50 protein-coding genes, 1 tRNA gene and 1 pseudogene (2 of these 52 running past the window's edge) are annotated in these 57,671 nt (G+C 47.9%); 44 read left to right on the forward strand and 8 right to left on the reverse strand.

Annotated features, from left to right (window positions below; genetic code table 11):
- Positions 1-2,047 carry the 3' portion of a phenylalanine--tRNA ligase subunit beta gene (pheT, locus tag P397_RS0105595; protein ID WP_028105880.1) on the forward strand. Its footprint begins 350 nt before the window's first position, so 2,047 of the gene's 2,397 nt are visible here — the last part of the coding sequence; its start codon lies beyond the left edge, outside the window; its stop codon occupies positions 2,045-2,047.
- Positions 2,048-2,193: 146 nt separating this feature from the next.
- Positions 2,194-2,751 (forward strand): hypothetical protein, encoded by a 558-nt coding sequence (locus P397_RS0105600; protein WP_028105881.1) that lies wholly within the window; start codon positions 2,194-2,196, stop codon positions 2,749-2,751.
- Between the two features lie 83 nt (positions 2,752-2,834).
- Here P397_RS0105600 and P397_RS0105605 read toward each other — a convergent pair.
- Positions 2,835-3,266 (reverse strand): annotated as a pseudogene (locus P397_RS0105605) (MFS transporter); the annotation flags it as partial.
- Between the two features lie 547 nt (positions 3,267-3,813).
- Entirely contained in the window at positions 3,814-4,476 is a 663-nt protein-coding gene (locus tag P397_RS0105610; RefSeq protein WP_028105883.1) for a response regulator transcription factor, read from the reverse strand.
- A 140-nt stretch (positions 4,477-4,616) separates the two neighbouring features.
- On the opposite strand from P397_RS0105610, the gene P397_RS0105615 reads away from it, so the two are divergent.
- The gene (locus tag P397_RS0105615; protein WP_028105884.1) at positions 4,617-6,086 is read left to right on the forward strand and encodes a UDP-N-acetylmuramoyl-L-alanyl-D-glutamate--2,6-diaminopimelate ligase; all 1,470 of its coding nucleotides are present in this window, start codon (positions 4,617-4,619) and stop codon (positions 6,084-6,086) included.
- 18 nt (positions 6,087-6,104) lie between these two features.
- On the opposite strand, the gene rnhC is transcribed toward P397_RS0105615, so the two are convergent.
- A complete protein-coding gene (gene rnhC, locus P397_RS0105620; RefSeq protein ID WP_028105885.1) occupies positions 6,105-7,025 on the reverse strand; it encodes a ribonuclease HIII in 921 nt (306 codons plus the stop codon).
- Positions 7,026-7,144: 119 nt separating this feature from the next.
- Between rnhC and zapA the strand changes: the two genes are divergently transcribed.
- The 11 genes from zapA (at position 7,145) to trxA (ending at position 18,363) form a co-directional block, all read left to right on the forward strand.
- The gene (zapA, locus tag P397_RS0105625; RefSeq protein ID WP_012371043.1) at positions 7,145-7,381 is read left to right on the forward strand and encodes a cell division protein ZapA; all 237 of its coding nucleotides are present in this window, start codon (positions 7,145-7,147) and stop codon (positions 7,379-7,381) included.
- A 2-nt stretch (positions 7,382-7,383) separates the two neighbouring features.
- A complete protein-coding gene (locus P397_RS0105630; protein WP_026832370.1) occupies positions 7,384-7,932 on the forward strand; it encodes a CvpA family protein in 549 nt (182 codons plus the stop codon).
- Between the two features lie 45 nt (positions 7,933-7,977).
- On the forward strand, positions 7,978-9,693 hold the full coding sequence (gene polX / locus P397_RS0105635) for a DNA polymerase/3'-5' exonuclease PolX (protein WP_028105886.1): 1,716 nt from the start codon (positions 7,978-7,980) through the stop codon (positions 9,691-9,693).
- On the forward strand, positions 9,694-12,060 hold the full coding sequence (locus P397_RS0105640; RefSeq protein ID WP_028105887.1) for an endonuclease MutS2: 2,367 nt from the start codon (positions 9,694-9,696) through the stop codon (positions 12,058-12,060). It abuts the gene before it with no gap.
- A 10-nt stretch (positions 12,061-12,070) separates the two neighbouring features.
- The gene (locus P397_RS0105645; protein WP_012371039.1) at positions 12,071-12,478 is read left to right on the forward strand and encodes a DUF350 domain-containing protein; all 408 of its coding nucleotides are present in this window, start codon (positions 12,071-12,073) and stop codon (positions 12,476-12,478) included.
- A 185-nt stretch (positions 12,479-12,663) separates the two neighbouring features.
- Positions 12,664-13,557: a YitT family protein gene (locus P397_RS0105655; RefSeq protein WP_035414072.1), complete on the forward strand. Its 894-nt coding sequence runs from the start codon at positions 12,664-12,666 to the stop codon at positions 13,555-13,557.
- Between the two features lie 172 nt (positions 13,558-13,729).
- A complete protein-coding gene (locus tag P397_RS0105660) occupies positions 13,730-15,403 on the forward strand; it encodes an AMP-binding protein (protein WP_035387583.1) in 1,674 nt (557 codons plus the stop codon).
- A 71-nt stretch (positions 15,404-15,474) separates the two neighbouring features.
- Positions 15,475-16,053: a TetR/AcrR family transcriptional regulator gene (locus P397_RS0105665; RefSeq protein WP_026832375.1), complete on the forward strand. Its 579-nt coding sequence runs from the start codon at positions 15,475-15,477 to the stop codon at positions 16,051-16,053.
- 80 nt (positions 16,054-16,133) lie between these two features.
- Positions 16,134-16,907 carry an electron transfer flavoprotein subunit beta/FixA family protein gene (locus P397_RS0105670; RefSeq protein ID WP_026832376.1) on the forward strand — a complete coding sequence of 258 codons (774 nt, stop codon included), beginning with the start codon at positions 16,134-16,136 and terminating at the stop codon, positions 16,905-16,907.
- A gap of 15 nt (positions 16,908-16,922) precedes the next feature.
- Positions 16,923-17,885, forward strand: a complete 963-nt coding sequence (locus P397_RS0105675) for an electron transfer flavoprotein subunit alpha/FixB family protein (RefSeq protein WP_028105889.1) — start codon at positions 16,923-16,925, stop codon at positions 17,883-17,885.
- A gap of 49 nt (positions 17,886-17,934) precedes the next feature.
- Positions 17,935-18,363 (forward strand): thioredoxin, encoded by a 429-nt coding sequence (gene trxA, locus P397_RS0105680; protein WP_255415517.1) that lies wholly within the window; start codon positions 17,935-17,937, stop codon positions 18,361-18,363.
- Positions 18,364-18,423: 60 nt separating this feature from the next.
- Here trxA and P397_RS0105685 read toward each other — a convergent pair whose 3' ends face one another.
- Both P397_RS0105685 and P397_RS0105690 read right to left on the reverse strand, forming a co-directional pair.
- Entirely contained in the window at positions 18,424-18,810 is a 387-nt protein-coding gene (locus P397_RS0105685) for a VOC family protein (RefSeq protein ID WP_028105890.1), read from the reverse strand.
- A gap of 21 nt (positions 18,811-18,831) precedes the next feature.
- Positions 18,832-20,154: a dihydrolipoyl dehydrogenase family protein gene (locus tag P397_RS0105690; protein ID WP_028105891.1), complete on the reverse strand. Its 1,323-nt coding sequence runs from the start codon at positions 20,152-20,154 to the stop codon at positions 18,832-18,834.
- Between the two features lie 82 nt (positions 20,155-20,236).
- On the opposite strand from P397_RS0105690, the gene uvrC reads away from it, so the two are divergent.
- Positions 20,237-22,021: an excinuclease ABC subunit UvrC gene (gene uvrC / locus P397_RS0105695; protein ID WP_028105892.1), complete on the forward strand. Its 1,785-nt coding sequence runs from the start codon at positions 20,237-20,239 to the stop codon at positions 22,019-22,021.
- 123 nt (positions 22,022-22,144) lie between these two features.
- On the opposite strand, the gene P397_RS17915 is transcribed toward uvrC, so the two are convergent.
- From P397_RS17915 to P397_RS0105710, 3 genes are all read right to left on the reverse strand, one after another.
- A complete protein-coding gene (locus tag P397_RS17915) occupies positions 22,145-22,300 on the reverse strand; it encodes a hypothetical protein (RefSeq protein WP_156508407.1) in 156 nt (51 codons plus the stop codon).
- Positions 22,301-22,380: 80 nt separating this feature from the next.
- Positions 22,381-22,995, reverse strand: a complete 615-nt coding sequence (locus tag P397_RS0105705; protein ID WP_026832382.1) for a PH domain-containing protein — start codon at positions 22,993-22,995, stop codon at positions 22,381-22,383.
- 107 nt (positions 22,996-23,102) lie between these two features.
- Entirely contained in the window at positions 23,103-23,522 is a 420-nt protein-coding gene (locus P397_RS0105710) for a YslB family protein (protein ID WP_026832383.1), read from the reverse strand.
- A 224-nt stretch (positions 23,523-23,746) separates the two neighbouring features.
- Between P397_RS0105710 and P397_RS0105715 the strand changes: the two genes are divergently transcribed.
- The 29 genes from P397_RS0105715 to P397_RS0105855 form a co-directional block, all read left to right on the forward strand.
- Positions 23,747-24,364, forward strand: a complete 618-nt coding sequence (locus tag P397_RS0105715; RefSeq protein WP_026832384.1) for a succinate dehydrogenase cytochrome b558 subunit — start codon at positions 23,747-23,749, stop codon at positions 24,362-24,364.
- A gap of 19 nt (positions 24,365-24,383) precedes the next feature.
- A complete protein-coding gene (gene sdhA, locus P397_RS0105720; protein ID WP_028105893.1) occupies positions 24,384-26,147 on the forward strand; it encodes a succinate dehydrogenase flavoprotein subunit in 1,764 nt (587 codons plus the stop codon).
- Complete coding sequence (sdhB, locus tag P397_RS0105725) at positions 26,147-26,953, forward strand: succinate dehydrogenase iron-sulfur subunit (RefSeq protein WP_026832386.1); 807 nt, start codon at positions 26,147-26,149, stop codon at positions 26,951-26,953. The genes sdhA and sdhB overlap by 1 nt, the downstream gene beginning before the upstream one ends.
- 64 nt (positions 26,954-27,017) lie before the next feature.
- Positions 27,018-27,473 (forward strand): acyl-CoA thioesterase, encoded by a 456-nt coding sequence (locus P397_RS0105730; protein ID WP_026832387.1) that lies wholly within the window; start codon positions 27,018-27,020, stop codon positions 27,471-27,473.
- A gap of 65 nt (positions 27,474-27,538) precedes the next feature.
- Complete coding sequence (locus P397_RS0105735; RefSeq protein ID WP_012371023.1) at positions 27,539-27,802, forward strand: phosphocarrier protein HPr; 264 nt, start codon at positions 27,539-27,541, stop codon at positions 27,800-27,802.
- A gap of 84 nt (positions 27,803-27,886) precedes the next feature.
- The gene (gene racE, locus P397_RS0105740) at positions 27,887-28,702 is read left to right on the forward strand and encodes a glutamate racemase (protein ID WP_026832388.1); all 816 of its coding nucleotides are present in this window, start codon (positions 27,887-27,889) and stop codon (positions 28,700-28,702) included.
- On the forward strand, positions 28,693-29,445 hold the full coding sequence (gene rph / locus P397_RS0105745; protein ID WP_028105894.1) for a ribonuclease PH: 753 nt from the start codon (positions 28,693-28,695) through the stop codon (positions 29,443-29,445). Before racE ends, rph begins: the two co-directional genes overlap by 10 nt.
- Entirely contained in the window at positions 29,442-30,038 is a 597-nt protein-coding gene (locus tag P397_RS0105750; protein ID WP_026832390.1) for an XTP/dITP diphosphatase, read from the forward strand. Before rph ends, P397_RS0105750 begins: the two co-directional genes overlap by 4 nt.
- 6 nt (positions 30,039-30,044) lie before the next feature.
- Positions 30,045-30,551, forward strand: coding sequence for a metallophosphoesterase family protein (locus P397_RS0105755; protein ID WP_028105895.1), 507 nt, complete (start codon positions 30,045-30,047; stop codon positions 30,549-30,551).
- 67 nt (positions 30,552-30,618) lie between these two features.
- Positions 30,619-30,692, forward strand: a tRNA-Arg gene (locus tag P397_RS0105760).
- Positions 30,693-30,794: 102 nt separating this feature from the next.
- The gene (locus tag P397_RS0105765) at positions 30,795-31,319 is read left to right on the forward strand and encodes a hypothetical protein (RefSeq protein WP_233550672.1); all 525 of its coding nucleotides are present in this window, start codon (positions 30,795-30,797) and stop codon (positions 31,317-31,319) included.
- Between the two features lie 27 nt (positions 31,320-31,346).
- The gene (locus P397_RS0105770; protein WP_028105896.1) at positions 31,347-32,363 is read left to right on the forward strand and encodes a hypothetical protein; all 1,017 of its coding nucleotides are present in this window, start codon (positions 31,347-31,349) and stop codon (positions 32,361-32,363) included.
- A gap of 109 nt (positions 32,364-32,472) precedes the next feature.
- Positions 32,473-33,765 (forward strand): trigger factor, encoded by a 1,293-nt coding sequence (gene tig / locus P397_RS0105775; protein WP_026832394.1) that lies wholly within the window; start codon positions 32,473-32,475, stop codon positions 33,763-33,765.
- Positions 33,766-33,997: 232 nt separating this feature from the next.
- A complete protein-coding gene (gene clpX, locus P397_RS0105780) occupies positions 33,998-35,263 on the forward strand; it encodes an ATP-dependent protease ATP-binding subunit ClpX (protein ID WP_026832395.1) in 1,266 nt (421 codons plus the stop codon).
- Positions 35,264-35,334: 71 nt separating this feature from the next.
- Positions 35,335-37,644, forward strand: coding sequence for an endopeptidase La (lon, locus tag P397_RS0105785; protein ID WP_026832396.1), 2,310 nt, complete (start codon positions 35,335-35,337; stop codon positions 37,642-37,644).
- Position 37,645: 1 nt separating this feature from the next.
- Positions 37,646-38,227 carry a ribosome biogenesis GTP-binding protein YihA/YsxC gene (yihA, locus tag P397_RS0105790; RefSeq protein ID WP_012371013.1) on the forward strand — a complete coding sequence of 194 codons (582 nt, stop codon included), beginning with the start codon at positions 37,646-37,648 and terminating at the stop codon, positions 38,225-38,227.
- A 165-nt stretch (positions 38,228-38,392) separates the two neighbouring features.
- Positions 38,393-41,440, forward strand: coding sequence for a hypothetical protein (locus P397_RS0105795; RefSeq protein ID WP_235183948.1), 3,048 nt, complete (start codon positions 38,393-38,395; stop codon positions 41,438-41,440).
- Positions 41,441-42,193 carry a response regulator gene (locus P397_RS0105800; RefSeq protein ID WP_028105898.1) on the forward strand — a complete coding sequence of 251 codons (753 nt, stop codon included), beginning with the start codon at positions 41,441-41,443 and terminating at the stop codon, positions 42,191-42,193.
- Positions 42,190-43,212 carry a HEAT repeat domain-containing protein gene (locus P397_RS0105805; RefSeq protein WP_028105899.1) on the forward strand — a complete coding sequence of 341 codons (1,023 nt, stop codon included), beginning with the start codon at positions 42,190-42,192 and terminating at the stop codon, positions 43,210-43,212. The genes P397_RS0105800 and P397_RS0105805 overlap by 4 nt, the downstream gene beginning before the upstream one ends.
- Positions 43,199-44,647: a glycosyltransferase family 2 protein gene (locus P397_RS0105810; RefSeq protein WP_028105900.1), complete on the forward strand. Its 1,449-nt coding sequence runs from the start codon at positions 43,199-43,201 to the stop codon at positions 44,645-44,647. Before P397_RS0105805 ends, P397_RS0105810 begins: the two co-directional genes overlap by 14 nt.
- A gap of 36 nt (positions 44,648-44,683) precedes the next feature.
- Positions 44,684-45,832, forward strand: a complete 1,149-nt coding sequence (locus P397_RS0105815) for an AI-2E family transporter (RefSeq protein WP_028105901.1) — start codon at positions 44,684-44,686, stop codon at positions 45,830-45,832.
- 201 nt (positions 45,833-46,033) lie between these two features.
- Positions 46,034-47,374, forward strand: a complete 1,341-nt coding sequence (hemA, locus tag P397_RS0105820) for a glutamyl-tRNA reductase (RefSeq protein ID WP_028105902.1) — start codon at positions 46,034-46,036, stop codon at positions 47,372-47,374.
- A gap of 82 nt (positions 47,375-47,456) precedes the next feature.
- Positions 47,457-48,383 (forward strand): hydroxymethylbilane synthase, encoded by a 927-nt coding sequence (gene hemC / locus P397_RS0105825; RefSeq protein ID WP_026832403.1) that lies wholly within the window; start codon positions 47,457-47,459, stop codon positions 48,381-48,383.
- On the forward strand, positions 48,373-49,059 hold the full coding sequence (locus P397_RS0105830) for a uroporphyrinogen-III synthase (RefSeq protein WP_028105903.1): 687 nt from the start codon (positions 48,373-48,375) through the stop codon (positions 49,057-49,059). Before hemC ends, P397_RS0105830 begins: the two co-directional genes overlap by 11 nt.
- Entirely contained in the window at positions 49,056-50,045 is a 990-nt protein-coding gene (gene hemB, locus P397_RS0105835; protein WP_028105904.1) for a porphobilinogen synthase, read from the forward strand. Before P397_RS0105830 ends, hemB begins: the two co-directional genes overlap by 4 nt.
- The gene (gene hemL, locus P397_RS0105840; RefSeq protein WP_026832406.1) at positions 50,042-51,352 is read left to right on the forward strand and encodes a glutamate-1-semialdehyde 2,1-aminomutase; all 1,311 of its coding nucleotides are present in this window, start codon (positions 50,042-50,044) and stop codon (positions 51,350-51,352) included. The genes hemB and hemL overlap by 4 nt, the downstream gene beginning before the upstream one ends.
- A gap of 333 nt (positions 51,353-51,685) precedes the next feature.
- A complete protein-coding gene (locus P397_RS0105845) occupies positions 51,686-54,322 on the forward strand; it encodes a valine--tRNA ligase (protein WP_028105905.1) in 2,637 nt (878 codons plus the stop codon).
- A 56-nt stretch (positions 54,323-54,378) separates the two neighbouring features.
- A complete protein-coding gene (locus P397_RS0105850) occupies positions 54,379-55,629 on the forward strand; it encodes a bifunctional folylpolyglutamate synthase/dihydrofolate synthase (protein ID WP_028105906.1) in 1,251 nt (416 codons plus the stop codon).
- A 72-nt stretch (positions 55,630-55,701) separates the two neighbouring features.
- Positions 55,702-57,671, forward strand: partial view of a DUF5057 domain-containing protein gene (locus tag P397_RS0105855; protein WP_028105907.1) — the 5' portion only. 1,612 nt of this gene lie beyond the right edge of the window; 1,970 of the gene's 3,582 nt are visible here — the first part of the coding sequence; the start codon lies at positions 55,702-55,704; its stop codon lies off the right edge, out of view.

Genomic DNA, 57,671 nt, shown 5'->3' on the forward strand with positions numbered 1-57,671 from the left:
CATGATTTGTTCCCTCGAAGAACTTGGCTTTGAAAAAAAATACATCCGCGAAGACGAGCAGGACGGAATCCATACATTCCGGGAAAACGTCGAACCGGGTCAAGATGTATTAGAAGTGCTCGGGATGCATGACGAAATTCTGGAACTCGGGCTGACACCAAACCGTTCGGACTGTCTCAGCATGTACGGCGTCGCCCACGAAGTCGCGGGAATCTTGAATACGAAACCGGTCTTCCCGACGGTCGACGTGACGGAAGCATCGGAAACTACGGCTGTCGAAGTCCGACTGGATTCGGAAGCCTGCTCGTTTTACGCGGCACGTGAAATTCGGGACATCGTCATTGCCGAATCGCCACTCTGGTTAAAAAATCGTTTGATCGCCAACGGCATTCGTCCGATCAACAATGTCGTCGACATCACGAACTTTGTTTTACTGGAGACAGGGCAACCACTTCATGCTTTTGATGCCCAAAAACTCGGCAACCAGATTGTTGTTCGTCAAGCAACTGCCGGCGAAACGTTCCAGACACTGGATGAAGTGGAACGGACACTCGACCCATCGATGCTCGTCATCACAGATGGTGAGCGTCCGGTCGCACTGGCAGGCGTCATGGGCGGGGCGAATACAGAAGTTGATGCAACGACGACATCGATCGTCCTTGAATCGGCATATTTCGCTCCTATCTCGGTTCGGAAAACAAGCCGTGTCTTAGGTCTTCGTTCGGATTCAAGTTCACGCTTTGAAAAAGGCGTCGACCCACGCCGTGTCCTTCTGGCGCTTGATCGGGCTGCGACATTGATTGCGGAAGTAGCAGGCGGGACGATCCTTGCCGGCACAGCGCAAGCCGGTGCTCTGCAACTGGAGGATCATTTGATCGAAGCAAGTGTCTCATACATCAACCATCGTCTGGGAATGGAAATCGAAGGTACGGTCATGCAGGACTTGCTCGAACGCCTTGGTCTTGGTGTTGAACTATCGGCAGATGCGTTGACGGTCAGTGTACCGACACGCCGCCAAGATTTGATGATTCCGGCGGACTTAGCGGAAGAAGTCGCACGCCTGTACGGATACGATGCCTTAACATCGAGCCTGCCACGCGAAGCAAGCCGTGGATTCTTACCGAAACGGAATCAACACCGTCGACACATTCGTCGTCTCCTTCAAGGTGCCGGATTGTCACAAGCCATTACGTATTCGTTGACGAGTGAACAACGGGCGATGCAATTTAACGAGCAACACGATTTGCATCCCGTCAAACTGGCAATGCCGATCAGCGAAGCCCGTTCGACATTACGGACATCTCTGATTCCAGGATTGTTGGAAGTCGCGCAACACAATGTCGCGCGTCAGCACGCCGATCTTGCGTACTACGAACTCGGCAGTGTTTATCTCCAGCGCGATGCCTCACTGGAAACATTACCGCTTGAACAGGAAATGGTAGCCGGTCTCATGGTTGGTCTCGCCGAACAACATCGTGTCCACGGAACACATGTCAAAACGGATTTCTTCGTCATGAAAGGGATTGTGGAGACGTTGGCTGAGGCACTTGACGTGTCCTTGACGTATGAATCGGTCAAGATGCCGTCGATGCACCCGGGTCGGACGGCACGCGTCTTCCTGAACGGCGAGTCGATTGGGTTTGTCGGACAAGTCCACCCTGGGTTGTCTAAAGAGGAGTACGGGTTAAAAGAAGTGTATGTATTCGAAGTGGATGCGATGGCCCTCCATTCCAAAGAAGCACTCGTGTATCAAGAAATTTCCCGCTTCCCGTCGATGACGCGTGATGTCGCGGTTGTCCTTGACCGCTCGGTAACGGCGAGTGAAGTCGAGACCGTCATCACTCAAGCAGCAGGACCACTTCTGCAACGAGTGGAACTGTTTGATGTCTACACCGGCGAGAACGTTCGGGAAGATCAAAAATCATTTGCATTTTCATTACGGTATCAAAATAAAGAACGGACACTGGTGGATGAGGAAGTCACGACAGCCCATCAACAGGTGGTCGAAGCACTCCAATCGACGTTTGACGCCGAATTGCGTGCTTAATAGCCAGAACGAGCCTTCGGGATGACAGTCATGTCATCCCGTTTTTTTATTTTTTTCGTCTTCTTCGTTTGAGATACAGCCGGACTACAGGTGGTCTACAGGTCCGCTCGATAAGATGAAGTCAGAAGATAAAAGGAGGCAGACAGATGAATTTTTTAAAACGGGCAGGAAAAAGCATCATGGCACGAAAGGGGAAAACGTTGATTCTGTTGATTATCTTATCGGTCATCGGATCACTGGTTCTATCCGGATTTGCCATTCAACATGCCGCGAAGTCAGCGGGAGAAGAAGCACGAAAGGAATTAGGGGCGACAGTTACGCTTCAAGTCGATCGGCAAAAACAGATGCAAGAACGTCAAGGGTCCGGTGAACGGGGGCGACCCGAGCAACAAGCAATCAGTTTAGAAGAAATTGAATCCATTGCGAAACTCAGTAAAGTGAAATCGGTCAATTACGTATCGCAAACAACAGCGACTTCGAGCATTGTCGACCCCGTGACGAGTGAGGCGACAGGTGCGCTTGATGAGAAAACAGCGGCTGACATCATTCAGTTGTTTCAGCGGTTGGCGCATGAGTCGAATCGCTGTGTCATTACCGTCACCCATTCAGCCGAAGTTGCTCGTGCAGCGAATCATATCATCGAACTGAAGCAACAACGTTTTCAAATGAGAACGAATTTACACCCGCAAACGGTATCACATTGATTCACCTATACCAAAAACACCGGATGACCTCCACCGTTCTTAACGGAATGTGGAAGCATCCGGTGTTTTTGAACATGAAGCCATTAAGAAGCGAGCTTTTGGTCGTGGAGAGGTTGATTTTGGCGGTTAAATACAAAGTAGATGAAACCACTGGTAAGGACGATGATGCTGCAAAACAAGAACATCTTCGAGTAACCGATGCCTGCTGCCAGGCTTAAGAGCAATAAAGCCCCGAGACCAAATCCGATGTCATATGCCAAGAAAAAGGTGGAGATGGCTTTTCCCTTCTGCTGCGGAGCGGCATACGTCAGCATGACCGTTTGAAGACCGGGGAAGATCGAGGCAGAACCGACACCGATGATCAGCGCGGTCGACAACAGTCCGAAAAGTGACGGGAATGTCCCTAAAATCAGAAAACCAACGGCATATAAACAAAAAGACGGAAACAAGACGAAGCCGGGACCTTTTTGATCAAACCATTTCCCAGCCAAAGGACGAATGGCGACCGTCCCAAGCGCGACGACGGCATAAAATTAAGAGGCATACATAATGTGTCCGATTGTGTCCGCTTGAACTACCTCCACCTACGCTTTGCTAGGAGATGGAGGATTCCTGAGTTATTCAACCTAGCGGTCAAAAATTTATCAGGCTAACCCCGTCGTCCCGACGGTTGAACGTTGATCTTGTCCGTTTCTTTTATGCGGATGCCTACTCTGCTTGGTTTTCGCTACTTCGGTCATCCACAAGGTGAACGTTGAAGATTTTACGTGACAGACGAACTTCCTGTCACAACTCTATATCTTCAGTTTTCAAAGAACATGACTCTTTTTTTATTCCTGATTTTAATTGTTTTCAAACCAAGAGTGTCGGGCAATTGACGTGTCGCAAGACACGCTTTGCCCGAAGACGATTCATCTCCCACTTGCACTAGAGCTTCGCCCTGAAAGTTTAGAAGTGGGCGTATTATCGTCTGATTTTGATAAAAAGCCCACGGTTGACAGGACGGCAATTATCAGTAAACTAACGGTTAACAAAAATAATTTCCACGTGATCCGATGACGTTTAATGATGCGCTTCAAGTTTGTATCCGACTCCTTTTACGGTCTGGATGTACGGGACATTGATTTTTTTTCGGAGATTTTTAATGTGCGTATCCAGGAAACGGGTGTCTCCGAATGCTTCAAATCCCCATAGTTGTTGAATCAGTTGTTCCCGTTCCAAAACACGACCAGGATGTTCAAGCAGTAAATGAAGGATTTGAAATTCCTTTAACGTCAAAATGATAGCGTTACCAGAAATTAAAACGTTATAGCTTGCCGGAAATAGGGTAATTTCACGAAAAGAGAGTTCTTCTTCGACATTCGTTTGAATGCGTCGAATGATGGCTTCGATTCTGCGCAACAAGACACGTAACGAAAAAGGTTTCGCGATGTAGTCATCAATCCCAAGATCAAACCCCTTCACCTGATTCTCCTCATCTTGTAGAGCGGTCAAGAAAATGATAGGTGTTTGAGAGCTTTTTCGAATTTGTTGCGCGACTTCGAATCCATCGAAAAACGGCATCATGATATCTAATATGATTAAATCAAAGGCAGCCGTCTGATGAAGCTTAAGAGCTTCCATGCCATTAGCGGCGCTCGTGACTTGATAACCGCTGGATTCCAACAGCTCGGTCAAAAGTTCACGGATGTCAAATTCATCTTCCGCGATTAAAATATGTGTCATTCATTTTCACCTCTTCCTCAGTTGTATCATGACTATCTGAAGTTTAGCTGAAGATGAAACGACTTGTGTTCTTTTTTTAAACAAAACCAGTCAGAATGTAGCTACCGTTCGTTTACACATAAAAGGAGAGAACATACACCATGAATCGTCCATACAAACACTTGTCAGAATTAATTGCCTTATTTCAGCTTACGTGTGAGGAAGACCCAATCGTTACGAGTATCGAAACAGACTCACGCCAAGTGACAACAGGAAGTTTGTTTATTTGTGTACGTGGTTACACGGTAGACGGGCACCAGTATGCACGAGAAGCAACAGAGAACGGTGCGGTCGCGATTTTAGCGGAAGAACCACTTGAAGGGATGACTGTCCCGGTCATCGTGTTACCGAATACAAAGCAGGCGGCCGGACGAATTGCCGACTTATTTTATGACCACCCAAGCCGACAGCTCCGGGTTTACGGCATAACAGGGACGAACGGCAAAACGACGACGACGAAATTAACGTATGATTTATTCCGCTCCGCCGGACATAAAGCAGGGATGATCAGTACCGTCGGAGCGATGATTGACGGCGAGATGATTGACACCCCGAATACGACACCGGAAGCCGTCATTCTGCATCGATTGTTACATCAAATGGTTGAACAAGGTGTGACGGATTGTGTGTTGGAAGTCTCCTCACACGCCCTCATGGAAGGGCGGGTCGAAGGGGTTCAGTTCCATGCGGCTGCCTTTACGAATCTGACACACGATCATCTGGATTATCATGCGTCGATGGAGGAATATGCTGAAGCAAAAGCGTTGCTGTTTGAACAAGTGGCGACAAGCGGAGGAAAAGCTGTTGTCCTGAACGAGGCAGATCCAACGAGTGCACTCATGGCTAAAGCTGCAAACGGAGTGCCGGTCCTGTGGTATGCGACAGAGGAAGCGTCAGATGCTCCGATTGCTGTCGAGTGGCAGGAGGAAACCGTCCGGGTCCGTTTGGACGGAACCGTCACGGAAGTCCCGGTCTTTCTTTTAGGTGACTTCAACGCCGCGAATCTGGCAGCAGCCATCGGCTTGATGCGTGCGGGTGAGGTCAACATGTACCAACTGATTCGGCACATACCGGAGCTTCGTTTACCAAAAGGGCGGCTGGAGCGTGTTCCGTTTGACGGATGTGAAATCTACATTGACTATGCCCATACTCCAGACGGATTGGAAAAATGTTTAAAGGCATTGTCTGTTCCGAACGAACCGCTATACATGGTCTTAAGTGCCGCCGGAGAACGTGATCGTTCAAAACGACAGGAGATGGGACGAATTGCCAGTCAGTACTGTGAGGGAATCATCGTCACCGTTCATGACCCAAGACGGGAAAACCCGCAACAAATCATCAAGGAACTGATTGCAGAGATTGCCCCCCGGAAAATCATCACGTGTCACGAAACACGAAAAGAAGCCTTGCAGATTGCAGCGAAAATCGCTTTGACGGGAAAACGAATCGTCATTGTCGGAAAAGGGCATGAACGGTTTGAACGGATCGGTATGAATGATGTGCCGTTTGATGAGATGAAGATTTTGACGGAAGAATTAAGCCGATTGTCCGGTCAAGAATCCGCGATGTAAAAACCGACCATGCTGAAATCATGGTCGGCTTCGTTTTTCGGCTAATGCTTGTGCTTTTTTCGTGTTGGCAAAATGAAACTTCGTCCAATCCTTCAGACGATCCGGTCCGTAACGCAACAAAAGGGAAGCGGCGACCTGGTCGACCTGGGCACCTGCTCCTTTTGGAATCTCGGTTCCTGCCTGTCGGCTCAGCTGATCCATCTCCTTGAGGAAGATGGCACGTGCCAGGATGGACGCGGCAGCGACAGCAACGTGAAGTCCTTCTGCCTTTGTTGAAAAGTAGACATTGTCTTTGACTTGTTTCGCTTCTCCTGACAAATGTTTATAATACGTTGCTTTTTCAGCAAACTGATCAATCAAGATCGCCTGCGGCGGGTGGTCCAGTTTTTCGAGTAAACCGTTCAGCGCCGTATTGTGAAGCAGGGCAGTCATTTTCCCTTGTGTCATCGTTCGTTGCATCCGGTTGTACTCCGGAGTATGTAAAATACGGTAGTCATACGGAATGACAGCATGAAGGTCCCGTGCAATTTTGCGGATTTCCGGATCAGAGACGTTTTTTGAATCACGGACACCAAGCTCACGGACCAGTTCGATGTGTGAATGATCGACATAAGCGGCGACGACGACCAACGGACCAAAAAAATCACCTTTTCCGACTTCGTCACTTCCGACGACAGACCACTTGGCAAATCCCTCCGGAAGGGTCGCACTTGCCGTGGAAGCAGTCTTTTTGGCAATCGCCGATCCGTAACGGGCGGAAATGGTTTCAGCGTCTCGTCCTTGAAACATCACCTTTCCGGAATTATAGACCGTCACGATACATCCTGGTGTACGCGCGGCAAAACGTGCGTAAGCAGGAGGCGAAATACGCGCTCCTTCAAAATCAGAAATGACGGACTCTTGTTTTTCATTTGTTAACTTTAATACGACCGTTCCCATAACATGATCACCCTTTCGAAAATAAGCATACCATCCTTAAGACGGATGGTGGACTTCTTTTCCTATTTGAAAAATGATGGTACTATATGAAAGAAGCAAAGTATGAGGAGGACAGGAAAATGGCTGATTCAGAAGGGTTGAACCGGACGACGATTCATATCGCAGGGAATGACTATACGATTGTCGGAACGGAGTCACCTGAACATGTACGCGAAGTGGGTCTCCTCGTGGATACGAAAATTCGTGAAATTAGAGACCAAGCCCCACAACTAGATGTTCGTCAAATTGCTGTTTTAGCAGCTCTCAATATCGGTAGTGATTATGTAAAAATTAAAAAGAATTTGGGTGAGCTTTAAAAATGATTTCTTTTGTAATCTTATTGTTTCTGGCTTTAGGAACGATGACGGGTGTGCGTCGCGGAGTAGTCTTGCAGGCGGGACATTTGTTGAGTTTAATCATCTCGTTTATCGTCGCGTTATCGTTTTACGATGAGCTGGCCAAACAATTTAAATTATGGATTCCGTACCCATCGACACTGGACGATGCGGGAATTGACTTGACGATGTTTTCGATTCCAAGCTCAGTTGGACTAGATGAAGTTTTTTATAAGGCCTTTTGGTTCATCGTCTTATTTTTTGGAACGAAAATCATCTTATCGATCATCATTGCGATGTTTGATTCCTTAACGAACATTCCAATCTTGAAGCAGGTAAAAGGGCTCTTGGGTGGTGTGTTCGGTTTCATTGAGATGTACATCTTCATTTTCTTGATTCTGTTCTTGGCGGCTTTTGCACCGGTGCAGTCGATTCAAGATGCCATCGCCAATTCAAGCTTAGCCTCCTTCATGATTCAACATACACCGTTGCTTGCAGAATGGTTGATGGAAAAAGTCGGTTTGATAAAATAACGTGCTCCCGTTGAAAGGGAGCTTTTTTTGAGGGGAGAATTGAACATGCGGACAACACAAGACGCCATTCGACATTTGGAACGAATTTCAGTTTATCTGGAAGTAAAGGGTGAAAATCCGTTTAAAATCAATGCGTTTCGTAAGGCAGCCAGCCTGCTTGAAGCAGCAGAACTCGACTTCATGGCGATTGAGGACTTTACGGCGATGAAAGGTATCGGAAAAGGAACGGCAACGGTCCTGGAAGAATTCCGCGATACCGGATCAAGTACGGCTTTGACGGAGCTGGAACAGCAAGTGCCGGAAGGATTGATTGCCCTGCTGAAAATACCGGGACTCGGTGGGAAAAAGTTGGCGAAATTGCATGAAGTCGGTGTCATTGATGCAGATTCCTTCGCGGAAAAATTGGCGGATGGTACAGTAGAAGCAATGCCAGGATTCGGGAAAAAGACGGTTGAAAAATACAGTAAGGCACTCGAGACCTTTGAAACACGACCAGAACGATTGCCATACGGCGTCATGCGTAAAAGTGTCAGCGAACTGGAGCGGACATTAGCGGGAATCGATCAGATCATCCGTTTTGAAGTCGGGGGCAGCTTCCGTCGGGCGGAAGAAACGTGTAAGGATCTTGATTTCATCATCTCGACCGAGCACCCAAAAGAGGTAAAAGCACAATTACTGGAAATCGAACAGATCGATGAAATCATTGCTGCCGGGGAGACGAAAGTATCGATCGTCCTGAAACGGGACGATGCCTATATTGCAGTCGATTTCCGGTTGGTCGATGATTTGGCGTTTGCTTCGACGTTACACCATTTCACGGGATCAAAGGATCATAATGTCCGGATGCGGCAACTTGCGAAAGAGCGAGGGGAAAGCATCTCGGAATACGGGATTGAGACAGCAGATGGTCTCGTACAACCGAAAACGGAGGACGAATTGTTCGCCCGTTACGGTTTACCGTTCATTCCGCCTGAACTGCGGGCCGGACGGTTGGAATTCGAGGCAGATTTAAGCCGGTTAATCCGCGAAACGGATATTCAGGCGGATGTCCACATGCATACGACATGGTCGGACGGCACGTTGTCCGTCGAAGAACTCGTTGATGCCTGTGCCGCGCGGGGGTATTCGTGGATGGCGATTACTGATCACAGTAAATATATGAAGTTCGTCAATGGTTTGACGGAAGAACGCTTACGGAAACAGCGGGTGGAAATTGAAGCAGCCCGGCAAAAACATCCGGAGATGACGATTTTATGCGGTGTCGAGATGGATATTTTACCGGACGGTTCATTGGACTACGATGATACGTTTTTACAAGAAATGGACTATGTCATCGCCTCGATTCATTCCAAATTCGATCAGACGGAAGAGGAAATCATGCAACGGTTGGAAAATGCCTGCCGTAATCCGTATGTCTCTTTGATTGCCCATCCGACCGGACGAATCATCGGACGCCGGGAAGGATATGCGGTCAACATCGACCGCTTGGTTGAACTGGCGGCAGAGACGGGCACGGCACTGGAATTAAATGCGAATCCCGCTCGGTTTGACTTAACGGCGGCGTCTCTTGCGAAAGCGAAGGCAGCAGGCGTCAAAATCATGATCAATACCGACACGCATCGGCCGGAAATGTTAGAAGATATGAAACTTGGTGTCCTGCATGCACGTAAAGCATATTTGGAACCATCCGATGTCATCAATACGTGGACAGCAGAAGAAGCGCGGGCTTTTTTTGATCGAAAACGTTTAGGAGTGAAATAAATGAATGCCAATGCACTACGTGTATTAGAATACGATAAATTAAAAGAATTACTCGTCAAGCAGACGGCGAGTTCGCTCGGTGCACAGTTCGTGCGGAAGATGGAGCCGGCAGAAGATTTTGAACAGGTGAAAGCATTACTCGCCTTGACGACGGAAGCAACGACGGTTTACCGCTTACGCGATCGTTATCCGTTCGGTGGCTTGACCGATGTCCGCAGTGAGGTGAAACGAGCTGAAATCGGTTCTGTCCTTTCGACGAGCGAACTGCTTGCCGTTGCGGATGTCGTCTATTCCGGACGACAAGTCAAAGCGTTTCAAGAACGCTTGCATGAAGACCACCCGGATCTCCGTTTACCGGCGCTAGACAGCCGGATCGAACAGATTACGAAACTGGTGGAGATTGAACAAGGAATCCGTCACGCGATTGACGATCAAGGAACGGTTCAGGATTCAGCGAGTGATAAACTCCGAGCTTTACGCAGTCAATTGCGTTCACTTGAAGGCCAGGTCCGCTCGAAAATCGACGGTGTATTACGCAGTAAATCGAAGATGTTATCCGACGCCATCGTCACGATGCGAAACGACCGTTACTGTGTGCCGGTCAAACAGGAGTACCGGCAGGCGTTTGGCGGAATCGTTCATGATCAATCGGCGTCCGGTGCGACATTATTCATCGAACCGCAAGCTGTCGTTGCAGCCAACAATGAAATTCAAGAAGCGCGTCTAAAAGAGCGGGCGGAAATCGAACGGATTTTAGCCCAACTTTCGGCACTCGTCGGATCGGTGGGCGATTCGTTGCGGATTAACGTCGATGTCTTGGCAGAACTGGATTTCATCATGGCGAAAGCCTTGTATGGTCATACGATTCGTGCCGTTGAACCACGTTTAAATGAAAACCGTCATGTCATTCTCAAAGAAGCCCGTCATCCGTTCATTCCGGATGACGAAGTGGTGCCGATCACCGTATCGTTAGGCGGCGAGTTTACGTCGCTCGTCATTACCGGTCCCAACACGGGGGGGAAAACCGTCACATTGAAAACGATCGGTTTACTCCAGTTAATGGTCCAATCCGGTTTGTATGTGCCGGCAGCCGACGAGACGGAGCTCAGTGTCTTTGATGCGATTTATGCCGATATCGGTGACGAGCAGTCGATTGAGCAAAACCTGTCGACGTTCAGTTCGCACATGACGAACATCGTCTCCATGATGGAAAAAATTGATTTCATGAGTCTCGTCTTGTTTGATGAATTGGGAGCAGGGACAGATCCGACAGAAGGAGCGGCCCTCGCCATTGCGATTTTGGACGAAGTGAAACGGCGTGGCGCACGTGTTGCCGCGACGACTCACTACTCTGAACTTAAAGCCTATGGATACAACCGGGAAGGTGTCGTCAACGCCTCGATGGAGTTTGATGTCGAATCACTCAGCCCGACCTATCGGTTGTTGATTGGTGTACCGGGACGTTCGAATGCCTTTGAGATTTCAAAGCGGCTGGGTCTTGAAGACCGGGTCATCGATGCGGCACGCGATCAAGTCGGAAGTGATGCCCAGTCCGTCGAAACGATGATCGGGCGATTGGAAGAAGCGAAACAACGTGCGGAATCGCTGGAACGGGAATTGTTGCAAGAACAACAACGATTGATCGAAGAGCGGGAAGAATTCGAGCGGGAACAAGCGGAAATCCATCAAGAGAAAAATGAGATTTTAGCAAAAGCAGAAGAAAAAGCAACACGTGCCGTCGAACGGGCACAAAAAGAAGCCGAAGCCGTCATCAAACGTCTAAAAGAGTTGCGGGATGCAGGCGCTGTCAAAGAACATGAACTGATTGAAGCCCGCAAACAACTCGAACAGGCCAAACCGACCTTGCAGGATCAGCGTATCGCCAAGGTGAAGGCTAAATCGAATCAAACACCTGTGTTTGCAAAAGGGGAAGAAGTCAAAGTCACGACGTTCAACCAAAAAGGGTACATCATCAATCAAAACTCAAACGGAGAGTATACCGTTCAAGTCGGGATCATGAAAGTAAACGTCAAACCCGGTGATCTCGCGAAGGTCGGCGAAGCGAAATCGGCTTCCAAAACCAAAAAACGGTCCGGCGGGACAAGTGTGACGAAACAGTCCGCGGCATCGGCAGAACTCGATCTGCGGGGAGTTCGTGTCGAAGAAGGTCTCTCGAAACTCGACCGCTTCATGGATCAGGCCTTACTGTCGAACTACGAACAGATTCGTGTCATCCATGGACTCGGAACAGGTGCGATGCGTCAAGGGGTGCAAGAGTATCTGCGTGGAAACCGTCATGTCAAAACCCATCGCCTTGGAGGTCAAGGTGAAGGTGGTCATGGTGTGACGATCATTGAATTGAAATGAGGCGCGTCAGGTGAATATTTTTGAAAACGTCTATGTCTACACGACGGCTTTATATTCGGTGGCAGGATTATTGATCATTATGGGCTTGGCACTTTTTGAGTTGACAACCCGGTACCGAAACTGGGAACATATCAAGAGTGGAAACATTGCGGTTGCCCTCGCAACGGGTGGCAAGATCATTGGTCTGGCGAACATCGTTCATTTCGCCGTTCAAAGCGAACAACGTGTGGGTGCCATCTTTTTAGAAAGTGCGTTCGGATTTTTATTACTGATTTCGACTTATTGGATTTTTGAATTCTTGACACCGAATCTCCCGGTTGACCGAGAGATCGAAAAAGGAAATATCGCGGTCGGGATCATTTCCTGTTCATTATCAATCGGCATGTCTTATGTCATTGGTTCGGCGTTAGTGGGGTGAGTACGTGTTAGAACGGTTAGCAAAAATCATGTTCGGCGTATCGATTGCCTTTTTGGTCGTCGGCATACTTTGGATTTTCATGAATTAAAAGAACTGGCTGTGCCAAGTGATTATTCCGTACTGAGCTCGATTCAGTACGGAATTTTTATTGGGACCCACGAAAGAAAAACAAAGGAGGAAACTACATGAATGTAAGAAAAACCAATACAAATGAAATACGGCGGCGCGCTTTTGAAGCGATGCAACTGATTTCCTGGAAAGATATCTTTTGGATCATCGTCGGTTCAGCGATTCTTGCGTTTGGGATCAACTACTTCACGATCCCGAATGACTTATCGGAAGGCGGACTGATCGGGATTACCGTTATTTTCTACTATCTGTACGGCTGGAATACCGGATTGGTGTCCTTGATTGCGAATGCACTCTTGTTCATCATCGGGTACCGGTTCTTGAGCCGGAAGACGATGATTTATTCCGTGATTTCAGTTGCGACGACTTCATTTGTCCTGTCGGCAACGGCGTCGCTCGCGACGGCTTCCGATAACCGGTTGATCGGGACGATTTACGCAGGAATTCTGATTGGTCTTGGAATCGGACTTGTCATTCGCGCAGGCGGGACGACCGGCGGCGGTGTCATCATCGCCCGGTTGATGAACAAGTACTTGAATTTAGGGATTGCCGTTTCGATGTTCATCATCGACGTGACGGTTGTCGGAGCTTCCGGATTCCTGTTTGGAGAAGAAACGATGCTCTATACGTTGATTGCCATCATCATCGGTTCGTATTTAATTGATCTGGTCAGCGAAGGACTCAATGTCCGTGAAGCGGTCACGATCATCAGTCACCGCCAGGAAGAAATTGCAACGATTTTGACCGAAACACTCGGTCGCAGTGCGACGGTCATTCACAGCCATGGTCATTTCACGAAACAGAAAAACGACATGTTATACATGATTGTCGATAAACGCCAACTTGCACCGCTGAAACAAATCGTCGAGGCGGCGGATCCCCGTGCCTTTGTCGTCATTCATAAAGTACGTGAAGTCATCGGTGAGGGATTCACCTATCCGTCACGCTAACGATCGATCAAAGCAACCACTTGCGAAAGGGCAGGTGGTTTTTTTGTGGTGTGCTCAAAATACCTCTGATTGGGAAAAATGTGAAATTTATTTTGGATCAGGACTAGCCGCTGTGGACAAATTACACGTATAATAAAAATGAATAGTAATTCAGTCACAGGGAGGGATTGGAATGGATTCAGCATGGTTAAAGGATTATCCGGAACAAGTACCTGCATCAATCGCCTATCGCGAGATACCGCTCTATCAAGCACTTGAAGAGGCGGCAGACGAATTTCCGGGACGACGTGCACTCAGTTTTCTGGGAAAACGCATGACGTTCCAGGAAGTGCGCCAAGAGGCCCGAAGCTTTGCCCAAGTCCTGCAAGACGCCGGACTCGAGAAGGGTGACCGGGTCGGTTTGATGTTACCGAACTGTCCCCAGTATATGATCAGTTATTATGCAGTATTGTACGCAGGTGGAACAGTCGTCCAAGTTAATCCGCTGTATACTGATCGTGAGCTGGAACAGATTTTGGTCGACTCCGGTGCGAAGATTCTCGTTACGTTGGATTTACTGTATCCGAAAGCCTCACGCGTCAAAGCAACGACGGTTTTAAAAACGGTTGTCACAACGAGTATTGCTGACTATCTGACTTTTCCGAAAAACAAGCTGTATCCGATCAAATCCCGCAAAGACAATAACATCATCATCGATACGACCGGTTCGATTCCGTTTTTATCACACCGCGGTGCTGAAATGATCGAACCGATTGCAATCAATCCGAAAGAAGACATCGCAGTGTTACAATATACAGGAGGAACGACCGGGGCACCAAAAGGAGTCATGTTGACCCACTTTAACTTGAGTGCCAACGTAGAGCAGATCAGCCAGTGGTTCTACAAGTATTCGCGGGGGGATGGACGGAAGTTATTAGCCGTCGTGCCTTATTTCCACGTCTACGGCATGACCTGTAATTTAAACTTCGGTATGTTTAATGCCTATGAACAAATCATTTTACCAAAATTTGATTTGGAACAAGTCTTAAAGACGATTGATAAGGAAAAACCGAATCTGTTCCCGGGGGCACCGACGATGTATGTCGGCTTGTTGAACCATCCGAAGTTGAAAAAATATGACTTGTCATCAATCGAAGCGTGTATCTCGGGATCGGCACCATTGCCGGTTGAAGTACAGGAAAAATTTGAACAGGTGACAGGCGGACGGATCGTTGAAGGATACGGGTTATCGGAAACGAGCCCTGTGACGCATACGAATTGTATCTGGGACAAACGTGTCCCGGGATCGGTGGGGATCCCTGTTCCGGATACGATTGCGAAGATTGTCCAACCGGACGGAGAAACACCCGCCGCACCTGGAGAAATCGGGGAAATTCTCGTCCGTGGTCCGCAAGTCATGAAGGGGTACTGGAAACGTCCGGAAGACACGCAAGCCGTTTTACGCGATGGTTGGTTGCATACGGGGGATCTTGGATATGTCGGAGAAGATCATTATTTCCGGATCGTTGATCGGAAAAAAGATTTGATCATCGCATCAGGCTTTAACATCTATCCGCGGGAAGTCGAGGAAATCCTGTACGAACATCCGGCGGTGAAAGAAGCCGTTGTGATCGGGGTTCCGGACGCTTATCGGGGGGAAACGGTCAAGGCGTTTATTGTCTTGAAAGATGACAGTGTAACGACGGAAGAAGAACTCGATCAATTCTGCCGCAAAAGCCTGGCATCGTTTAAAGTACCGAAACAATACGAGTTCAGACAAGAGTTACCGAAAACCTTTGTCGGTAAAATTCTCCGTCGGGTACTGATTGAGGAAGAACGCGCAAAACAGCTGGAAGAAAGCAGTTGACAGCTCAAAAAGACATGATAGAATAAATATGAATGAACCATCATTCATTTTATGTGTTAGGAGATAGCCTTATGAAAAGAACGATGTCTAAGAGTGATCGCATCATTGATGCTGCAGTTAAGGTGATTGCAAAAAATGGGTACCACGGTGCCAAAGTCACGGCGATTGCCAAAGAAGCTGGCGTAGCGGACGGAACGATTTATCTTTACTTCAAGAACAAGGAACATCTGTTGATTTCATTGTTCCAAGCGAAGATGGGCAGTTTCATCGAGTATTCGGAAGCGCAAATTGCGCTTCATCAATCGGCGACACAACAGCTGGCGGCACTGATCGAAGCCCACCTTGAGCAACTGTCGGTGGACTATGATTTAGCGGTCGTCACCCAAATCGAGTTACGACAATCCAATCAAGAGATGCGCCACAATATCGCAACGGTGCTTAAACCATATCTTCACTTGATTGATCGTGTCATCCGAAACGGGATGGAGTCCGGCGAATTTTCAGAGACGCTTGATTATCGATTGGCGAGACAGATGGTATTTGGAACGATTGACGAAGTCGTGACAAGTTGGATGGCGAGCGGATTTAAATACGATTTGCTCGAAACGCGTCACGGGATTCATCGGATGTTAATTAAAGGGCTGAGTTAAGCCCTTTTCCTAACAAACTTTTTGTAAGCGGATACAAAAATGATGGTGGTCAATAGAAGTTGACAGAGGGGGAACGAAGAATGGAAATCTATGTCTTGTTAAAACGAACGTTTGATACGGAAGAGGCAATCCAACTTGAAAATGGTCAAATCGAAGAGGATGGTGCCGAGTTTATCATCAATCCTTATGATGAGTATGCGGTGGAAGAGGCGATTCGTGTTCGCGATGCCCATTCTGGAACAGTGACGGTCGTCACCGTCGGACCGGAGGACGCGGATAAAGAACTCCGGACTGCCCTTGCGATGGGTGCTGATCAAGCGGTCCGTATCTCGATTGAAGATGATATCGAAGAAGCGGATCACTATTCGGTATCAGAAGTTTTGGCCGGTTACTTGAAAGAGCAGACGGTGGATTTGATCATCGCCGGAAATGTCGCCGTTGACGGGGGAAGCGGACAAGTGGCGCCGCGTGTTGCGGAGTTGCTGGATATTCCGTACGTGACGACGATTACGAAGCTTGAATTGACAGGTACGGACGCTGTCGTCACACGTGACGCTGAAGGGGATACAGAAGTCATCAAGACGTCGCTGCCGTTACTCGTCACCGCCCAACAAGGATTAAATGAACCACGTTATCCGAGTCTTCCGGGCATCATGAAAGCGAAAAAGAAACCGCTCGAAGAACTGGAATTATCCGACCTGGAATTGGATGAAGACGAGTTGGCACCACGACTCGAGACGATCGAACGTTTTTTACCGCCAAACAAAGCAGCCGGTAAAATCCTCGAAGGTGATCTTTCGGTTCAAGTACAGGAACTCGCTTCATTATTACGCAACGAAGCAAAAGTTGTTTAAGGGGGAAGAAACGATATGTCAAAAGCACTTGTACTTGCAGAATCACGTGACGGCAATTTACGGAATGTTTCATTTGAAGCGATTGCTGCGGCGAACCTCGTGGCAGATGAAGTCGTGGTGGCCCTGATCGGACAAAATGTCGCAGCGGATGCCTCACAACTTGCTGCACGAGGGGCCCATCAAGTTCTCGTCGTCGAAGATGAGCGGTTGCAGCATTATACACCGGACGGTTACGGACAAGTCTTCATGCAACTGATTGAACGTGTGGCACCGGACGTCATCGTCTTTGGTCATACGTCGCTCGGGAAAGATCTGTCACCTAAAATCGCGGCGAAGTTACAAGCCGGCTTGATCAGTGATGTGACGTCGATCGAAGGAACAGGTACGGAGGCTTCCTTCATCCGTCCAATCTATTCAGGAAAAGCCTTTGAAAAAGTAAAAGTGTCGGAAGGAAAGATTCTCTTTACCGTTCGTCCGAACAATATCGAACCGCTGGCTGAAGGTGCTTCGGAAGGAACCGTTGAATCCGTGACGGTTGAACTAAAGGATTTACGGACCATCGTCTCGGAAGTCGTCCGTAAAGCGACAGGCGGTGTGGATCTTTCGGAAGCAAAAGTCATCGTCGCGGGTGGACGAGGCGTCAAAAGTGCTGATGGATTTGCGCCGCTCCAAGAACTGGCGGACTTGCTCGGTGGAGCGGTCGGTGCATCGCGTGGTGCGTGTGACGCGGACTATTGCGATTATGCCTTACAAATCGGTCAGACCGGTAAAGTCGTTACACCAGACTTATATATCGCCTGTGGTATTTCTGGAGCGATTCAACATTTAGCCGGTATGTCGAATGCGAAAGTCATCGTCGCCATCAACAAAGATCCAGAAGCGAACATCTTCTCGGTTGCAGATTACGGAATCGTCGGGGACCTGTTTGATGTCGTGCCGTTATTGACGGCAGAATTCAAAAAAATGCTTGTGCATTAAGGGATGAAATAGGAGCAAAGAGTAACTTCTTTGCTTCTTTTTTTGTGTGATGACTTGTCTGAGCAGTTTCGTTTGTTGTAAGGTAGGGCTGTGCTATACTCAAGTCAGTAAAAAGATTGCTTTGACCGACAAGTCAAGACAATCTAAAAATAGGAGGTTATTCTCAATGGCAATCGTACACGCAACTAGCCAATCATTTAAAGAAGATACACAAGAAGGTCTCGTTCTCGTTGATTTCTGGGCAACATGGTGCGGACCATGTCGCATGCTTGCTCCAGTTCTTGAAGAACTTGACGCGGATATGCAAGACGTAAAAATCGTCAAAGTCGATGTTGACGCTAACCCGGAAGTGGCAGGAGCTTTCCAAGTTCAAAGTATCCCGACACTCGTCTTATTCAAAGACGGTCAACCGGTCAACAAAACAATGGGCTTCATGCCAAAAGACGCATTAAAAGAATTCGTTGAAACATCTAACTAATTCTACGCACGATATATAAAAGATGGCATTCCGTCAATGGACGGAATGCCATCTTTTTGTTTAGTTGGAGGAAGAGACAGGTGAACAAAGTTCAATTAAATGACCATCCGGATCCAACACATAGGCAACGATCTGTCCCCATGGTTTCTCCGTCGGCGGTAAAACTGTCTCATGACCGGCAGCGCGGATTGTTTCGTACAATTGCTGGACATCATCCGTCACGAAGCCAAGTTCGATCGATTGTTGACCGGTTTTATCCGGGAGCTCGTAGGGAATCATGGAACGGACGTCTTCTTTTGTGTTAAAGGCAAGGACGGTCGTTCCTGTTTCAAATTCCGTATAACTCCCGTGTTCCGCTTTGATCGGGAGACCCAGCAGTCCATGGTAAAACGAACGTGTCTTGACCGGATCTGTGATGTACAGAATGGTGTAGCCGTACCGTACCATATGAATCCTCTCCTTCATCGATTAGTCTTCGAGCAGTGAAGCGATGTCAGACGCCGGCGTCGGGTAAGCAAAACTCGTCTTTTGAAGGGCAGAACTTGGAATCCGGTGTTGCATGGCGAATGAAAAATAGTTAGCCAGTTCGGCAGCATGAACACCGATGAAATGAGCACCAAGAATTTGATCGTCTTCTCCGATCAACACTTTTGCCCGAGCAAACGGATCTTTGATCCGGACATTTGTTTGCCAACTGGATGTGTCAATTAATTTCCCGCGGTAGCGGACGTTGCTCTCTTTTAGACGTGCCTCCGTCTGGCCAACCTGTGCAAGATTTGGGGCAGTAAAGACGATACTTGGAACAGGCAGCAACTCGAGTGTTCTTGTGTTACCTTCGAGCATGTTACAGGCAGCGAGCCGTCCTTCGGTCCCCGCAAAAGGAGTCAGTGCCGGATTTCCGCTGACTGCGACGTCACCCGCTGCGTAGATGTTTGGAGCAGACGACTGCAGGTAATCGTTGACACGGATCCCTTTGTCCTCAAAGATGACTCCTGCTTTATTTAAGTCCAGAGAATCGATGCTTGCGACGCGACCCGTCGCATTCAAGACAACATCTGCCTGGACGTTTGTTCCGTTGGATAAAGCGAGTGTCGTGTCCTCATAAGAGACCACTTCCGTCTCATGGATGATGTGAATGCCAAGGGCTTCCGTCGCTTCCAATAAGACCGCAACCAACTCTTGTTCGAATTGTTTCAGTGCAGTTGAACGTAAGACTATCGTCACTTCCGCGCCAGCGATTCGTGCGAGATGCGCAAATTCAAAGGAAATGTAACCGCCGCCGATACAGACCAGGCGACGCGGTACGTCACGCAACTCCAAAAATTCATTGCTGTTCAAGAAACGTTCACTGCCCGGCACCGAAAGCTCACGCGGACGAAGACCGGTAGCAATCAAAAACTGTTCCGCTTCCAACTCGATCTCGTCGACGAGCAACTTCTTATTGGACAAGAAGCGGGGTTCGCCGTGGTAATAATCAATGCCCAAATCATCGTAACGATTTCGTGTTTGTTCCGGAATCGCGCGTGTATACTCATTTTTTCGTTCCATCAGTTGACGCCAATCGATGGAAACCAATCCTTTTAAACCATATCCGAGTAAGCGTTCAACAGCATCTTTCGCTTCACTGCCGGTCAAAAGAATTTTTTTGGCATCACACCCCCGTTGTGAGCATGTTCCGCCCGGTGTAAAGTTTTCGATAATCGCCACGCGAAGTCCTTTTTCAGCAAATTTATAAGCAGCCTGATTCCCGGCTGCACCTGTTCCTAACACAATGCAATCGTATGTACGCATTTTTTATCCCCCATATGTCATAATCAATGTAAGATATTTACCCTATAACGTAAAACTAGAAACGGTGGAAGGAGACATTTTTGTGAGTCATCAAGAACATATCAAGGCGAAACTATCCCTTTTACCTGATGAACCAGGGTGTTATTTGCACAAAAACCAATTTGGCGAAGTCATTTATGTCGGAAAAGCCAAAAATCTAAAGAATCGTGTCCGGTCTTACTTTACCGGTGCGCATGACCTGAAAACCGAACGCCTCGTTGCGGACATCCGTGATTTTGAGTACATCATTACAGCGAGTGAACTGGAAGCGCTTTTGCTTGAAATGACACTGATCAAAAAACATGATCCGAAATACAACATCATGTTGAAAGACGATAAATCTTATCCGTATCTGAAAATCACGAACGAAACGTATCCGCGTCTGATCACGACCCGTAAGTTAAAGAAAGACGGGGGACATTATTTTGGTCCCTATCCGAATGCCTACGCGGCAAACGAAACCAAACGTCTGCTCGACCGCCTGTATCCACTTCGAAAATGTCAGCCGATGCCGAAAAAACTGTGTTTGTATTACCACATCGGTCAGTGCCTCGGTCCTTGTGAGATTCCGAATCTGGAAAATGAGCAAAAGGAAATCGTCTCGGAAATCCGTCGTTTTCTGTCCGGTGAAACAAAAGACCTTGTCCAGTCCCTCCAAGAGAAGATGAGCAGTGCAGCAGAAGCCATGGAATTCGAACGGGCAGGTGAACTGCGTGACCAAGTTCGGGCCATCGAGTCGATCATGAATAAACAAAATATGATCACGGCAGACCTGACGTCTCGCGATGTGTTCGGGATTTATGTCGATAAAGGCTGGATGTGTGTCCAAGTCTTCTTCTTACGTGGTGGAAAAATGATTGAACGGGATGTGTCACTGTTTCCGATTTACGGAACGGCAGCGGAAGAATTGGAAAGTTTCATCGTTCAATTTTACGAAAAAAACATCAAACCAAGTGAAATTTACGTCCCGCCGCTCGTCAATCAGATGTTGCTCAAAGAAGCGATTGGTCTTCGTGTCCATGTCCCGGTCCGCGGTTCAAAACGTAAATTATTGGATCTTGCCACGAAAAATGCCGAGAACGCGATTGGCGAACGTTTTGAATTGATTGCCCGTGATGAAAAGAAAACCGTTCAGGCAGTTCAAGAACTGGCAGACGCAATTGATGTCCATCCGCTATCGCGCATCGAAATCATCGATAATGCCAATATTCAAGGGGCGGATGCCGTGTCGGCACTTGTCGTCTTTGAAGACGGAAAACCGCTCAAAAAAGAGTACCGGAAATTCAAGATCAAGACCGTCAAAGGACCGGATGATTATGAATCGATGCGGGAAATCGTCCGCCGCCGATACCGCCGTCTGTTACTGGAAGGTGCCCGTCTACCGGATCTTGTATTGATCGATGGTGGACTGGGTCAACTCAATGCGGCACTTGAAGTGATTCAAGATGAACTCGGCTTATCCCTGCCTGTCGGTTCACTAAAAAAAGACGACAAGCACCGGACGAGTCAACTGTTGTTTGGGGAAGGCGGACAATTAATTGAACTGCACCCCCGATCCAGTGCGTTTTATTTGTTGCAACGGATGCAGGACGAGGTGCACCGCTTTGCGATTACGTTCCACCGTTCGTTACGTTCAAAAGGCATGACGCGTTCGCTTCTTGACGACATTCCGGGTGTTGGTCCAAAACGGCGCCAACAATTGATTCGTCATTTCGGATCGATGCGCAGTTTGAAAAAAGCCAACATCGAACAATTGACGGAAGCTGGTTTACCAACCAAATTAGCGGAGACGGTTGCGGAGTATCTCAGTCAGACGAATGAGGAATGAGTAGAACGCAGTTGCATCGTTGACGACAAACAGAGGATCCGGCTTCAGCTAGAAGTCGGATCCTCTGTTGTATGCGGATTGATATCAGTGTCAGCAGACAAACGGTTCAAAAGCATTATGTAGTCACCTTGTGAACCACCAGATTAAAAACAGGCAGGCAACGATTAAAAATCCTGCTAGAAAAAGAACCTGTTTTCTTTCAGTCTTTTTTTGAGAAGTGGATGCGATGACACTGACAGTCAATACAAGCGCGATGGCGAACCAAGTCCAAAAGCTCATGTCGGTTCTCCTTTCCGTCTGAAAATCAGTACAAATATGCAATCAGGCACACCGATAGCTCGGTGTGCCTGATTTATTAATTAGTTATTAATGTATTTTTCGTAAAATGATCCGAAGTCTTTTTGATTCCATTTGTAGTAATGTCCTTGTAACCAGTCGAAGGACTCTTGCGACAAATCTTTGAACGTCTGCGGCACGTTCATGTCACCTTGACGAAGACCACCCAGAATCGTGACGGAATGATTGAGTGAGTTGTTCGCAAACTCAAGCATCTTTTGTCCTTCATATTGTTTTTCGGCAATGGCAAGCAGGGCTTTATACAAGTCTTTTACGTGCTCCAACTGCTTTTTATCGACGTCGATCGAATAGTGTTTTCCGCCAATTTCAAACTTGATTTCGACATCAAGATCAACCGTTCCGGCTGTTTCGAACATGACGTGACGAATCGGATAATGGGCGTATGGATAACGATAGAGAACACGTTTTGAACTGACGGCACTCTCGCCATCCAGATGCACAAGGGCCAAATTCGTAAAGCAGTATTCATCTGTTTTCGATTTGATCAGAAAATAAATTTTTTCACCGTCTTCATGTAACACGTAATCATCGGCGGCGGCTTTATCAAAGTCGTCAGGGTGAATCACTTGCCCAATATCACTGAATCCTGTTAAATCGGCTGCTAGTTTCTTGAACATAAAAATTCCTCCTTTGATGAATGGGGTCGATTATTGATACGGCAATTCAATAAAAAGGTTTCATGTTTCAAGAATTCGCCATTGACGATTAAACTCCTGTGTCTGTTTTAAACAGAGCGCTCAATCGGATCTTTAGGATCAATCTCAATCATGATCTGTACATGATCCTTCTGCCATTCCGCATATCCTTCCGCCACGCAGCCATTCATTTTGGCGAACTGTTCTGCCAAAAAGCCGGCTTCGAGCTGGAAATAACCTGCCGGACGTTCTGTCCGTGTCGATTCTGGCGGTGTCAAAAGAAACGTTGCGGATGTTCCTTTTTGCTTCTTTAATTCTAGCTGTCCCCAACCGGCTTCGTAGAAAAATGGTGTCACTTCTTCGATGCTCAAGACGGGAAATTCACGTGCCAATCGTTTTCCCGCCCAATAGATGACCTGGCGATAATCTGTTCCTAATAAGTCCGTCAACACATAGTCACGAATCAATTCGATTCCGAATGTGGAAGAGGGATTTGGTACCGAATCCATCAGCAATCACTCCTATCTCTGAAACTATTATAGCGAGGTAATTCTGATGGGTCATTGTTTTCCTAAAAAAATTTGCAGTTATTTGCAGTTAAATGCAACGGCTCGGGTTGTCTTATAAAAAGGACAGGAGTAGAATAAGTGATGAAAAGACGAATTTCCTTATGAAAGCGCTTTTCTACCAAAATGCGCCAACGTTTGATTGGCAAACAAAAGGGGGGATTTGGATGGCGAATCATCGTGATTTCGTGGGGCGTAAAATACACTCACTGCTCGGCGTCATTCCAATCGGGTTATTTTTACTTTCTCATTTTACGACGAACTATTTCATCGTTCGTGGCGAGGAAGACTTTAATAAGGCTGCGGATATCGTGGGGAGCGTTCCGTATCGGTTGTTCTTGGAAGTGTTTGTCATCTTCATTCCAATCATCCTGCACGGTGTCTACGGTGTGTACATCGCGTTTACAGGTTCGGCGAATACAGGTCGTTATACATACTTCCGGAACTGGATGTATGTGCTGCAACGTTTCTCCGGCGTCTTTCTTGTCGTGTTCATCACGTGGCACGTTTGGGAAACACGGGTTGCAGCAGCCATGGGAACCGCTGTTGATGCGAGTATGATGCAAAATATCGTGGATAACGGCTTCATGCTTGCTTTCTACATCGTCGGGATCTTAGCGACGACGTTCCACCTCGCGAACGGACTTTGGACGTTCTGTATCACATGGGGAATCACACAGTCACCTGCTTCTCAAAAGGCGATGTCGTATGTGGCCGCCCTCGTATTCATCGGATTATCGTTTGTAGGCGTACGCTCGATCTTGACGTTTGCAGGCGTGTTGTAAGGAAAGGGGAACTAACAACATGGCGAATAAAAATCTTGTCATCATCGGTGGAGGTCTCGCCGGCTTGATGGCTACGATAAAAGCAGCTGAACAAGGCGTACCGGTCAAATTGTTTTCACTCGTGCCCGTAAAACGGTCACACTCCGTTTGTGCACAGGGTGGAATCAATGGTGCCGTCAATACGAAGGGGGAAGGCGATTCGCCTTACCAACATCTCGACGATACGGTTTATGGCGGCGATTTCTTAGCGAACCAACCGCCGGTCCAAAAGATGACGGAAGCAGCACCAAAAATCATCCATATGTTCGACCGGATGGGCGTCATGTTCAACCGGACACCGGAAGGGTTACTTGATTTCCGTCGTTTCGGCGGAACGTTACACCACCGGACAGCATATGCCGGTGCGACGACGGGTCAACAGTTGTTGTACGCACTGGATGAACAGGTGCGTAAGTTTGAAGCGCAAGGTTTGGTAGAGAAGTATGAAGGATGGGAATTCCTTCGCGCAATCATTGACGAAGAAGGAATTTGTCGTGGTGCGGTGTGTCAGGATTTACGATCGATGGAAATCGAGGCGTTTGCAGCCGATTCCGTCATTTTGGCGACAGGTGGTCCGGGTGTCATCTTCGGTAAATCGACGAACTCGGTCATCAATACAGGACAGGCGGCAGCAGCGGTTTACCGCCAAGGTGCCATCTATGCGAACGGGGAGTTCATCCAAATCCACCCGACAGCGATTCCGGGGGACGACAAACTTCGTCTCATGAGCGAATCAGCGCGTGGTGAAGGTGGTCGTGTCTGGACGTATAAAGATGGAAAACCATGGTATTTCCTTGAAGAAAAGTATCCGGCATACGGAAATCTCGTACCGCGTGATATCGCGACACGTGAAATCTTTGATGTTTGTGTCAATCAGAAACTCGGCGTCAACGGGGAAAACATGGTCTATCTTGATCTTTCTCATAAAGATGCAAAAGAACTCGACGTTAAACTCGGCGGAATTCTTGAGATTTACGAAAAATTCGTCGGGGACGATCCGCGTAAGGTACCAATGAAAATCTTCCCGGCGGTCCATTATTCGATGGGCGGATTATGGGTCGACTACGATCAGATGACGAACATCCCAGGATTGTTCGCATCCGGTGAATGTGATTACTCGATGCACGGTGGAAACCGTCTTGGAGCCAACTCCTTATTGTCCGCTGTTTACGGTGGGATGGTAGCGGGACCTTCAGCGATTGCCTATATGAACGAACTTGATAAATCGGTTCATGATATGCCGGAAGAAGTCGTGGAAGCCCACAAGATTGCTGAGATCAATCGTTTCAACGATATTCTGGCAATGGAAGGGACGGAAAACGCGTATCAAATTCACCGTGAACTCGGTGAGGTCATGACCGATAACGTAACGGTTGTTCGTTACAACGATAAACTCGAACAGACGCTTGAGAAAATCCATGAACTACGTGATCGATTCACGCGGATTTCAGCAACGGACACAGCACGTTGGAGTAATCAAGGAGCCTCGTTCATCCGTCAGCTTGACCACATGCTTGATCTCGCGGAAGCGATTACGCTCGGTGCCTTACAACGTGACGAAAGCCGTGGTGCCCATTACAAACCGGACTTCCCGGAACGTGATGACGAACGGTTCTTGAAAACGACGATGGCACGCTATACAGATGGTCATCCGGAAATCTATTACGAAGAAGTCGATACATCACTGATTCCACCACGTAAACGCGACTACAGCAAGAAGTCGAAGAAAGAGGTGAAGGCATAATGGCGACACCACTCGAACAGAAAACGAATCAAAAACCGGTTCAGTTCATCGTACAACGTCAGGATGGACCGGATGGGAAAGCTTATGATGAAGCATTTGAAGTGCCTTATCGTCCGAATATGAACGTCATTTCGGCACTGATGGAGATTCGTCGGAATCCTGTCAACGCAGCAGGCGAAAAAACGACGCCGATCAACTGGGACATGGGATGTCTCGAAGAAGTATGCGGCGCGTGCTCGATGGTCATCAACGGAACGCCTCGTCAATCTTGTACGGCGCTCGTCGATAAACTTGAACAACCGATCCGTCTTCAGCCGATGCAGACGTTCCCGATCGTTCGTGACCTTCAGGTCGACCGGCAGCGGATGTTTGATGCCTTGAAAAAAGTTAAAGCATGGGTGCCGATTGATGGAACGTATGACTTGGGTCCTGGACCCCGTATGCCGGAAAATAAACGTCAATGGGCATACGAACTATCAAAATGTATGACGTGTGGCGTTTGTCTGGAAGCATGTCCGAACGTCAATGACCGTTCGAACTTCATCGGTCCGGCTTCGATTTCACAAGTCCGTTTGTTCAACTCGCATCCGACAGGAGCGTATCATAAAGAAGAACGGTTGGAAGCCTTGATGGAAGACGGCGGCATCATGCAGTGCGGTAACGCACAGAACTGTGTGGAAGTTTGTCCGAAAGGGATTCCGTTGACGACTTCAATCGCAGCGATGAACCGTCAAACGACGCTCCACTCCTTCAAAAAGTTCTTCGGCAGTGACGAAGGACGTACGGGAGAAGCAGTCAGTCAATAAGAAAAACATAAAATTAAAGAAGGGGCCTTGCTCCTTCTTTTTATATTTTGAGGAGGAAAGTGTCGTGCGTGTACCTAGTTATATTAACGATCTCGATCAATGGTTGGAGCAAATGAAACATGGGACGCGACTTGATGTCGCCGTTCGATTTGCGGAAACCGATGCTTATGGACATATGAACAACCGGGTTCCGTTCGTCTATTTCGAGGATGTGCGGACATTGATGCTCGAAGAGACAGGGTATTCACTGGCCGATGACGGGATCGTCGTCGTCGCGGATGCCCAGTGCAATTACATCCGGCAAGTCTATCCGCGGGCACGTCTTGCCGTCTATGCCTATCCAGTTCAGGTCGGAACAGCCTCCTGTGACGTCCATTATGCCGCGTTCAGCGAACAGGATGAATTGATGTTCACCGGTCGGACCTCGATGGTGCAGATTGATCGTTCCGGGAATGCGTTTGCTTGGAATGAAGCGTATAAAAATTCCTTGCAGAATCGATTCGAATCCGTTATCATTTGATAATGAGTTCACATATTCGAAAACGACTCACTAGTACGTTATTAGTGGAGGGAGATTTCTTAATCATGGAAAAAACATTCAAAGTCATCGCGGATTCAGGCATTCATGCTCGTCCGGCAACACAACTCGTCAACACAGCTTCTAAATTCCAATCAGACATCAACTTGGAGTACAACGGGAAGACTGTTAACCTCAAGTCGATCATGGGTGTTCTTTCACTCGGAATCGCAAAAGATTCAGACATCAAAATCGTTGCAAACGGTGACGATGCTTCTGAAGCAATCACGACTCTTTCAGATATGCTGACAAGCGAAGGTCTTGCTCAGTAATCCTTTATCGTACATTCTTGGACGCCGGTCTTGCACCGTCGTCCTTTTTTGTTACCATATGAGAGAGGAAGGTGAGGGGAAAACGTGAACAGATCAATTGGAGTATTAGATTCTGGGGTAGGTGGATTGACCGTGGCGCGGGAATTGATGCGTCAGCTTCCCCATGAACAAATCATATATGTCGGAGACACATTACGGTGTCCGTACGGTCCTCGACCAGAAGAAGAGATTCGCCAGTTTACTTGGGAAATGATTGATTTCCTCGTCGCGCAAGATGTCAAACTGATCGTCATCGCCTGCAATACGGCAACGGCGGTCGTCTTAAAAGAAGCACGACAAAAGTTGTCGATACCCATCATCGGCGTCATCGATCCGGGAGCACGTGCGGCGGTCAAAGTCACACGGACAAAACGAATCGGTGTCATCGGCACAAAAATGACGATTGAAAGTAACTCATATGAAAAAGCCTTGCGTCACGTCGAAGGGCAGGTCGTCGTCGAATCACTGGCTTGTCCACCATTCGTTCCACTCGTCGAGTCCTCGCAGACCACGGGAGCTTATGTCGAGCGTGTCGTCGCCAATACATTAAAACCGTTGCTCGCCTATGACATGGATACGTTGATTTTAGGCTGTACCCATTATCCGTTACTGGCAGAAGTGATTGGACGAGTCATCGGACCAAATGTTCAATTGATTTCTTCTGGGGATGAGACGGCGCTTGAAGTTGGTGCCTTACTGGATTACAACGGAATCACAGCAGCCCATGACACCGTCCCGGAACATGTTTACCATGCGACCGGAGATACACGGTCTTTTGAACGGATTGCAAGTGACTGGTTAAATCAACCGATTCAAGCCAAACGGTTAGTGTTAGGAACGGAGGAAGAAAAATGCGTTTAGATCAAAGAGCACAAGCAGACATGCGAACGATTCATTTCGAGACGGGTGTCAATAAACACGCAGAAGGATCCGTTCTGATTTCAGTCGGGGATACGCGTGTCTTATGTACAGCAACGGTCGAAGAAAAAGTCCCGCCGTTTTTACGCGGGAAACGTCAAGGGTGGATCAATGCCGAATATGCGATGTTGCCACGCGCAACGGCGCAACGGACCGGTCGTGAGTCGGTCCGCGGGAAACAAACCGGACGGACGATGGAGATTCAGCGTTTGATCAGCCGGGCGTTACGTTCTGTCGTCAATCTTGAAAAATTAGGCGAACGGACGGTTTGGATTGACTGCGACGTGTTGCAGGCAGATGGCGGGACGCGAACAGCTGCAATCACGGGTGGTTTTTTAGCACTCGTCTTAGCGGTCGATGGACTGATTCAAAGCGGGAAGTTAACGGACACACCAATCAAAGAAGGCATCGCGGCAGTTTCGGTCGGTAAAGTCGGGACGGATTTGTTGCTTGACCTTTGTTATGAAGAAGACGCTGCAGCAGACGTCGATTTGAACCTTGTCATGACATCGTCCGGTAAAATTGTGGAACTTCAGGCAACGGGCGAAGAAGCGACATTTTCACGTCGCGAAATGCTCGATATGCTGGAACTTGGGGAAAAGGGTATTGAGGAACTGCTTCAGGCGGCTGAACAAGCATTAGGTGCTTCCTGGTGGTATGTCGGAGAAGAGGTGGAGCACCGATGAAAATTATCGTCGCGACCAGAAATGCTGGTAAAGTAAATGAATTCAAGGAGATGCTTGGACGACTCGGATATGATGTCGAATCCTTGCTCGACTACGAAACGGCTCCGGAGACGGATGAGACCGGTTCGACGTTTGAAGAAAATGCCGAATTGAAATCAAGAGAAGCGGCAGCTTATTTTGGTCATGCCGTGCTGTCGGATGACTCCGGTCTTGAAGTAGATGCTTTGGACGGAGCGCCAGGTGTCTATTCCGCCCGATTTGCGGGTGAGGACAAATCAGACGAAGCGAATAACACGTTGTTGCTGGAAAAACTGGCTGACGTACCAACAGAAAAACGGACTGCCCGTTTTGTCTGCGCCTTGTCTCTTGCGAAACCGTCCGGTGAAACATTAACCGTACGCGGAACGATGGAAGGGACGATCGGTTTTGAACGGAAGGGAACAAACGGCTTCGGTTACGATCCGTTGTTTATCATCCCGTCCTTGAATCAGACGGCAGCCGAGTTGACGAAAAGTGAAAAAGCGTCCATCAGTCATCGAGGACAAGCATTACGAAAACTTGAATTGGCATTGACTACTTTTTTAGGAGAGTGATCAGAGATGAAAGCATTAATCGTAAGTGATAGCCACGGACTTGACCAAGAGTTGCTGACGATCTTTAATCGCCATCAAGATGTCGATATCGCGTTTCATTGCGGCGATTCACAGCTGACCGGAGATTCCGAATCGTTATATCCCTATCGTGTCGTCAAAGGGAACTGTGACTATGGAAATGATTTTTCAGACGAAGTGACGGAAGAACTGGGGGCGTTTCGGATCCTTTGTGTCCATGGTCATCGACAAGACGTTAAATACAGTCTTGATCAGTTGGTTCATCATGCGGATCAGAAAAAGGCCGCGGTTGTTTTATATGGTCATTCTCACGTCGCGAAGGCAGAACAGCGTGACGGGAAACTCTTTATTAATCCGGGATCAATCCGGATGCCCCGTCATCGTCCGGAAAAGACGTATGCCGTCTTAACGTTAGAGGATGGGCAGTTCACAGTCGATTTTTATGATTTGACCGGTGAGACGATCAATGCCTTACATCTTGACGGAACACTTTAAAAAATAGTTTTTACTAATGTGATTGACACGAAAGAATTGTTTTAGTATAGTTTATTCGTGTTGACACGTCTCAATAGCTCAGCTGGATAGAGCAACGCCCTTCTAAGGCGTCGGTCGGGGGTTCGAATCCCTCTTGGGACACTATAATTAAAATAGAGACTTCCCTTATGAGGGGGGTCTCTTTTTTTTATCTGCTTCATCGGGTATAATCAAGGTATCATGAACTTGAAAGGGATGATGAAGATGATGAAACGAATGAGTGGAATCCTGTTGCTGACAGTTGCTTTAGCTGGATGTAGCGAGGTTACGGATACAGTGGACAATGCGAAACAACAAGTGACAGATGTAAAAAATAGTGTTGATTATGCAGGACAACTGCAAGATATCGCCCAAGACACATCAAAGGTGACATCTGAGCTTTCGACAAAGTTGGATCAGGCAGCTACCGAGGCCCGTGAATCGGCAAATCCGGAGCAGGCGCTCGATCAGCAGATCGAAAAACTTCAAAATGATGGAACCGTTCAACAGTTGAACGAAGAACTGAATCAAATCGACGAACGTCTCGCGAGTTTAGAGAGTCCGCCGGCAGAATTAAAAAATCTCAGTGAAAAACTCGAACAATATGTCAATCAATCTGAAGACATTACGCGTTTACTAGAAGCCGATGTCTCGTTGGATACACTGAACAAAATGGGTATCGAGCAGGCAGGCCAGTTGCAAGAAGCAATCACAAACTGGACGTCTTTGCTTGATCCGTTCACAAAATAAGAACGTCAGACAGGAAAAAAAGGTGGAATGACCGTGGGACAGTCACGTTGGATGGAACAACCGTTAATCGATGAGCAAAAACGCCTTGCTGCGTTGAGTGAGGCAGAATTGAATGTTCGCTTAAACCAACTTCAAACCATGACGTCAGAAGATGATATCTTGTATCTTCTCTACACGATCCAAGAGGCTTTTTTAGCAAGGGAAGACGGAATCGAAGCCTACCTGGCCATCGTCGACCCTTTTCTTGGGTTGGACGGTGTCGAGCAGGTGCTTGCGATTTTCATGTATGAAAAGGGAGAACGATACGCATTCGACCTTGCCTTACGAACCGCATCCCCTTATTTGCCATACGGATTGGCACTAAAGTTAGAAGAAGTGGCCGCATCACGTTCACGCACGGCGCGGAACGTTCAGCAGACCGATGATGCATCGTATCTACAATTGGAAGAAAAACCTGCAGTGACGCTTACAGAGCAGGACTGGATCACGCTCTACCGCTTCGGAACGCTGGAAGAGCAATTTCGTTTCTTGGCACAAACGGACTTACGGGTGCATCCTGGGTTGATGCACTATATCGTTCATGACTATTTGACAGGACGGGACGTGAAACATCCAAGTGCTCTTGTCATGCAACGGTTGCTTCCTCAGCTGACGGAATCGGCGCATGTCTATCCAATCGAAGTGTCGATTCAGTCGCTTGGTGTTCATATGTCGTTTCATCGTCCGGAACAGCTTGAGTCATGTCTGACACAGCAGACCACCCAATTACAACGATTTGCCGATGCTGCGTTCGACTTGGAACGGATGGATCCGTTTAAGGCGCTTTTGCTCATGAACTGGTATCAAATCGTTTACTTAGAGGAGACGATGGAACAGGGTGAAGTGGTGGAAAAATGGCTCGGTGCCGTCGAAGAATTGGCGGATCTCGAATTTTTGTCTGAAGCTCCGCCGGAATCCTTAAGTCCACAGGCACAAAAGATTTACCGGGCTGTCCATTTGGTGCTGCCGGAAGGAAAACTGTACGAACAAGCACTCCTTCAGTAATTGAAGGCGATTGCCTCGTTCAACAGTGGTAATCCTCAGAAAGACTGTGCTATAATGTGACTTGTTGTACACACATGTACGCTAATTGACATTTTTGGAGGGACTCAGCATGACTGCAAAATGGGAAAAACAATCAGGTAGCCTCGGCGTCCTCACGTATGAAGCGCCTGCTGAAGCATTTGATAAAGCGGTAGACCAAGCGTTCAAGAAAGTCGTTAAGACATTGAACACACCAGGTTTCCGTAAAGGAAAAATGCCACGCACAATGTTTAACAAAATGTATGGTGAAGAAGCACTTTACCAAGATGCTCTTGATATCTTGTATCAAGACACAATCGAAGGTGCTGTCGTCGAATCAGGAATCGAGCCAATCGCGCTTGATAACATCGACGTCGAAACACTCGAAAAAGGAAAACCGGTTGAGTTCAAAATCACATTCGTGATCGAACCAGATGCTACACTCGGTGAGTACAAAGGTCTTGAGTACACAGCAGTCGAAACAGACGTTACAGACGAAGATGTCGATGCTGAACTCAAAACAATGCAAGAGCGTGGCGCAGAGCTCGTCGTTAAAGAAGACGGCGTCATCGAAAATGGCGATACAGTCGTATTCGACTTCGCAGGTTTCGATGGGGAAAACCAATTCGACGGCGGTACTGCAGAAAACTATTCACTCGTAATCGGTTCTGGCAACTTCATCCCAGGATTTGAAGAGCAAATGGTTGGTCTGAAAACAGGCGAACAAAAAGACATCGACGTAACATTCCCAGAAGAGTACCATGAAGCATCACTCGCCGGAAAACCAGTCGTGTTTAAAGTAACAATCCACGAAGTCAAAGCTCAGGAACTTCCTGAATTGACGGATGAGTTTGCTAAAGAAATGGACGAAGAAGTTTCTTCTCTTGACGAGTTGAAAACAAAAATTCGTACACGTCTTGAAAACACACGTAAACAAGAAGCGGATGCTTCGATGCGTGATGAGTTGGTTGAAGCAGCGACTAAAAACGCAACAGTTGATCTTCCAGCAGTTATGGTTGAAAACGAAGTTGAGCGCATGGTCCAAGAATTCACACAACGTATTCAGTCACAAGGAATTGACCTTAACATGTACTTCCAGTTAACTGGAACAACTGAAGAGGCAATGCGTGCTGAAATGAAAGAACAAGCAGAAGAGCGTGTCAAAGCGCGTCTCGTTCTTAAACAAATCGTTGCAGACGAAAAAATCGAAGTAACAGAAGAAGAAGCGCAAGCTGAACTTCAATCGATGTCTGAACTCTACAACATTCCTGCTGATCAACTCGAAACGATGCTTGCTCCACAAGGCGGACTTGATACACTTAAAGGTGATCTTCAGTTCCGTAAAGCAATCGATGTTCTCGTTGACAACGCAAAAGCGAAATAATCAACACAACCGAACAGTCGACTTCAAGACCAATTTCTGGTCTTGAAGTCGATTTTTTTGTACGATAGGTCAAACAAGGACAAACTAAATTATAATTTTCAAATCAAACTGTAAATCGCTCATCCAAGATTTGAAAGAGTTTCCTTGTTCATGCTACAATCATTAATAGTAAAACGTGAGAATAGATGCGAAACGGATCTATACAACTTCCACGTTAAAGGGGTGGACCTTTATGTTTAAATTTAACGAAGAAAAAGGTCAGCTGAAATGTTCTTTCTGCGGAAAGACACAAGAACAAGTGCGCAAACTTGTTGCTGGACCTGGCGTTTACATTTGCGATGAATGTATTGAACTCTGCAACGAAATCGTTGAAGAAGAGCTTGGTACAGAAGAAGAAGTCGAATTGAAAAACGTGCCGAAACCGCATGAAATCCGCTCGACATTAAATGACTACGTCATCGGGCAGGAAAAAGCGAAAAAATCGTTGTCTGTCGCGATGTACAATCATTATAAACGGATCAATGCAGGTGGGCGTGCGGATGATGTTGAGTTGTCTAAATCAAACATCGTCATGATCGGACCAACTGGTAGTGGTAAAACACTTCTTGCACAAACGATGGCTCGTATTCTGAATGTTCCGTTCGCAATCGCGGATGCAACAAGTTTGACAGAAGCTGGTTATGTTGGGGAAGATGTTGAAAATATTCTCTTGAAACTGATTCAGGCTGCTGACTACGATGTAGAAAAAGCAGAAAAAGGTATTATCTATATCGATGAGATCGATAAAATCGCCCGTAAATCTGAGAACCCATCCATCACGCGTGATGTGTCTGGGGAAGGGGTACAACAAGCCCTTCTGAAAATCTTAGAAGGTACTGTGGCAAGCGTCCCACCACAAGGCGGACGTAAGCACCCGCATCAAGAATTCATCCAAATCGATACGACGAACATCCTGTTCATCGTCGGTGGTGCGTTTGACGGAATCGATCAATCAATCAAACGTCGTTTGGGTAAAAAGGTCATCGGATTCGGAAACGATTCAGAGAACCGCAACTTGACGCAAAAAGAAATCCTTGCGGCTGCATTGCCGGAAGATTTGCAGAAATTCGGATTGATTCCGGAATTCATCGGACGTTTGCCTGTCATGGCGACACTTGAGCCGCTTGACGAGGAAGCACTCGTTCAGATCTTGACAAAGCCGAAAAATGCACTCGTCAAACAATACAAAAAAATGCTTCAACTGGATGAGGTCGAACTCGACTTCACAGAAGATGCACTCGTTGAAATCGCGAAGCTTGCGATTGAACGAAAAACAGGAGCACGTGGTCTTCGTTCAATCATTGAAGAAACGATGCTTGATATCATGTTCGAAATACCATCACGTGAAGATATCGCTAAAGTCATCATCACAGCTGAAACGTTGACTGGGAAACGTGGTCCAACGCTTGAGTTGAAAGATGGTACAATTGAACAAGGTAAAGAAAAAGAAACGGCGTAACACCGTGACAAATCGGCTCGGAGGCTACTTGTACGCCTTTCCGAGTCTTTTTGTTTAGGAGGAGATTTTTGATGAAGACAAAACAATATCCATTATTGCCACTTCGTGGCGTCGTCGCTTACCCCTTAATCGGACTGACGATTGATGTCGGGCGTCCTGTCTCACTAAAAGCGTTACTTGCGTCGAAAGAACACGAAATTGATTTGGTCGTCGTAACGCAACGTGATCCGGAAGCAGAACCATCGGTGGACGGATTGCATACGATCGGAACACTCGTTCAAATTGCGAAGATGAGTGAACTCGGGAATGATACAGTCCGAGTGCGCGTCATCGGGAAAGAACGTGTCCGGATTGATCACGTGACAGAAACAGACGAAGGATATCAGGCGAAAATCGAACCGATTGAAAAAGCGGATATCAAAGGGGCGAAACAAGAAGCGCTCGTTCGTCTGATTAAAGAGCAGTTTGGTCAGTTGGTGTCGCGGATCAAAGGAATCGGAACGGATGAGCGACGTCGTTTTGAAACGTATGAACGTCTGGATTCGTTGACAGATTATATCGCTTCTAAATTACCGATTGACATTGCGAAAAAACAGGACTTCCTGGAAGAAAATGATCCGGTCGAACGTGGCGTCATGTTACTTGATGTGATGAAGCATGAGTACGAGGTCGTTGAATTGGAACGGGAAATGCGGGAACGGACGAAAAAAACGATCGAACAATCGCAGCGGGAATATTATCTTCGGGAACAACTGAAGACGATTCAGCAAGAGCTCGGCGGAGAAGCAGTTTCGGCCGAGAGTGACGCCGTGAAGTATAAAGAAAAACTGGCGTTGCTTGATTTGTCGGAAACAGCAGTCATCAACATTGAAAAAGAAATCAACCGACTAGCGGTTGTTCCGGCAACAAGTCCCGAGCATGGTGTCATTCGAAACTATCTTGAGTGGTTCTTCTCTCTTCCTTGGAACGAGGCGACGGACGATTTCTTGAATGTCGAAGCGGCGTCAGAGCAATTGGATGAAGATCATTATGGTCTCGAGAAGGTCAAAGAACGGATTTTGGAATACTTGGCGGTGCGTCAGCTGACGGATTCGCTTCGAGGACCGATTTTATGTTTGGCCGGTCCTCCAGGGGTCGGGAAAACATCACTCGCTCGGTCGATCGCAACGGCACTGGAACGGAAATTTGTTCGTGTTTCGCTTGGTGGAGTACGGGATGAGGCGGAAATCCGCGGACATCGCCGGACATATATCGGTGCGATGCCCGGACGCATCATTCGTGGCTTGAAACAAGCCGGAACGAACAATCCGGTCTTCCTGCTCGATGAGATCGATAAGATGGCGAACGATTTCCGGGGAGATCCGTCTTCTGCGATGCTTGAAGTTCTTGATCCGGAACAAAACAACAGTTTTTCCGATCATTATATCGAAGAGCCGTTTGATTTATCGAATGTCTTGTTCATCGCGACAGCCAATGATGTCTCGAACATCCCCGGTCCGTTACTCGACCGGATGGAATTGATTCAAATCGGCGGTTATACGGAACAGGAAAAAACAGAAATCGCCATTCGTCACTTGTTCTCGAAACAATTAAAAGAACATGGACTGAAGAAAAGTCAGTTGACGGTCAAACCGGATGCTTTGGAAGAAGTGGTCCGTCGCTATACGCGGGAAGCCGGTGTCCGGAGTTTGGAACGTGTCATCGGAGCACTTTGCCGGAAAGCCGCCAAACAAATTGCGATGGGTGAAAAGAAACGCGTCACGGTCACGAAGCGGAACCTGTCCGACTTCTTAGGGAAACCGATTTACCGTTATGGTCAAAGTGAACTTGAAGATACGATTGGCGCGGTGACCGGTTTAGCGTATACTGCATTTGGGGGAGATACACTGACGATCGAAGTCAGCCTTGCTCCAGGTAAAGGAAAATTACAGCTGACGGGTAAACTTGGGGATGTTATGCAGGAGTCGGCGCAGACGGCATACAGTTTCGTTCGTGCCAACGCCGAGGAATTCAAGATTGATCCACATTTTTATGAATCGCAAGACATTCACATTCACGTTCCGGAAGGTGCCGTTCCAAAAGACGGACCTTCGGCGGGGATTACAATTGCGACAGCACTGATTTCAGCGTTGACGAAACGTCCGGTGCGACGAGACGTCGGCATGACCGGTGAGATCACATTACGTGGTCGCGTCTTGCCGATCGGTGGACTGAAAGAGAAGTCGCTTGCTGCCCACCGTGCAGGATTGACGACGATTTTGATGCCGCAAGACAACACCCGGGATATCGATGACATCCCGGAAACGGTCCGGGACGGGATTCGATTCATTCCAGTCGCAACGATGGATCAAGTGCTCGAACATGCATTAAAAGGAGAGTAACATGAAAATTTATAAGGCAGATTTTATTACGAGTGGTGTCAATCCGGAGCATTATCCGGAACCACTCCTTCCAGAAGTAGCGTTAGCGGGTCGCTCAAACGTTGGGAAATCTTCATTTATCAACAAGCTTGTCCAACGAAAAGCCCTTGCGCGGACTTCTTCGAAGCCGGGGAAAACGCAGACATTGAATTTCTTTAACATCAATGATGAAGTCATGTTCGTCGACGTTCCCGGTTATGGTTATGCGAAAGTTTCAAAAACAGAACGAGAAGCTTGGGGTAAGATGATGGAGAAGTATTTCACGACACGTGAAATCTTAAAAGGCGTCGTCTTACTCGTTGATATCCGTCATGAGCCTTCGGCGGATGACGTCATCATGTATGACTTCTTGAAATACTATGATTTATCAGTTATCGTCGTGGCGACGAAACTTGATAAAATCAAACGCGGACAACGTGACAAACAGATCGCAGCCATTAAACGCAAATTGCAGTTTGATGGTCAAGATACATTCATCCCGTTCTCATCAGAAACCGGTGAAGGTGTCGATGCGGCATGGGAAGCAATTTACCGTCACTTGTGATTATACGTAAAAGAAACCTGTCTCCTTGTGGAGCAGGTTTCTTTTTTTATCCAGTATATTCCTTTCAGAAAAAACGGGTTCCATTATATGCGACAGCTTGAATTCAAGTTACAATAGAAAAAACTAATTGCCTAAATTAATCGCCTTACGAAGGGTTGTGTAAAAATGAAACGCTATAAATGGATTGCAGCATTGGTTGTCCTTCTGATTGTGACACCACTCGTCATCTGGTTTCTTCAAAAAGAACGGACATTAAATATTGTGTTATTCGATTATACAGTTGGAAAACAGGAACGGGAGCATGCGGGTACGACGTGGTTGTTGAATCATCTTAAAGTCCGTTCGGAGAACGAGAAGGACTATACGTACACGGATTACATCAACCGGTACGACGGCACGCAAGGTGAAGCGATGCTGAAGCAAGCCAATCAAGCGGATGTCTTATTGTTTACCGATACATATGGAAAATCATACACCGTTGACGGGAAACAAGAACACCGTGGAGGATTGACAGCGGAAGATGTAGCCGTAGCGACAGATGCGATTTCAAAAGGAAAAACGGTAGTTGCTGAATTTAATACGGCAGCCAGCCCGACACCGGCTGACCGTTCAAATGCGTTTCGTCAGTTGTTTGGTACGGCATGGACCGGCTGGATCGGCCGATTTTTCCCGGATTTGACGAAGTTACAAGGACTAGATGAGACGGTCATCAAGAAGCTGGAGCTTCAGGCAAAGGACAAAGCATTTAAGTTGTCCGGTCCCGGTTATGTCTTCATCAATGATTCAACGGAAGAAGTGTTTTTTGTCAATGACGATACTCCTCTCCTTTATACATGGGATAAAAACAAAGGCGACGCAAAAGATGAAGTCCGCTACAACTACTGGTTTGAAGTATTGGAACTGGATGGGGGAGAACAGCAGGCCCACTTTTCCTGGAATCCGTCGAAAAAAACACAAGCGATGTTACGCGAACGTCAACTGCCGCTTGAATTTCCGGCTTATGTCAAACAAGGAAGCGGACATTACTTTGCCGGAGACTATACGGACGTCGCCGACATTCCACGTTATTACCGGTATGCCGGACTCGATTGGTTCCGCAAACAGTTCATCTTAGACAGTGCGGAAAGTGAGTCAGCGTTCTTCTGGAAAGTTTATGCGCCAACGCTCAGCCGGATTTTAAAAGACACGAAACCGGTTAAACAGGCAGCAGTTAAAACAAAGCCATTATCACAAACAAACATCAACGATCAGACGATTCGGACACGCGCACGGTCCGGTCAAGACACGCTTGAAATGTATCAAGATGGGGAATGGAAGCCTTATTTCGTCAAAGGGGTGAACGTCGGATTAGGACGTCCGGGTGCATTTCCGGGAGAGCATGCCGTCAGTCGCAATGAGTATGACCGTTGGTTAAAGCAGATGGGAGAAATGGGCATCAATACGATTCGGGTCTACACGCTCCATCCACCTGCCTTTTATGATGCATTAAAAGCCTACAACGCATCCGCGAAAACACCGATTTATTTGATGCAAGGCATGTGGGTCGAAGAAAAACCGTTCGAAGAGTTAAAAAATGCCTTTGAACCAAAATTCTTAGAAATGACGGATACAGAAGCCAAACGGATGGTCGATGTGATTCATGGCAATGCAGTCGTCAAGGAAGTTGTCGGGCATGCTTCCGGAACCTATACGTCAGATGTCTCGCAATACGTCTCGGCCTTTGTTTTCGGAATCGAATGGTTGCCGGACGCGGTCGTAGGAACCAACAAAAAAAATAAAGACCTGCGTTATGAAGGCAAGTTCGTGACGACGACAAAAGAAGCCTCTCCATTTGAATCGTGGTTAGCCGGCCGAATGGACATCGCGACCCAACATGAACTGGATACGTACAAAACGACGCGGCCGATCGGAGCGACGAACTGGCCGACGACGGATCCGCTCGCGCATCCGGACGAAGTCGAAGAAGAACAAGATCTTGTTTCGATTGACTTTAACCACATTCAAGCAACAAAAGACTTTGCCGGCGGTGTGTTTGCTTCCTATCACATCTATCCTTACTATCCGTCCTTCATTAAGGAAGAATTTGGTCGGAAGGGGGATACGGGTTCAGAATCCTACAGCCGTTATTTAAAAGAGATGAAAGCGTATCATGATATGCCGTTACTCGTATCCGAGTTCGGAATTCCGAGTTCACGCGGGAAAACACACCTTGGACCAAACGGATTTGATCAGGGACACGTCAGCGAGGAAAATCAAGGAAAGCTCGTCGCGAAATTGTACCAAGACATCGTCGACACGAAGATGGCCGGGGGACTCGTGTTCATCTGGCAAGATGAATGGTTCAAACGGACATGGAATACGATGGATTATGACGATGCGGATACACGTCCGCGCTGGTCAAACGTCCAAACGAGTGAACAGCATTTTGGAATGCTCGGTTTCTTACGGGCTGATATTACGATTGACGGAAAAATGGAGGATTGGAAAGGCTATGCCCCGGTTGCGGAAAACGACGGGCAAGCGATTTATATGACGTCAGATGAAGCTTATCTCTATCTGCGGATCGACCGCAAGGCAGTTGAGCCGACGACAATTGCCTTATCGACCAAACCGAATGACGGCAATCAGCAAGTGGGCGACTTGACGCTCGAAGAAGGCGCCGAGTACCGGTTGACGATTGACAAGCAGGCACGGATCGATGTGGATGAGCGGTACGATATCTTCCGCTATCACTACGGTCTGAAAAAACCGTTTGAAATGGTGACGCCACCTTCCGATGAACCAAACAGCGGGAATTTCAATCCGATCTATCAGATGCTCGACTATGCAAGACGCGATCCGGTCACCAAAAAAATCATCAAGCCGGCAATCAAATGGGATACGGGTATTTTAAACGAGGGTGAACCGGACAGCATTTTAACAGACATCTCTGACTTGCAGGAGCCAAGCATCGAGTTACGGATTCCTTGGATGGTTCTGAACATGCGGGATCCAAGTAAACATGAAATCATCGGCGACTTCTGGAAAGACGGACTGGAAGCGAAAATGGTGACCGAAGGAATCGAAGTCACCGGTCTGATCGGAAAGACGCGTCTGCCGGAATCTGATCGAGGATTTTATAACTGGTCCGAGTGGACGAACCCGCAACAACGGGAAGAACTGAAGCCTGTTTATCAAAGCATGCAGGAAGCATTCAAAAAGGGAGTGAAGTAAATGCGGCGTGAAGAAATGTGGAGGTTGATCAACGCATCGATCGAGCCGGTCGATGCGGAAATCAGCTCAACGGCAGTCGTAACAGAAGAAGACGTCAAAGGATCGACATCCGGCGTCGTGTTTATTCATACAATTGGATTAATGCCGGAAGCCGTGAATGACTTGATCGAAACCGGTCGATGCACAAGAACCGATATCTCGTATGCGGATGTCATCATCGCAAGCCAGCCGATTATCGAAGAACGGGTACCCGTCATTTATATCGCGGGTACGACCGATGACCGGTCCTTTTATCAGCTCGAAAATGCACGTGAGGTCATTCCGGCAAACTTGCCGGTCGATCTCTTGCTCGATCGGCTGATGCGATATAAACGTGTCCAACGGCTTGTCGATGTCGTCATCGTGACGGATAATCCTCACCTGCGCCGGCTGTTGGAACGGGAATTGACCAATCGCTTTGAGTCTGTCGTCCTGTATGAACGAACAGAAACGTTTCTGGAACAGCATGCGGCGACGCGCCCGTATCTCCTTGTTTTTTCATCGGCGCTTCCTCGTGCCGACGGGTTGGAGTTATTGTTGCGTGCCAAATCCGAAAGCATCGTTCCGTTTCATGCGATCATGATTTCGATGTACAACCGGGAACGTGACCATGTTCTGGCAATTGAACGTGGGGTTGACGGAATCATGACCCTTCCTTTGAAAGTCGAAGAATTTCGGGCATGGGTCAAAAAACTTGAGGGGGTCCGCGAATGAGATGGATTATATTTTTTATCTTCCTTCTGGTCGTCCTCCAAATCGGAGCATTGGTTTACTTGGTTTTCCAGAAACGGAAACGAGTTAAGCAGGAAGAAGCCCGTTTGAACTGGCAACGGCAGTTTCAAGATGAACTGTATGATTTTGCGACCGGCGAAAAACGAGAGATGCCACACATCGTCTTAGGAAATGAAGACTTGGTCGAGCTCGAACTGTTTGCTTTTACGAACTTGACCGAGACCGTGTCACATCAAGAACGGATCTATCAGTACGTGGAGGCAAAGTTATTACCGTATTATCAGGTTCAAATCCGTCACCGACGCATTGATCGCCGGTTAAACGCCTATGAAGCGATCGCGCAATTCCGGTTAAGACCGGTCGCACAAGAGTTGCATCAAAAATTAGGCAAATCCATCTCAAAAGAAGAAAAAGATGTCATTGTCCGGACGTTGGTTTCGATTGCACCTCACTTAGCAATCGGAGAAGCGAAGCAAGTAAACGAAATCAGCTTTTTTGGCGCAGTGCTGGCGATCGGACGCAGCAAGGATTTGACGGCATGGATCGAGGAATTTGAACAATTGACAGAGTCCTTCCAAATGGGTGTTCTCCAATTGATCTATGACCGGGAAGAGACACAATACCTTGAACTCGTCCGTTCGAAAACGACGGATGCGCATCCGGAAATCCGGAAACGTGCCCTGCGTGCGTTGACCCGAATCGGACTCGAGGAAGACTGGAAGTTGTATACACCGTATCTGGAAGACGACACGAGTTGGGTCGAACAGATGCTAGCGCTCCGCTTCCTCGAAAATGTCGCTCCAAAAGAGTCGGTCGTCTACATTTTACCGTTCGTCGGAAGTCGCTCCTGGTGGGTACGGACCGCGGCCTTTGACGCACTCCTCGCCTGTGGCGGACTGGAACAATTGGCACTGGTCGCAAAAGATCATCCCGATCGGTATGCCAAACAAAAAGCGACGGAACGTCTAGCAAAGGAGATGAAACAACATGTTGTCATCTGAAACGATCCAGAAAATCATTGAAGTATTATCCTGGACCGTATTGATTTATATGATCCTCGTCATCATCTTCTATTCGTCTTTGTATCTCATCTCAGCACAGATGGTCCGAAAACAACGGTTCCGTCGCAAGGAAAGTTCATATCTGCCGTTGATGCGGTCTCTTTACACGCGACCTGTCAGTGTGTTGGTTCCCGCTTACAACGAAGAGTATACGATTGTCACGAGTATTCAAGCCTTGCTTGCACTCGATTACCCGGAACATGAAGTCATCGTTATCAATGATGGCTCGAGTGACGGGACGATGGATGAATTGTTTAAAGTGTACGAGTTGGAAAAAGAATTACGTTTCCCGCGCATCTTGATCGGATCACAACCGGTCAAAGCCGTCTATCGGTCGCGGATCGATGCCCGTTTGATTGTCATCGATAAAGAGAACGGCGGGAAGGCAGATGCGTTAAACGCCGGAATTGATTATTCGAGCTATCCGTACTTTTGTTCACTCGATGCCGATTCAATTTTAGAGCGGGACGCGTTGTTAAAGGTCATGAAACCGATCGTCGAATCCGACGAAGAGGTCATTGCGACGTGCGGATCGATTTTCCTCGTCAACGGTTGTACGATTGAAGGCGGTGAAATCGTCGAAATCCGGACGCCGAAACAACGGATTGTCTTGATGCAGATGATTGAATACTTCCGCGCCTTTTTGTTTGGCCGACTGGGGTTAAGCCGATTTAACCTCCTGCTGATTGTATCCGGCGCGTTTGGATTATTCCAAAAAGCGATTGTCGTTAAGGCAGGTGGGTACAAAGAAGGTCTGGTCGGGGAAGACATGGAACTTGTCGTCCGGTTGCACCGTTACATGAAAGAAAATGACGTGAACAAACGGATTGAGTACGTTCCGTCACCGGTCTGTTGGACTCAGGCACCGGAGACGATGGAAGTGTTGCGGTCACAGCGGACACGGTGGCATCGCGGACTGGCAGAGACGCTCTGGACGCATAAGCGGATGATCGGCAATCCCCGTTATGGATTCGTCGGAAGTGTCTCGATGCTGTATTTCTTTTTAATTGAGTTGCTTGGTCCGATCGTCGAACTGATCGGATACTTCATCATTCCGTTGAACCTGCTTGTCGGGACCTTGAACTTTGAGTTCGGGATCGTCCTCCTCACAGTGGCGTTACTGTACGGCTCGTTGTTGTCGGCAGGTGCCGTCCTGCTGGAAGAGTGGACGATGCACCGCTTCAAGAACGTCAAAGAACTGATCCGTCTTTACCTCTGGTCGTTGACGGAATCGTTTTGGTACCGGCCGATTCTCGTCTTCTTTAAACTGGGCGGCTTAATTCAGTTCATGACGGGACGCGGTCAGTGGGGTAAAATGGAACGACAGCGACTCGATGAAGTCGTCACGGAGAAAACAGAAGAAAAAACCGGATAAACAGATGAAAAGAAGAAACTGGTAGGAGGACTGTTCGTGGATTTACTTCGTAACAAATGGTTTAAAGCATTACTCTGGATTTTGACAATCTTTTTAGTGATTTGGGTCGGGACAAAAATTTCCTTCCTGTTCCAACCGATCAAAGTCATGCTCGCTTTGATTTTCCCGCCGTTGATCATCGCCGGGATCTTTTATTACTTTACGCTCGGGATCGTCGACATGCTGCAAAAGCGTGTCAAAAAACGCGGACTGGCTGTGCTGATCGTCTTACTCGGCTTCCTCGGTGTCATCACGATTGCCGTGGCGTCACTCGGACCGATTCTGGTCGAACAGGTCACGGATTTCGTGACGAGCATTCCGAACCTGGTCGTCGAACTGCGGGATCAGACGTTGAATCTGCGTGATCAACTGATGAACAACCGGTTCATTTCGAACTGGGTGCATGAAAACACAGACCTGTTTGATAAGTGGACGAACGAGGCGACGTCATACATCGGGACCTTGTTCAAGTCGGTCTCGACTTCTGTCGGAACGATTTTCAGTGTCATTTCTTCGACCGTCCTGATCATCGTGCTTGTTCCATTTATTTTGGTCTACATGTTGCTTGACGGTTACAAGTTTCCGAACTCCGTCGTCAAGCTGTTGCCGAAAAGCTATGAGACGGAAACACGGAAGATTCTTCACGATATGCACGTGACGGTCAAACATTACGTCAACGGTCAAGTCATCGTATCGTTGTGTGTCGGCTTGATGTCACTGATCGGTTTCTTCATCGCGGATATCCAGTATGCGTTACTACTGGCGTTGTTCTGTACGGTCACGAACATCATTCCTTATCTCGGACCGTATATCGGAGCCGTCCCTGCGGTCATCGTCGGGTTCATCGATGATCCGATCAAGGCGCTGTATGCGATCATTACGATTGTCGTCGCCCAGCAGATTGAATCGAATTTGATTTCTCCGTACGTCCAGGGGAAAACATTGAAGGTGCACCCGCTGACGATCATCATCGTCTTACTCGTCGCCGGAAAAATCGGCGGGATCATCGGTGTCATTCTCGCTGTCCCGACGTATGCCGTCACAAAAGTTGTAGTCCAGAATATCGCCCGGATCTATCAATTACGGCAACAAAAGTTTGATTTACAAACGGAAGAATCTCCAATCATCACCGATTCAACCAAATAAAAAATCCGACCCTCTGCTGAACTTAAAAGCAGAGGGTTTGTGATTTGGTCCGGAGAGGGATATGGTAAGAAGATAAGTTTCACAACTTCGACTCATTTTAGTTTATAAATTGATTGGAATCTTTTTTATAATGGTTATAATGTAGAGTAGAGAACGAAAGATAGATGAGAATGAAATCTTTGGACGTAAGGGGTAGAGCGCATGCATATCGTAGTTGTCGGTTTAAATAATAAGACGGCGCCTGTATCAATCCGCGAACAAGTCTCATTTGGGGAACATGAGATGAAAGGGGCGGTCGTTGCGCTACGTGACGAAAAGAGCATTTTTGAAAGTGTCATCGTCTCGACGTGCAATCGGACGGAATTATATGTCGTCACGGATCAACCGCATACAGGTCGTTACTATACAAAACGTTTTCTCGCGAACTGGTTTGGTTTAACGATGGAGGAATTAGAGCCTTATTTGTTTATCCATGAGGGCTTTGACGCGATGAAACATCTCTTCCGGGTTACAAGTGGGCTGGATTCGATGATTGTCGGAGAAACACAGATTCTCGGTCAGGTGAAAACAAGTTTCTTCACGGCACAAAAGCTCGAAACAACGGGAACGGTCTTCAACAAGTTGTTTAAAGAAGCTGTTACGCTTGCGAAACGGGCGCATGCTGAAACGGGAATTGGCGAAAACGCAGTTTCAGTCAGTGCAGCGGCAGTAACGCTTGCCGAACAATTGCTTGGGTCGCTTGAAGATAAATCAATCGTCGTCATCGGTGCGGGTGAAACAGGTGAACTGACGACATTGAACTTATACGAAGCGGGTGCCCGTGACATCACGGTCTTTAACCGGACACTTGCCAAAGCCGAAGAAGTGGCGAATCGTTTCGAAGGATCCGCACATTCGATCAATGAAATGCAATGCGGTCTGCTTCGGGCTGACATCGTTATTTCTTCAACCGGAGCAAAGCGGGCAATCATCAAACGTGAAGACATTGCAGCAGCACAATTGTTCCGGAGTGACCGTCCATTTTTGTTGATTGATATCGCAGTCCCACGTGATATCGAACCGACGGCAGGCGACCTGCCGGGTGTCCATTTGTATGATGTCGATGATTTGACGTCAATCGTGCAACAAAACATGGCAGAACGGATGAAAGAAGCAGCAAAAATCGAACGTCGGATTGAAGCGGCAATCGCTGAGTTTGAAGGTTGGATGACGACATTAGGTGTCGTTCCGATCATTACGGAACTGCGTGACCAATCGCTTAAAATTCAACAAGAGACGATGCAAAGCTTAGAGCGGAAGTTACCGAACATGACGAACCGTGAAAAAACGGTCATCGGGAAGCACATGAAGTCGATCATCAACCAGTTACTCCGGGAACCGTTGTCGTATATCAAAGACGCGGCTGCAAAACCGGATGCCGAGCAACGGATTGCTCAGTTCATGGATACGTTTGCACTGGATGAAGAATTGTTTGACGGGACAGCGGAAGAGGTCGTTTTACAAGACGAAACACCGGTCGAACGGAAAGCTGTGAACCGGTGAACAGAGGTCGAATTGTGTTACAATAGAAAAGCATGGGGCGGACTTGTGCCGCCCCTTTATTATTGTACAGGGGGATTTCAGCATGCGAAAAATCATAGTAGGTTCACGAAGTTCGAAACTCGCGATGACACAAACAAAGTGGGTCATCGATCAACTCAAACAAGCGGGTGCACCATACGAGTTCGAAATCAAGAACATCATCACGAAGGGTGACCGCATCCTTGACGTGACATTGTCTAAAGTCGGTGGAAAAGGATTATTTGTCAAAGAAATCGAACAGCAGATGATTGATGAAGAAATTGATTTTGCCGTGCATAGTATGAAAGATCTCCCATCTGAGTTGCCGACAGGACTCATCATTGGGGCAACACCTGCACGTGTCGACGCTCGTGATGCTTTGATTACAACGACGGGCGGAGGTCTGGCCTCACTTCCGGAAGGCGCAATCGTCGGAACAAGCAGTCTGCGCCGCGGTTCTCAATTATTGAAATTACGTCCGGATTTAAAAATCGAATCGATCCGAGGAAACATTGACACACGTCTTGAAAAACTGAAGACGGGACCGTTTGACGGGATTTTATTAGCTGCCGCGGGTCTACAACGCATGGGATGGTCAGAAGACATCGTCTCGGAATACATTTCGACTGACGACATGATTCCGGCTGTCGGACAAGGCATCCTTGCAATCGAATGCCGGGAGCAGGATCAAGAAATCCGCGATTTATTGAATCTCATCCACGATCAGATGACAGAGAAAGTGGCATTTGCCGAACGTTCTTTCTTATCAGCCATCGAAGGAAGCTGTCATGTTCCGGTCGGCGGTTTTGCGACGATCAACGAGGATTTATCGACGACGCTCGTCGGATTCCTTGGTTCAGTAGACGGTCAGCAAATTTTGCTCGAACGGGAAACGTCGCTTGATCCAATGCAGTTGGGTCAACAGGTCGCAACACGTTTACTCGATGCGGGTGGCCGCGAAATTTTAGCGTCTTTACCGGATGACCTTTAAGAAACTGGTCTTGACGGGAAGTCGACGACCAACTTCCGCACAATTGAATCGGTTACGAACCGGACAAGTCGAAGTCATGTATCATCCGGTCATTGAGACGGTTCCGGTCGCGTTTGAGTTACCGGAAGCACTGGATTGGTTGATCGTGACAAGCCCGACCGGCGTCACGCAACTGAAATCACAGCTCGACCGACTACAGCAGACTAAAATCGCAGTCGTCGGAACAAAAACGGCAGCGGTATTGGAAAAACTGGGGCGAACACCGGATTTTATCCCGTCCGCTTTTACCGGGGACGCGCTCGTCGACGAGTTACAACCATTCATCGAACCCGGACAACGGATTTGTTTTGCCCGGGGAAACCGCTCACGGCAAGAACCACTTGAACGATTAAGGCATGCTGTTGCGGCAGAAGTAGTGGAAGTCGTCACGTATGAGACGAACTTACGGACGATTTCTTCTGACGTGTTGCAACATGCTTCGTATATTGGATTGCAAAGTCCTTCAGCTGTCGAAGTTCTGGCATCATCCCGGCATCAGACCAGAGGCACTTACGTAGCCATCGGTCCGATTACGGAGCAAGCCGCTCGCACATCCGGATTGACGCCATTACTCGTCGCCAAGACGTTTACACTCGATGGGCTGATCGACTGTATTTTAGAGGAGGAATTGTCATGAATACATTAGAATTCGCACGTCACCGCCGATTACGGCATACACCGTCCCTGCGCTCACTTGTACGCGAAAATCATCTGCACAAATCAGATTTGATTTATCCGCTGTTTATTGCAGAAGGGGAAGACATCAAACGGGAAGTCAGTTCGATGCCCGGTGTGTTTAACCTTTCGCTTGATCATCTGGAAGCGGAAATCAAAGAAGTGGTTGAACTCGGTATCGAGTCCGTCATCTTGTTTGGTGTCCCGCATGATCATCTAAAGGATGAGCAAGGGACAGGCGCTTTCCATGATCACGGAATCGTGCAGGAAGCGACACGACTCGTCAAAAAAGTGGCACCTCAGCTGACGGTCATCGCCGACACATGTTTGTGTGAGTATACGTCAACCGGACACTGCGGCATTGTAGCAGACGGTACGGTCGACAATGATGCCTCCTTGCCGTTGCACGTTCAAACTGCCGTCTCGCAAGCGCGTGCCGGTGCAGATATCATCGCACCTTCTTCAATGATGGACGGATTCGTGGCAGCGATTCGTCAAGGTCTGGACGAAAATGGCTTCAGCCACATTCCTGTCATGAGTTACGGCGTGAAGTATGCCTCTGCTTATTACGGACCGTTCCGTGACGCAGCCAATTCGGCGCCGGACGAAGGGGACCGTAAAGGCTATCAAATGGATCCCGCGAACCGCCGCGAAGCATTCCGGGAGGCGACAGCCGATGTCGATCAAGGAGCAGACTTCATGATCGTCAAACCGGCACTTGCCTTCATGGATATCATTCGTGATGTCCGCGAACGCGTCGAGTTACCAATCGTCGCCTACAACGTATCGGGTGAATATGCGATGGTCAAAGCCGCTGCGTTAAACGGCTGGATTGATGAGGAACGAATTGTCATGGAAACGATGCTTGGTTTCAAACGAGCAGGCGCTGATTTAATCATTACGTATTTTGCAAAAGACATCTGTCGTTACTTGGAGGGGACAAAATGAGCTTGATTAATCAGAACTCAAAATCAAAAGCCGCTTTTGAACGGGCGTTACCGTTGATGCCGGGTGGTGTCAACAGCCCGGTGCGTGCCTATAAATCAGTCGGGATGTCACCGATTTTTGCTGAACGGGCAAAAGGTTCACGCCTATATGACATCGATGGCAAAGAATATATCGACTATGTCTTGTCGTGGGGACCGATGATTCTTGGTCATGCCGATCCGATCGTGACGGCAGCGATTCAAGAACAAGCGACACGAGGGTGGAGTTACGGTACACCAACGGAAATCGAATCAGCGATGGCCGAAGTCGTCATCAGCCGTGTTCCATCGGTCGAAGTCGTCCGGATGGTCAACTCGGGTACAGAAGCGACGATGGCGGCGCTTCGCCTCGCACGCGGATATACAGGGAAAACGAAAATCCTGAAGTTCGAAGGCTGTTACCATGGACACGGCGATTCCTTGTTGATCAAGGCCGGTTCAGGCGTCGCGACGCTTGGATTGCCGGATTCACCCGGTGTTCCAGCACAAATCGCCAGCATGACGTTAACTGTTCCGTACAATGACATGGACGCAGTCCGGATTGCCTTTGAAAAACACGGCGACGACATCGCGGGTGTCATCGTGGAGCCGGCAGCCGGAAACATGGGCTTTGTCCCACCGCAACCGGGCTTCCTCGAAGGATTGCGCGATATCACGGAACAATACGGATCCCTGTTGATTTTTGACGAAGTCATGACAGGCTTCCGGGTCGGCTTTAACTGTGCCCAAGGATACTTTGGCGTCACACCGGACATCACGTGTCTCGGGAAAGTCATCGGTGGCGGTATGCCGGTCGGTGCTTACGGTGGCCGTCGCGACATCATGGAACAAATCGCACCGCAAGGACCGATTTACCAGGCCGGTACATTATCCGGTAACCCCCTTGCGATGACAGCCGGTCTTGCGACACTGACGCAACTGAAGCCGGAGCATTACGAAGAGTTTGACCGGAAAGCCGCACGACTTGCGGAAGGATATCTCGCAGCAGCGGCGAAATACAACATTCCGTTAACGACAAACCGGGCGGGTGCGATGTTCGGCGTCTTCTTTACCGATCAGCCGGTCACGAACTTCGAACAAGCGAAAACATCGAATCTTGAGATGTTCCGTTCGTATTATCAAAAGATGGCGGCACGCGGGATCTTCTTACCACCGTCACAATTTGAAGGTCTCTTCTTATCGACGGTCCATACGGACGAAGATATCGAACAGACGATTGCAGCGGTCGAGCTGACGTTCAAAGAATTGAAGCTTGAATTTAATCGTTAAGCAGTTCTTGACGAGTCACGGACGTCTCGGATAAAATAAGGAAAGAATAATTTGGAAACAGCGATGACGGGAAGAGTAGTCAAGGAACGCACTGTATGAGAGAACACATCCACGGGCTGAGAGATGTGACAGGACGTCCTGATGAAGGTCACCCCACGAGCTGGTCTCGTAAGCGACAAGCAAGCGAGATCCGGATTGCCGCACGTTACGCGGGCTAGAGGGCGCTCTGTAAAGAGTGAACTAAGGTGGTACCGCGGAAGAGCAACGGCTTCTTTCGTCCTTAGATGAGGACGAGAGAAGCCGTTTTTATTATGGATTAAAGGAGCGATTTAGATGCAGGAATTATCAATGCCAACGAAATATGATCCGCAAGCAACAGAGGAAAAATGGTACGACTTTTGGATGAAAGGGGAATACTTCAAAGCCGATCAAGATCCGGAAAAAGCACCGTATACGATTGTCATCCCTCCGCCAAACGTTACCGGGAAATTACACCTTGGTCACGCCTGGGATACGACTCTCCAAGATATGCTGACACGAATGAAACGGATGCAAGGCTTTGACGTGCTGTATCTGCCGGGAATGGACCACGCGGGTATCGCGACACAAGCGAAGGTCGAACAGAAACTCCGGGCAGAAGGGAAGTCACGCCTTGAGATGGGCCGTGAAAAGTTCCTCGAACAATCGTGGGCCTGGAAAGAAGAATATGCGTCAACGATCCGCGAACAATGGTCGAAACTCGGACTTGGACTCGATTATTCACGGGAACGGTTTACACTCGATGAAGGTTTGTCGGAAGCGGTTCAGGAAGTGTTCGTCAAACTGTACGAAAAAGGCTTGATCTACCGTGGCGAATACATCGTCAACTGGGATCCGGCGACAAAAACAGCGATCTCGGACATCGAAGTCATCTATAAAGACATCGAAGGTGCCTTCTATCACTTCAGTTATCCGTTGACGGACGGAACGGGTCACGTCGAACTGGCGACGACACGTCCGGAAACGATGCTTGGCGATACGGCGATTGCCGTCAATCCAAAGGATGAGCGTTATGCACACCTGGTTGGAAAAACGATCACGTTACCAATCGTCGGACGGGAAATCCCAATCGTCGCCGATGAATACGTGGATATGGAATTCGGCACAGGGGTTGTGAAAATCACACCAGCCCATGATCCAAATGACTTCGAAGTCGGAAACCGCCACGATCTACCACGTGTCCTCGTCATGAATGAAGACGGAACGATGAATGAAAATGCCGGCAAATATGAAGGCATGGACCGATTCGAATGCCGAAAGCAGATCGTCGAAGATCTGAAAGAATCAGGTGTGTTAATCAAGGTCGAACCGCATCTGCATTCCGTCGGTCACTCGGAGCGGTCGGATGCAATCGTCGAACCGTACTTGTCGCTTCAATGGTTCGTCAAAATGGAGCCGCTTGCTGAAAAAGCACTGCACGAGCAACAAGGGGAAGACAAAATCAACTTCATTCCACAACGTTTTGAAAACACGTATGTCCGCTGGATGGAAAACATCCGTGACTGGTGTGTCAGCCGTCAGCTTTGGTGGGGTCACCGGATTCCGGCTTGGTACCATAAAGAAACGGGCGAAGTCTACGTCGGTAAAGAAGCACCGTCTGACATCGAAAACTGGGAGCAGGACAATGATGTCCTTGACACATGGTTCTCTTCAGCGCTCTGGCCGTTCTCGACGATGGGCTGGCCAAACGAAGGTGCAGCTGATTATCAGAAGTACTTCCCGACGTCAACACTCGTAACAGGTTACGATATCATCGCTTTCTGGGTCTCACGGATGATTTTCCAGTCGTATGAATTCACAGGCGAACGTCCATTCAACGATGTATTGATTCACGGTTTGATCCGCGACTCGGAAGGACGGAAAATGTCGAAGTCACTCGGTAACGGGATTGATCCGATGGATGTCATCGAGAAATACGGTGCGGATTCGCTCCGTTGGTTCTTAACGACCGGTTCAACACCAGGAAACGATTTACGTTTCTACTGGGAGAAAATCGAAGCGACCTGGAACTTCTCGAACAAATTGTGGAACGCAAGCCGTTTTGCCTTGATGAACATGGATGGACTGACACACGAACAAATTGACCTGTCAGGCGAGAAATCACTTGCCGATCAATGGATTCTGACACGTCTGAACACGACGATTGATGATGTGACGCGTCTGTCGGACAAGTATGAGTTTGGTGAAGCCGGTCGTGTCCTCTATCACTTCATCTGGGAAGATTTCTGTAACTGGTACATCGAGATGGCGAAGTTGCCGTTAAACGGTGAGGACGAAGCAGCGAAATTGACGACACGTTCGATTCTTGCGTATACGCTGGATCAAATCATGCGTCTGATGCATCCGTTCATGCCGTTCATCACGGAAGAAATCTGGCAGCATCTACCGCATGAAGGGGAAACCGTCACACGTGCCGCTTGGCCGACACGGAACGATTCACTGGACTTCCCAAAAGCTGTTCCGGCATTTGAAGCCGTTCAGAACGTCATCCGTTCAGTTCGAAACATCCGGGCAGAGGTCAACGCACCGATGTCAAAACAAATTCAGTTGATGATTGCAACGAGTGACGATCAAGTCCAACACGATTTGGAAACCAATCTGTCGTACTTGAAAAAGTTCACGAATGCGTCGGAGCTGCTCGTCGAACGCAATATGACAGCACCGGAAAAAGCAATGAGTGCGATTGTGACGGGAGCCGAATTGTTCATTCCACTTGCTGACTTGATCAACATCGAAGAAGAAATCGCCCGTCTGAACAAAGAACTCGTCAAGTATACAAAAGAAGTCGAACGGGTCGAGAAAAAACTCAACAACCCGGGATTCGTCGGGAAAGCACCGGCACATGTCATTGAAGAAGAACAAGCAAAAGCACAAGACTATAAAGAGAAGCGGGCGGCAGTTGAAGTCCGAATCAGCGAACTCGCAAAATAATCTTAACAGTGGCTCAAGTTTTCTTGAGTCACTTTTTTTAAAGGAGCGAATGAAGGGTGAGAACACGAGAAGATGTGTTGGAGTGGTTATCCGCGTTACTGGCATTTGGCATCAAACCGGGCTTGAGCCGAATGGAGGCCTTGCTAACAGAACTACAGATTGATCCGGATACGATTCCGGCGATTCATGTCGCGGGGACGAACGGCAAAGGATCGACAGTCGCTTTTTTGCGCGAGATGGGAGTGGCGCAAGGACTGCGGATTGGTACCTTTACGTCACCGTATATCATTCAGTTTGAAGAGCGGATCATGTTGAACGGTGTCCCGATCAGTGAAGCGGATCTGGTCGCGGCAGCCGTTGCTGTCCAGGAAGCGATCACAAACATCGAGTCAACGGTCGGGACTGTGACGGAATTCGAAGCATTGACGGCACTGGCGTTCTATCATTTTCAGCAAATTCGTCCTGACTTGGTCATCTATGAAGTCGGCCTTGGGGGATTGTATGACTCGACGAACGTACTGAAACACCCGCTCGCAGCCATCATCACGTCGATTGGTCACGACCATCAAGCGATTCTCGGAGATACGCTCCAAGAAATCGCCTTACAGAAGTTTGGCATCATTAAACAAAAGACGACGGTCATTGCCGGTAAATTGCAGGAAGAATTAACGGTTCCGTTGATGGCCTATTGTGGCGATCGACAAGCGACCTTAACCTGGAGCCAGGAAGTGATTCGCGATTACCGGCTCAGTGCAACAGGCACGTGGGCAACCTACGAAGGGATTCCCGAGACACGACTCGGTCTTGAAGGGGTGCATCAAGTACATAATGCGGCGAACGCCGTCGTCTGTGCCAAACAACTCGGTTGGTCGAAGACCGCGATCCGGCGTGGACTGCGGAATGCGACGCATCCGGGTCGGTTTGAAATCATCTCCCGCAAGCCGCGGATCATTCTGGACGGCGCCCATAATCCGGAAGGGGTTGCGGCACTCGTCGAACGGCTGAAGGAAGAGGCAAAACCCGTCATCGTCCTCTGTTCGATCTTACGGGACAAGGACCGCGAGGCGATGCTTGATCAGTTGCGGGAAGTGACGCCAGAGATCTACGAGACGACGTTTGACTTTCCGCGGGCACGAACATTGGCAGAGTTAAAGCTGGACGGGGCAAATGTGATGGAACTCGACCAGTTCTTTGACCAGACGGATACAACCAACCAGACACTCATCGTCACAGGATCCCTCTACTTCATCAGTACGGTCCGCACATTACTGAAGGGGCAGTCTTTTACAAAAAAGGGGAAAAAGTAAAAGTCCTTGTATACTAAAGGTGGGGTAATATAGTCCTAGATTTTACGATCTTATGACGAGGAGACGATTGAGATGAAGCGTTGGGTACGTCTGTTTGTAGTCAGTCTATTGATCTTTACTAGTTTTACGTATATACAGCAACCACATACAAAAGCGGCGACCGGGGAGAAGTTCAAGATTTTAGAAGTGCGCGATGCCTGGTCGACGACGAACCGGATTGATCCCGGGACGACGGTGACCTCCATGTTGACAGGACTGGATACGAGCCGGTACGAGATCAAGATGATGACAGTCAAGGAATTGAATGCGTCGCGTTTCCCGCTTGACGGAGCGTTTGATGCGATCGTTTTTGATCCGTCTGCATTTTCGGGAACAGATCGATATTCGATGACTGTTTCCGATACGAAAAAAAATCATAATACGAACAAGATTGAAAATGATATTACAAAGCTGAAAGCAAACGAGATTCAAAATGCATATGTCAAAAAAGGACTACCTGTCTTTTTGCATCAAGATGTTCTGACGCATTCATCGAGTAACTTTACGGCGATTTTTAAAGAGACCCCGGTGTATACGGATCTTTCTACCGTCATTTCAAGATTGAAACTGCAAAAGGTCGTCCGCCCTCGTTTGGCAGGCGTATCTGTCCAACAAAAAGGAACGGCTTTGACGGGCGTCGATAAAGGAACGCCAGCCGTTCCGAACGTCCCGATTGATTTTACGTACACGACGAGCGCTGAAAATACGAATCAACTTGTTCAACTGTACATTGATTTCGACAGCAATGATCAATTTGAAGAGTCGGAAAAAGTCGATGAAAAACCGGCAGGGAAAACGGGTACACTAAGCTATAATTTTGACGCGCCAAGTTATACCGGTCCACGGAATTGGATGATTCGTGTCTCAAGCAGTGATGGCTTGACGGACTACAAAACCGGCAGTTTTTTGATGAAGGATCAGGTTGCGGAAGCAAAAATTCTTCAAGTGACTCGAAGCGGAGCGACGGGTTCAATCAATGGTTTCATGAATTCGGGAACGCTGTTGAAGCAAGACGGATTTTACGATTTTAATGTAGAAGTCATTACCGCGGATACGTTTAATAAGACGTATGCCTCAAAAAATATAAATACATCTTATGACATGCTTGTGTTTGGTTTTCAAGATTCTTACGGGGCTGCATCTTTGAGTGATGATGCCTCAAATGCCATCCTGGCGTTTACAAATACGGGACAGGGTCTAATGCTGTCGCATGATACGATTTATAGACCAAGTCAATCAGCAAATCCAGAACTGTTTTGGGAAAAGAAGTTTGCCGGACTCGCTGGACAAAAAAACTTTACCAACATGGGATATGGGGCGCAACGGACGTCAGGTCAAGCTGTTAAACAAAACGAGGGTGTCATGACATCGTATCCCTTTACGTTAGGCAATAGCGTTCAGATTGCGACGACCCACAACCAATATTTTGGTCTGGACTTAGAACAACCGGACTTGATTCCATGGTATAACATCCGTGAAAACAACCTTGCTTCGACAAATCAGGATGCCGGACGTACGATTGGTGATGCCCGAAATCATTATTATATGTATACAAAAGGGAATGTCACCTATTCCGGAGCGGGACATACTTCGACCTTCAACCAGCAACAGGAAAAAGAGTTGTTCTCGAATACGATGTACCGTGCTTTCATTGGTGCCAACCACAAACCGCTTCTGAAAAATATTTTGCCGGAAAATCAGGCGAGTTATTTAGACAACGAACCACTCACTATCTCATACAAAGTAAATGACTATGACTTACGGGACCGTGAATTAAAAACACGTATTTATATCGACAATGAAAAAGTGTATGAGAATGATAAATTGAAAAACAATTCCTTTGTCAGTGAGACGTTTACCGGGAAATTAGCTGGTAAGACGTCAGCCGTAATTCGGATCGAAGCGGAAGATCAACGTGGCGCGAAGACGATTGAAACACGGACGATTCAAGTCGTTCAGCCGTCCGCCTCATCTCCGTTTACGTTGTCACGTTCGATTGATCC

Origin of the sequence: Exiguobacterium undae DSM 14481 (assembly GCF_000620805.1) — a bacterium.
Classification (GTDB): Bacteria; Bacillota; Bacilli; order Exiguobacteriales; family Exiguobacteriaceae; genus Exiguobacterium_A; species Exiguobacterium_A undae.

What these genes read in the sequence shown, in the direction of transcription:
- P397_RS0105845 (WP_028105905.1), top strand. Translation starts at nt 51,686, where the DNA reads ATGCAGGAATTATCAATGCCAACGAAATATGATCCGCAAGCAACAGAG.
- P397_RS0105655 (WP_035414072.1), top strand. Translation starts at nt 12,664, where the DNA reads ATGAATGTAAGAAAAACCAATACAAATGAAATACGGCGGCGCGCTTTT.
- P397_RS0105735 (WP_012371023.1), top strand. Translation starts at nt 27,539, where the DNA reads ATGGAAAAAACATTCAAAGTCATCGCGGATTCAGGCATTCATGCTCGT.
- P397_RS0105710 (WP_026832383.1), bottom strand. Translation starts at nt 23,522, where the DNA reads ATGGATTCGGTACCAAATCCCTCTTCCACATTCGGAATCGAATTGATT.
- P397_RS0105830 (WP_028105903.1), top strand. Translation starts at nt 48,373, where the DNA reads ATGACCTTTAAGAAACTGGTCTTGACGGGAAGTCGACGACCAACTTCC.
- P397_RS17915 (WP_156508407.1), bottom strand. Translation starts at nt 22,300, where the DNA reads ATGAGCTTTTGGACTTGGTTCGCCATCGCGCTTGTATTGACTGTCAGT.
- P397_RS0105610 (WP_028105883.1), bottom strand. Translation starts at nt 4,476, where the DNA reads ATGACACATATTTTAATCGCGGAAGATGAATTTGACATCCGTGAACTT.
- P397_RS0105810 (WP_028105900.1), top strand. Translation starts at nt 43,199, where the DNA reads ATGTTGTCATCTGAAACGATCCAGAAAATCATTGAAGTATTATCCTGG.
- P397_RS0105715 (WP_026832384.1), top strand. Translation starts at nt 23,747, where the DNA reads ATGGCGAATCATCGTGATTTCGTGGGGCGTAAAATACACTCACTGCTC.
- zapA (WP_012371043.1), top strand. Translation starts at nt 7,145, where the DNA reads ATGGCTGATTCAGAAGGGTTGAACCGGACGACGATTCATATCGCAGGG.
- P397_RS0105640 (WP_028105887.1), top strand. Translation starts at nt 9,694, where the DNA reads ATGAATGCCAATGCACTACGTGTATTAGAATACGATAAATTAAAAGAA.
- lon (WP_026832396.1), top strand. Translation starts at nt 35,335, where the DNA reads ATGAAGACAAAACAATATCCATTATTGCCACTTCGTGGCGTCGTCGCT.
- P397_RS0105805 (WP_028105899.1), top strand. Translation starts at nt 42,190, where the DNA reads ATGAGATGGATTATATTTTTTATCTTCCTTCTGGTCGTCCTCCAAATC.
- P397_RS0105665 (WP_026832375.1), top strand. Translation starts at nt 15,475, where the DNA reads ATGAAAAGAACGATGTCTAAGAGTGATCGCATCATTGATGCTGCAGTT.
- tig (WP_026832394.1), top strand. Translation starts at nt 32,473, where the DNA reads ATGACTGCAAAATGGGAAAAACAATCAGGTAGCCTCGGCGTCCTCACG.
- hemA (WP_028105902.1), top strand. Translation starts at nt 46,034, where the DNA reads ATGCATATCGTAGTTGTCGGTTTAAATAATAAGACGGCGCCTGTATCA.
- P397_RS0105755 (WP_028105895.1), top strand. Translation starts at nt 30,045, where the DNA reads ATGAAAGCATTAATCGTAAGTGATAGCCACGGACTTGACCAAGAGTTG.
- clpX (WP_026832395.1), top strand. Translation starts at nt 33,998, where the DNA reads ATGTTTAAATTTAACGAAGAAAAAGGTCAGCTGAAATGTTCTTTCTGC.
- polX (WP_028105886.1), top strand. Translation starts at nt 7,978, where the DNA reads ATGCGGACAACACAAGACGCCATTCGACATTTGGAACGAATTTCAGTT.
- hemC (WP_026832403.1), top strand. Translation starts at nt 47,457, where the DNA reads ATGCGAAAAATCATAGTAGGTTCACGAAGTTCGAAACTCGCGATGACA.
- trxA (WP_255415517.1), top strand. Translation starts at nt 17,935, where the DNA reads ATGACTTGTCTGAGCAGTTTCGTTTGTTGTAAGGTAGGGCTGTGCTAT.
- hemB (WP_028105904.1), top strand. Translation starts at nt 49,056, where the DNA reads ATGAATACATTAGAATTCGCACGTCACCGCCGATTACGGCATACACCG.
- P397_RS0105750 (WP_026832390.1), top strand. Translation starts at nt 29,442, where the DNA reads ATGAAAATTATCGTCGCGACCAGAAATGCTGGTAAAGTAAATGAATTC.
- P397_RS0105800 (WP_028105898.1), top strand. Translation starts at nt 41,441, where the DNA reads ATGCGGCGTGAAGAAATGTGGAGGTTGATCAACGCATCGATCGAGCCG.
- P397_RS0105660 (WP_035387583.1), top strand. Translation starts at nt 13,730, where the DNA reads ATGGATTCAGCATGGTTAAAGGATTATCCGGAACAAGTACCTGCATCA.
- P397_RS0105615 (WP_028105884.1), top strand. Translation starts at nt 4,617, where the DNA reads ATGAATCGTCCATACAAACACTTGTCAGAATTAATTGCCTTATTTCAG.
- sdhB (WP_026832386.1), top strand. Translation starts at nt 26,147, where the DNA reads ATGGCGACACCACTCGAACAGAAAACGAATCAAAAACCGGTTCAGTTC.
- P397_RS0105705 (WP_026832382.1), bottom strand. Translation starts at nt 22,995, where the DNA reads ATGTTCAAGAAACTAGCAGCCGATTTAACAGGATTCAGTGATATTGGG.
- P397_RS0105600 (WP_028105881.1), top strand. Translation starts at nt 2,194, where the DNA reads ATGAATTTTTTAAAACGGGCAGGAAAAAGCATCATGGCACGAAAGGGG.
- sdhA (WP_028105893.1), top strand. Translation starts at nt 24,384, where the DNA reads ATGGCGAATAAAAATCTTGTCATCATCGGTGGAGGTCTCGCCGGCTTG.
- P397_RS0105795 (WP_235183948.1), top strand. Translation starts at nt 38,393, where the DNA reads ATGAAACGCTATAAATGGATTGCAGCATTGGTTGTCCTTCTGATTGTG.
- P397_RS0105765 (WP_233550672.1), top strand. Translation starts at nt 30,795, where the DNA reads ATGATGAAACGAATGAGTGGAATCCTGTTGCTGACAGTTGCTTTAGCT.
- P397_RS0105690 (WP_028105891.1), bottom strand. Translation starts at nt 20,154, where the DNA reads ATGCGTACATACGATTGCATTGTGTTAGGAACAGGTGCAGCCGGGAAT.
- rnhC (WP_028105885.1), bottom strand. Translation starts at nt 7,025, where the DNA reads ATGGGAACGGTCGTATTAAAGTTAACAAATGAAAAACAAGAGTCCGTC.
- P397_RS0105770 (WP_028105896.1), top strand. Translation starts at nt 31,347, where the DNA reads ATGACCGTGGGACAGTCACGTTGGATGGAACAACCGTTAATCGATGAG.
- rph (WP_028105894.1), top strand. Translation starts at nt 28,693, where the DNA reads ATGCGTTTAGATCAAAGAGCACAAGCAGACATGCGAACGATTCATTTC.
- P397_RS0105670 (WP_026832376.1), top strand. Translation starts at nt 16,134, where the DNA reads ATGGAAATCTATGTCTTGTTAAAACGAACGTTTGATACGGAAGAGGCA.
- P397_RS0105675 (WP_028105889.1), top strand. Translation starts at nt 16,923, where the DNA reads ATGTCAAAAGCACTTGTACTTGCAGAATCACGTGACGGCAATTTACGG.
- P397_RS0105685 (WP_028105890.1), bottom strand. Translation starts at nt 18,810, where the DNA reads ATGGTACGGTACGGCTACACCATTCTGTACATCACAGATCCGGTCAAG.
- yihA (WP_012371013.1), top strand. Translation starts at nt 37,646, where the DNA reads ATGAAAATTTATAAGGCAGATTTTATTACGAGTGGTGTCAATCCGGAG.
- hemL (WP_026832406.1), top strand. Translation starts at nt 50,042, where the DNA reads ATGAGCTTGATTAATCAGAACTCAAAATCAAAAGCCGCTTTTGAACGG.
- P397_RS0105630 (WP_026832370.1), top strand. Translation starts at nt 7,384, where the DNA reads ATGATTTCTTTTGTAATCTTATTGTTTCTGGCTTTAGGAACGATGACG.